Below are 57,671 nucleotides of genomic sequence, written 5' to 3'. Positions count from 1 at the left end.
GGTATACTCGGTTATCTTCGTAGGTTACGCAGTATTGCGTTTGGCTCGTGCCGTGAAAAACAAGCGCATGGCCGCTCGCTCCTGAGCAGCAGGGAGCCATGCATCTTTCGCGGAAAAGCTGCTGGATAAGGCGGGGGAGGATTTCGGCGGCTGTGAACGCGTTCTTACATAAGCTTGTCAGAGCATGCCCGGCCTTGCCTTACATGGCCTTGGGAATATGGCTCGCTTGGGTCTACATCGCGTACAGCGGCACGGCTTGGCTCTCGGATACGGAAACCGACGGAACGAACATCTCGGCACTCTACATCGTTTCCACCATGGTTTTCGCTATCGCTTTCATAGCGATGACGTTTTCCGTTGACCGCGTGCGCAGGCTTCTTGAAAAGCCTGCGGTTGTCGCCGCCTGCGGAGTGCTCGCGTCGTTTGGATGCCTGATCATCATAGCCATTGGACCGTACTATCTTTCTCGAGTTCTCCCCCAAGATTTTGTGCGTATCCTGTTCTATTGCGGGAGCGCGCTATCGGGGTTGGGAACGTCTGCGATCGGGTTGGCCTGTGGTCGCCTGTACGGCGAGCTTCCTCCCCGCAAGGCTATTCTGTATGCGGCGCTTTCTCATATCACGATTGCCGTCATCTACTTCACCGTTATCGGATCGCCTACTTGGCAGCCCGTTCCCGGCGGGCCTTCGCTTGTTGGCATATTGGCTTTCATCTGCATGCCGATCCTTGCAGCCTTGGCGGCAAATCTTTCTTTCGTCATGCCCGAAGGAAGCCCTGAGGTGAAGCCGGTTCAATATGCGCAGAAGCGCAGCAGGCTCCCCCGCTCGTATTGGAAGCTCGTCTCGGTAACGTTCGTGCTCTCGATCGTGGTCGTAGCGCTGAGATCGGCTTTGATCGAAGTGTCCCCTGTGAACGAGACGTTGGACAACACAAGGCTCGTAATGCTTTTGCGCATGGCTATGGCGATCGCGTTCGCTTGCGCCGCGATCGGCATCGAAGGAGAGCGCTTCAACTTCGGAAAAATCTATTCGGTCATCATGGCCGCCACGGTTGCTTTGATTGCGTTTTGCCCGCTTGTAGGGGTTTTGCACCCCATCTGGAGCCAGGTAACCACGTTCATGTCATGTGTCTTCGAGTTCGTTCTTTGGTGCATCCTGGCATTTATCGTGTACCAAAAGAAGATTTCGCCGGTACTCGTATTCGGATTCGGGTACGGGGCGTTCATGCTTGGCAGCGCGCTTGGGTGGATGTTCGGCGTGTACGGCATATCGGAGCTGTCTTCCGTAACGGATGATTTCGCTCTTTATTTGGTTTTGGCTGCAGCGGTTCTTGCGTGTGCTTTCCTGCTGTTCTCGGAAAAGGAATTCGACAACCTGTTCGAGCCTGAAGGAAAGGGAGAATCTCCGCTTGAAGTTCTTTTGGGCAACGAATTGCCTGCCAGCCTGTCGGATGCAGGAGATGAGACCCCTTTGAAGAAGGGAAAGTTCCAGACGACCATCGACGCAGTAACGTCTCAATACGGACTCTCAGAGCGCGAGAAGGATGTGCTGCGTCTTTTGGCAATGGGATATAGCAGCGCTGCTGCGGCAAAGGATCTGAGCATATCGTGGAACACGGTCCGTACGCACACGCGCAACGTCTACGCGAAACTGAACGTGCATTCCAGACAAGACCTCATAGATCTTGTCGACGAGGCATCGGGAGGCTCGCATTAAACCCGCAGCTTTAAACGCTTCCGCAGGATAAGACGTTGCGCACATTGCTCAGGAGACACGTAGTGCACCCGTCCGCCACAGATTCGTACTCGAGACCCCTCCTGCTCCCGCGACGGTTTCGGCAACGAAATCCTTAACGATCCTCAACGTTGCGGTATCCGCCCCTTCAAACGTCGAAGCAAGCTGCTAGGATACGGTATTCGAGGGATGAATCTGGGCGAAAGGTACGGACACGATGGTCGAAAGCGCGCTGCTGGCCGCGTACGAGCTGGCGACGGTGCTCGCGCCGTTTCTTGTAGCCTACGCGATACGGCATGCCCACGCACGACGAACGGGCTCCATTCCCGTTGAGTTCGCGCCCGCTTTCGCGTTCGTGCTGTACGTGTTTGCCGTGCTGTACGTCACGGGATCGGGCACGCTGTACGACCTGCTGCGGCAAACGGCCAGCTGGGGGCCGAATGACCTGTACTTGATTCCGTTTCTTGCCGCCGACCCGATCGGATGCGCTCTCAATGTCGTGCTGTTCCTCCCCTTGGGCTTTTCGATCCCGCTCATCTGGAAGCGAGTTGACCGGGCGTTCACCATAGGAGCGATGGGCTTCTCTTTTTCGCTCGCCATCGAGCTGAGCCAGCTTCTCAACCATCGCGCGACCGACATCGACGACCTGATATTGAACACGCTCGGCGCGCTTTTGGGCTTCGCGCTGTATCGACTTTGGTCGAATCGCGCGAATGCGGCGCGCAGCAAGCATGTTTTCGTCTCGGAGCGTCTTCCGAGCGCACGCGAACCCGCCCTGTACCTGGCCGTCACCTTTGCGGGGCATTTCTTTTTGTTCAACGAGATGGGTATTGCGAAACTGCTTTACGGGTTCTAAGCACCTGCGCCCTCCGCGCCAAGCCGATACGCTCTATCGCCAGCGTATCTGGGTAAGATCCTTCAGGTCGGTTGAAATCCTGTCGAAATCGAACAAGGCCAGCAACTCTTCGGGCGACGCCGGATCGCACGTGGGGGCAAGCCCCGTGATTCCCGCAATATGGCCGATAACTCCCTCGGACGTTTTGAACCGATCCAAAAGAGCATCGAGCGCCGCGTCGTGATCGCGCTTCGAAAGGCGCCGCTCCTCTTCCGCAACGATAAGCGGCACGTGCGCGTACGCAGGATGCCCCAGACCGAGCAGTTCCTGCAGGTACAGCTGCTGCGGCGTGGAACAGAGCAGGTCGACGCCGCGCACGACCGAGTTCACACCCTGTTCCGCATCGTCTACGACCACGGCCAGCTGGTATGCGAACGCCCCGTCCGAGCGCTGTATCAGGAAATCGCCGCACTCGCGAGCAAGGTTTTGACGATACGGTCCTTGCACCTGATCATCAAGCGAAACGGCCCTGTCGACAACCAGCAGACGTTGCGCCGGGACGCGCTGAGCGCGCCGTGCGGCGCGCTCTTCGACCGTCAACGCACGGCAGGTTCCCGGATACACGGGCTTTTCGCCACGATGAGGCGCAGATGCCGCATGCAGGTCGGCGCGCGTGCAGAAGCAGGGGTACACGAGCCCGCGCTCAGCCAGCGAATCGAAGGCGGCCCGATACGCCTCCGTGCGGTCGTGCTGAAAGTACGGCCCTTCGTCCCAAGTGAGCCCTAATGTCTCGAAATCGCGCTGTACGGCATCGATGAACTGCGGTTTCGATCGTTCGGCATCAAGATCCTCTATGCGCAGGACAATCCGTCCGCCCTGCGATTTCGCCACAAGCCACGCCACGAGCGCCGCGAACACGTTTCCCGCGTGCATGCGCCCGGTCGGAGAAGGGGCGAACCTCCCGACGATTTCGTTATGCGAAGGGGCTGCCTGCATGGGCCGATCTCCCGTTGGTCCTTTCCGCGTGCGGACGGCCGCACCGCAATGCCGACAGGAGGCCTCCGCACGGAGGCCTCCTGCATTCGATCTACTTGCGTCGATCTTCGACGTGCTTCGTCTTGCCCAGAGACCTCTCAATGCCGCCGGGCTCGACCAGCTTCACGCGCACGCCCACCAGAAGAACGCCCTTGAGCTTCTCCTCGATAGCGCGGCGGAAGCGGTCCATCTCCTCGAAGGAGTCGCTGAACGCCTCGGGCTTGAGCTCCACGTGCACCGCCATGCGGTCGAGCCCGCCCTCGTTGTCCACCACGATGCGGTAGTGCGGCGTGACCCCTTCGATGCCGGTGAGGACATCCTCCACCTGGCTGGGAAACACGTTCGTGCCGCGGATGATCAGCATGTCGTCCGAACGCGCGCGCACCTTCTGCATGCGCGCCGTCGTGCGCCCGCACGCGCACGGCTCCGTGACCACGCGCGTCAGATCGTGCGTGCGGTATCGCAGCACGGGAATAGCCTGCTTGCCAAGGGGCGTGAGCACCAGCTCGCCCATCTGCCCATCGGCGACGGGCTCGCCCGTTTCGGGATCGATGACCTCCCACAGGAAGTGATCCTCCGCAATATGCTGCATGTCGCGCGCCGCCAGGCATTCGCCCGACACGCCTGGACCCATGACTTCGGTCAGACCGTAGTTGTCGGTGCAGACGATGTGCATACGGCTTTCGATCTCGGCCTTCAGGCCCGGCGGGCAGGGTTCGCCGCCGAACAGGCCCACGCGCAGGGTGGACCGCTCCCAATCGAAGCCCATGCGCTCTCCCACCTCGCACATGTGCAGGGCGTAGGAAGGCGTGGCCACGAGCACGGTGGTGCCGTAGTCCTGGATCATGGCGATGTGGCGCTCGGTGTTGCCCGACCCTGCGGGAATCATCATGCAGCCAAGCTTCTGCAGCCCGTAGTGCAAGCCGAAGCCGCCGGTGAACATGCCGTATCCGAACGCCATCTGCGCTCGATCGCCCGGCACGACGCCCGCCATCTGCACAAGGCGCATGATGCAGTCGGCCCACAGCTCCATGTCATGATCGTTATAGCCGACCACGATGGGCTTGCCCGTGGTGCCCGAGGACGAATGCAGCTCCTTCACCTGGTCGAGCGGTACGGCGAACAGCCCGTACGGAAACGTGTCGCGCAGGACCGACTTGTCGGTGAAGGGGAGTTTGCGAACGTCTTCAAGCGTCTTGATGTCATCGGGGCTCACGCCGTCGCGGTCCATGCGCTCGCGGTACCAGGCCACGCGGTCGTACGTCCAACGCACCTGCTCGATCAGGCGCTCGAGCTGCAGCGCGCGAATCTCCTGGCGCGAGGCGCACTCGACGGCAGGGTTGTGGATGGGCAGGCTGGAGAAGTCCCCGGCTTGGGCGGCAGCCAGCGCCGCGCCCTTGACGGTCATATCGGCCATGACGTTCACCGCCCTTCAGCGGGCGCAAGCGGCTGCGCGAGATCGTCCTGCCCGATGAGCTCCACCGGTTCGCCGGCCAGCAATTCCTCGGCACGTGCCAGATCCTTGACGGATAGCGCGATGTAAGTGGAGATGAGGGAATAGCTGTACGTGACGTTGATGCCGCAATCGGCCATGACGCCCATGACGCGCGCCAACTCGCCGGGCGTGTCGTCCAGGCGCGCGCACAGCACCTCCGATTTCGTGGCGGCGGCGCCCATGTCGGTGAGCACGGCCAACGCCTTGTCCGGATCGCTCACGATGAAGCGCACGATGCCGTAGTCTCCCGTGTCGGACGCGCTGTATCCGCGAACGCTGACGTGAGCGGCCTCGAAGGCGTCCAGCACGCGCCGCAGATGCCCCGGCCTGCTCTCAAGAAACACGCTGATCTGCTGTACGCTCATGCTCGATCCCCTTCCCTGCTCTCGACCGCTTCCTCGGCGAAGGCGAAGCCGGCGCGAAACGCGGCCAGGTTCGCTTCGACGGTTTTGGGCGGCACGCGCTTTGCGATGACCCGCTCCCATGCGTCCTGCGGAAACTCCAAACGCGTGGCAAGCGCGCCCAGCAGCACGACGTTAACCGACTTCGGGCTGCCGACGCCTGCGGCTATGTCACCGGCGGAAATGAGCGTGGCACCCGCGTCGGCCAGCGTTTCGCGGGCGTTCTCGGGCATGGACGCACGTCCGATGAGCACGGGCAAAGGCTGGATGGACTCGTCGGCCACCAGCAAGTACCCGCCTTCGCGCACGAAGGAAAGGTTGCGCAGCGCCTCGGTCGTCTCGAACGACACGACGCAATCGGCGCACCCCTCGTCAGCCACCATGGACTGCACGCCGTCGCGCCCGAAGCGCACCACCGTGGTAACCGCGCCGCCGCGCTGAGACATGCCGTGAATCTCCGAAACCTTGGCGTCGAAGCCGGATTCCAAAGCCGCATGGGCAAGCAGATCGGCGGCGAGGATGGTTCCCTGCCCGCCGACGCCGCACAGGAGCACTGTGGTCGCCTTATTCATGGCAGCCCCCTTTCTCCAGAGCAGGTTGCGCGATGGCCTTCCAGGCGCAGTACTGCGCGCATTGGCCGCACCCGACGCACTGGCCGGCGTCGATGATCGCATGGTCCGTTTCGGGATCCTTCGATATGGCAGGGCAGCCCAAGGTCGAGCAAACGCCGCACGCCGTGCAGGCGTCGCTTACGGCGTACACCGGATTCTTGATGCGATCGATGAGCACGCACGGGCTGCGGAACACCAGCACGGAAAGGTCCTCGTTCGCCACGGCCTCCTTGAGCGTGCGGCGCACGGCCTTCGCATCGTTGGGATCGATCGTGCGAACGTCCTCCACGCCCAGCGCGCGCACGATGCCCTCCAAGTCCATCTCGCGCGACGGACGTCCCTGAAGCGTTTCGCCGTTGAACGGGTTTCCCTGACGGCCCGTCATAGCGGTCGTACGGTTGTCGAGCACGCAAACGGTGCCGCCGCCCTGGTTGTACACGGTGGAGATGAGCGCCGAAAGCCCCGAATGCGCGAAGGTCGAATCGCCGATCACGCCCACGACGGGACGATGGTCGGTTCCGGCCCACGCCAGCTCGAAGCCGTGCGACATCGAAACGGACGCGCCCATATCGATGGTGGTGTCCATGGCGGAAAGGGGCGGCAGCGCACCGAGCGTATAGCATCCGATATCGCCCGTGACCACGGCCTTCATACGCGAAAGCTCCTTGAACACCAAACGGTGGGGGCACCCGGCGCACAGCGCAGGCGGGCGGCCTGGAAGGCCTTCGGGCATGGATGCGTGCGCAGGCTCGTCGAGTCCGAACGCGGCGCGAATCAGACCGGGCGAAAGCTCGCCGTCGCGCGGCAACGGGTTCTCGAACTCGGCAACCGTTATTCCGAGCGCTCGCACGGAGTCGGTCAGGTATTCGGACGCTTCCTCGACCACGTACAACGCATCGACGCTGGCAGCGAAGTCGCGCAGCGCACGAGCGGGCAGCGGCCACGTTACCCCGAGCTTGAACACCGACGCGTCAGGCAGCGCCTCGGTCACGTGTTGGTACGTCGCGCCGGCGCAGACCACGCCGACGGCGCTTTCCTTATGCACGACGTTGTTGTACGGGCATTCCTCGACCCACGCGCGCAACGCGTCGATGCGGTCGAGCTGCACCTTGCGGCGCGGCTTCGCGAATGCGGGCATCATCACCCACTTGGCAGGATTGCTCTCGTAGGCCTTCACCGGAACGTCGGTGCGCTCGCCAGGCTCCACCGGGGTCTTCGTGTGCGAAACGCGCACGGTCGAGCGAATGAACACGGGCACGTCGAAGCGCTCGGACAGATCGAACGCTTCGCGCGTGAAGCGCAGGGCTTCGGCGGAATCCGCAGGATCGAGCATGGGAATATGCGCTGCGCGGGCGTACCAGTGCGAATCCTGCTCGTTTTGCGACGAGTACATGCCCGGATCGTCCGCGGCCAGCACGACCAGGCCGCCTCCCACGCCCGCATATGCGGCGGTGAACAGCGGGTCGGCCGCCACGTTCACGCCTACGTGCTTCATCGTCGTGAGAACGCGCGCGCCGGCGGCAGACGCGCCGATGCCCACCTCCACGGCCACCTTCTCGTTGACGGCCCATTCGGCGTACACGCCGTCCTTCTTCGCGAACGCTTCGAGCGTTTCCGTCGAAGGCGTTCCGGGGTACGCCACGCCGATATGGGCGCCGGCTTCCCACGCCCCTTGGGCGATCGCCTCGTTACCTGACATCAATTCCATTAGACGAACCTTCCTTGAATGCTGACCCGCAGGGAATTATACGGCAAAGCGCGCCGCGCGGCCCGGTCAAAGAAGGAAGACCGTTCCGAGCGGCGCGCTATTCGACGCTGGGCGCCCGACGGCGCGTCGTCGCCCTGAAACGCGAAGCTCGGCTTCAGCTCGGCCTCAGGACGACGACGCGCGAAAGAGCGCGTTACTCCTCTTTGTAGACCAGGCAGAACGCCCCGATCTGGATGACGTCGCCGTTTTCGAGCTGGCGCTCGTCGATGTTCGCGTTGTTCACCCACACTCCGTTGAAGGAGTTGGAATCTCGGATGACATAGCCCCCGTTCGCAGGCTCGACCGACGCATGGGAGCGCGACACGGTCATGTCGTTGAGAAACACGTCGCACTGGGGGCTGCGGCCGATGGACAGCGGCGCGTCGGCAAGGTGGAAGCTGACGCCGGTCTGCGGACCGCGCACCACATGCAGCACGGCGCTCGCCTGGGGCTGGGCTGCCGAAGTCAACGGGTCGTCCGACAGCGCCACCGGCTCGAAGCGCTGCGTGCTGCCAAGAAGCTTGAACCCGCAGGTCGGGCATGCGGCTGCCTGGGCGTCAACCGGATTGTTGCAAACGGGGCACATGGTGCTCATGGCAATTCCTCTCTGCGGCGCGCCTTACGCGGCGGGGGCCGTCTTGTCTACGACCAGCGGCGTTTCGTTGATCGTCACGGATTGGGCCACGGTGCTCTGCCCGGAGAACCCTCTGAACAAGCGATCCCACCAGATTCCCACGCTCTCGAAGAAATTGGGGGCTGCAACGTCTTCGCATGCGACCAAGTCCATAGTGGCTATTTCAGCGTTGCGCTGCTTGAACGTGATGGTGCCCACCTTGTCGCCTGCGCGCACGTCGGTGGTCAGCTGATCGAACGAAAGCGACTGGCTGACGTTGCCGTTCAGGTCGAAGATCGTGGCAGAAGCTGCAGGATCCGCAAGCGTGGCCTTCACGGTCTTGTCGATCCATCCTTCGTGCGCCACTTCGGCGATTACGGGAACCTCGGCTCCGTTCATGATGGCGGTCTGGTTGCTGTGGGCCAACGGGTACTTCACCTCGTGCTGGTACACCCACTCGCAAAGCGCCTGCGCATCCCTGAAACGCTGAGGCTCGGACGAGGAGTTGATGACGATGGCGTACAGCTCTTTCTCGCCGTTGTTGGCAGCGCCTGCGAACGAGAACCCTGCGAGCGCGGTGAACCCGGTTTTGACGCCGATGGCGTACTCGTAGATGTCGAGGAAGCCGTCCGTGGTCTCGAGGCTGATGTCCGCCTTCGCGCCGCCGCGCGTCACCTGGATGACGGTATCGCCCTGGGAAACGTCCGCGCGGAACGTCTCGTTCTTCATGGCGTACTGCACCACCTTGGCCACGTCGGCAGCCGTGCTGTGCAGGTTGCCCGCGTACGCGTCGAAGTCCAGGCCGTGGGGGTTCTCGTAGACCGTATCGGTGCAGCCGAGCTCTGCGGCCTTCGCGTTCATCTGGGCGACGAACGCGCCTTGAGCGCTGTCGCCCGATGCCGTGCCGCTTGATTGGAGCGCAGCGCCCACCGTCTCGGCGATGGCGACGGCCGCGTCGTTGCCCGACGGGACGAGCAGCGCCGTCAGGGCCGTGCGCAGGCTCATGACGTCGCCTTCTTGCAGCCCGGCCGACGATTCGCCCGCGGCGGCGGCGGTTGCGGACACCGTGATCGGGGTGTCGAGCGATACGATGCCGCTGGACACCGCATCAAGAGCCACCACGCCCGTCATGACCTTGGTGATGGAGGCGATCTGCGTGGGCGAGGACGCGTTGCGCTCGAAGTACACGGTTCCCGCAGAGTCCATCACGATGGCGTACTCGGCATCGATGTTGGGGCTTTGCGCGACCGATAAGCCGCGCGCGTCGACGGTTTGGCCGTAAACGACGTCCGCTTTGCGCACGTCCGCTGCTGCAACGGCCGGAAAGGCCGCAGCGCTCGCGAACGCAAGCAAAAGCGCCAGGGCGCACGCGAGGATGCGCGTGCGCCCGCTCTGGGCGATATGTTGAACGGTGCTAGTCAATGCGGTAGATATCCTCCGGTCGAACCGGCTGGAAGCCGGCATCGGTCAGCTTCTGCTCCACGGCGTCGTCGCTTACTTTAAGCACGTCGACGGCAGTGTCCTGATTGACCGAGAAGCAGTAGCCGTACTCCACGTTCACGTTCTGCTCGTCTAGGAACTCCAAGAGCTTGGCAAGGCCGCCGGGCTCGTTGGGAACGCGCACGGCCAGCACGGGCGTGACGGCGGCGCGCCAGCCCTGCGCCTTCAACGCTTCGGCGGCGGCTTCGGGCGTGTCGCACAGCATGCGCACCACGCCGAACTCGGTGGTGTCGGCCAGGTTCAGCGCGTGCATGTTGATGCCTGCGTCGGAAACGGCGCGGCAAGCGGCCGCCAAGCGGCCTTTCTCGTTCTCGAGAAAAACGGTCAGCTGGGAGATCATGCCTTCTTCCCTTCTCTCAGGTCGATGATGCGCTTCGCCTTGCCCTCGCTGCGCTCGATGGTCTTGGGCTCGACGATCTTGATCTCGACGGCAATCTGCAGGTTGCTCTTCAGCTCGGAGGCCAGACGGCGCTTGAGGTCCTGGAGCTTGCGGATCTCGTCGAACGGGAACTCGGGAACGGTCTCGACGTTGAGCTCCACGTGATCGAGCGCGCCGCGCGTGGTCAGGACGATCTGGTACTGCGCCGCGATCTCCGGGAATTCCGTGATGACCTGCTCGATCTGCGACGGGAACACGTTGACGCCGCGCAGGATGAGCATGTCGTCGGAGCGGCCGACGATGCGGTCGATCTTGCGATGGGTGCGTCCGCATGCGCACGTCTCGGGTATGATGCGCGTGATGTCGCGCGTGCGGTAGCGCACGAGCGGGCAGCATTCGCGCACGAGCGTGGTGAACACGAGCTCGCCCCATTCGCCGTCGGGCAAGGGCTCGAGCGTGTCCGGATCCACGATCTCGGCGTAGAACTGGTCTTCGGCAAGGTGCAGGCCGTTCGATTCAGAGCACTCCACGGCCACGCCCGGTCCCATGACCTCCGAAAGCCCGTAGATGTCGCAATAGCGAATGCCCAGCTTCTCGCGGATTTCCTGGCGCATGTTCTCAGAGCACGGCTCGGCGCCGAAGATGCCGGCGGAAATCTTGAAGTCGGTCGCGGGATCGTAGCCCATCTCCCGCGCCGTGTCCGCTATGAGCAGCGCGTAGGAGGGGGTGCAGGCCAGGATGTCGGTACCGAGGTCCTTCATCATCTGGATTTGTCGCTTGGTGTTGCCCGAAGACGTGGGGATGACCGTGCAACCAGCCGCCTCGCCGCCGTAATGCGCGCCCAAGCCACCGGTGAACAGGCCGTATCCGTACGATACCTGGATGGTGGATTCCGGGCCGCCGCCCGCCATGTAGATTCCGCGCGCGAAGCAGTCCCCCCAGTTCTTGAGGTCGTTCGCCGTATGCCCGACCACGGTCGCCTGGCCGGTGGTGCCGGAAGACGCGTGAATGCGGGACACCTCTTTCTGGCCGACGGCGAACAGCCCGCGAGGATAGGCGTCGCGCATGTCCTGCTTGACGACGAAGGGGAACTTCGAAAGATCGGCGAGGCTCTTGAGGTCGCCCGGCTCCACGCCTGCTTCCTTGAAGGACTTCTGGTAGAACTCCACGTTATCGTATGCGTGCTGCACGCTTTTCTTCATGCGGTCGAGCTGCAGCGTGCGCAGCTGCTCGACGGGCATGGTCTCGATTTCGGGCTGGTAGTACACCTTGAGAATCACCTCTCCTACTGTTGTATACGGATGTCGGCGGAGATCTCTCCGTCAGGTGTTGGTCTCGTCGCTATCGGCGTCAGGGCCTTTCACCACGACTTCCGTCACGGGATCGTACACAGAATAGAACGGGTCCTCGTGCAGGATGGAGCCCGTTTCGTCTTTGACCGTGCGAACGACCGTTATCTTGCGCCCGTCGGTTCCGCGGATTTTGATGTAGCTCGAACCGGGAGCAAGCGATTCGTCAACCTTCGTTTTCGTCGAGTAGTGCTTGCCCTCGCTCCATTCGCCCGCGACCGAGGCGACCTGGTAGCCGGGATCAACACCGTACAGTGTAGCCGTTACCGACCCGTCTGTACAAGAAAGACGGACCAAAACATCGCTCGCGCCGTCGTTTTCCCACACAAGATCCAGGTCGGGCCAGCTGACCGCGGCATCGCGTCCGGCCGGGTAGCTGGATATGTACAGGGAATGGTTGTGGCGCGTCTTCACCGGGTACCCGGCTTCGTACACGGCGTTGAACATGGTGGTCGCCACCTGGCAGATGCCGCCGCCCACTGCATCGTCGTACTGGCCGTCGATGATCGCTCCGGCTCCCAAAAACCCTCTCTCCTCGTTGCACTCCCCTGCCGTTTTATTGAACGACCAGGAGCCGCCGGGCTTCACGACGGAGTTGGAGAGCAGCTGGGACACCAGCTTGATGTTATGGTTGCGGTTCTCCGTCCCCGCGCCCGTAGTGAACTGCGTGGTGTACGAGGCTATCGAGCTTATGATGCCAAGGTCCATCGCCTCGTCGAACGAAAGGGTCGCGGGCGCCGGGCCTTCGGTTATGGATACCTCTATGGGAGATCCGCCGGGCGTCGAGCCTTCCGCTTTGCCGCCCGGCCCGAACAGGGCGTCGTTGAGCGCATGGACGCCTTCGGCGACGAGCGGCATGGTGCCCGTCCCGTCCGTATGCACCGCCACACCCCCTTCGTTCGCTTGGAAAGTCACGCGGACGGGGTCGTTCGTGTCGAGCTTTTCCACGTGGGTGAGAAGGGACGGCTTGGCTTGCGCCTCGTCTATGTACGCAGACAGGGCGAAGGACCCCTCGCCCTCGTCGATGCGCGTGGCGATCCATGCGCCCATATCCGAGGGCGTGGCCTTCCAGGTCGATCCGTTGTAATTGAACTGCGCTCCGTCGGCGATCGCGCGGTTCACGGCATCCGCGACCGCCTGGGCGGCGGCTTCGTCGATGCGCAGCGGCGCATGCTCGGCACGCGCGACGAACGACCCCTGCCCGGCTTCCTGCGCGAGCAGAGCCTGGTCGAGCGAACGAGCGAAATCTCCTCGGTTGACCATGGAGCCGTCGTGGCCCTGCACCACCGTCGCGACGCCGCCGTTGACCGCCACGTTGAAATCGACGCGCGGATCGCCGATGGTTGCGTCTATGTCGGAGGCAAGCTGCTCGAGCCGGTCGCTCGCGTAGTCGGCTCGCGGCTGGATGGTGCGCCCTCCGAACAGCGCCCCGATGCGCGCGAAGATGCCGCCGTCGCTGCGCCCGGCCGCAACGGCCTCTTCGGCCAAAGCGCGGGCAGGAAGGGTGGCGCCCAGGTCGGAGGCGCTCGTGGTCCATGCCAGCTTGTTCGCACGCGCCTCCTCCACTGCCAACTGCTCGGCAAGAGCGGCATCCTGGGCGGCGGTCATCTCGTCGTTCACGCGCGCTTCGGCATCGTCGTTGGCGTATACGATGGCGGTGTTCGATTCCAGGCGCGGCCCGTAAGCTTGCTCGATGGATGCCTCGATCTCGTCGACGGTTTTCCCGGCGACGTCGATCTCCCCCACGCGCACGCCCGGATACGCCTTGCCGTAATTCAGGCCGAAGTCAACCGCGCCGCCGACGAGCAGGACCGCGGCGAGCACCATGACGGCGAGCGCAGCGCGGCTGCGCGAGGCAAGCGAGACCATCGCGCGCAGAAGGGCGAGCAAAGCCGTGCCCAGCAGACTGACCAGGGCAAGCAACGCGCGCCCGAGAACACGCAAGATTCGCAGAACGAGGCTTTCGCTCGACGAGGAGCGCGGCGCATCCTTCGTCCAAAGCGAGGGGGCGTTGTAGGCGCCCGCGCTTCTGCTTCGAGATCGATGGGAAGAAGCAGGTCGGCCTGAAGACGCTCGGGACGAACGCGGCGAACGCCCGGCATCGCGGCCCGTCTGCGGGCGCGACGATCGCCGGGAAGCCTCGCGGCGATCGGGTGCGCGATTCGGACGCGGCTGCCTTGGAGCGCCTCCCTGCCTGCGCGCTGGTTCTCTGGGCGTACGTCGATCCATCCGCTATCGTCCGCCCTCCGGCGTTGCGCCTTTGGCCTCGCGCAGCTGTCGAAGCGCCGACGCGATGTAGTAAGCCGTGGTAGCTAACGCCAGGACAAGGCCGGCGTACACGAACCAGATGCCCCACGAGCAGGCGTCGGCGTTGAATCCGGGCAACCAGGCGACGTCGGCGATTCCCAGGCCGGGCAGCAAAGGCCAGTTCAAAAGCAAGCCGGCGAACCCGATGAACAAAAGCGTGGTAGCAACCTTGCCGGGATAGACGACCGCGACGCGAATACGGAAACGCTTGATGAGGCACGCGCCTCCAACAAGAAGAAACAGGTCGCGCACGATTACCACGAGGATGATCCACAAGGGAAGGCGGCCCACCAAGAACAGGCCCAAAACGCCCGATATCATGAGGATGCGGTCGACGGCGGGGTCGAGCAGCTGGCCGAGCTTCGACACCTGGTTCGTGCGACGGGCGATCTGCCCGTCGACCCAGTCGGTGCCGGCGGCCAGGGCGTACAGCAGCGTGGCTACCAGGTTGTAGCCATTCATGAGCAGGACGAAGAAAACGGGGACGAGACACAGCCGGATGAACGATATGACGTTCGGCACGGTGAATATCTTGTCAGAAACCTGCACGTCCTCAATCGTTGCTTCCTCGCTGCGTTTCGCCATATCCTCTTCCCTCGTCGCTTGCCGATCGCGCTTCAACAAAAACCGGGCGCGTTTAAGGCAGCCCGGCTTTTCCTTTGAATTCACTGGATCATTTTAGCAGGTTTCATCCAGGCCCCCGCAGGGTTTCGCGCTTCGACAGGTTTTCCATCAGGCGCTGCCGGGCAGAGGGCCACGAGCCCCGGTGCAAAGCCGGTATCGACGTTCGCTGGGCTAACGGGCGAAGCGACGGCTTCCCATGTCAAAACGGACGAGTTTTGCGGCGGTTTTTCGCCCGAACGGAGCAGCTTCGCGCAAGGCGTTTTTCATCATGCCTGGTCAAAAGCTTGCCGCCTGCTATTATCCTGGTTCGAGGACCAGCAAAACTCGTCCGTTTTGACAAAGGAGCCGCATCGTTTCCGATGCGGCTCCTCATGTTCGAACGTTTCGCCTTGGTTTCGACGCTACGCCGTCTTCTTGGCGTCGGGCACCTCGAAGGCGTCCACGTGCTTTTTGGCCGCCGGCGGAGCATACGAAGGCTCCATCGTCAGGCAGTCCTTCGGGCACTCGCGCACGCAGCTGCCGCACTGCACGCAGCGGAAGCGGTCGATGGTCCACGTGCGGCCGGGCTTGTCCACCGTGATGGCGCCGCATGGGCAGCGCTTCTGGCAGATGCCGCACAGAATGCAGTTCGCCACGTCGTTGGCCACATGCCCCTTGAGTCCCGGCGGCGGCGTTTTGGTCTGAACCGGGTACTGGATGGTCTCGGGCTGCTTGAACAGCCCCCCGAGGGTCATCTTTCCAAGCTTGAAGCTTCCCATGGTCCCTCCTACCTTTCCGTGCAGCTGATGCAGGGGTCGATGGTCAGCACGATCATGTTCACGTCCGCCAGGTCGCAGCCCGCGAGCGCCGTGGTCATGCCGGCCAGGTTCTGAGACGTTGGCGTACGCATGCGCATGCGCTCCAGGTTCTTCGAGCCGTTGCCGCGCGCATAGTAGTAGCATTCTCCGCGCGGCTGCTCCACCACGTTGGCCGCTTGTGACCCGGCCGCCGGGGCGCCCTTCACGTCGACGGCGATCTCGCCCGCAGGAATCTTGGCGATCATCTCCTCGATGATGTCGATGGACTGCAGCACTTCGAGCGCGCGCACCTTGACGCGCGCGTAGCAATCGCCCTGGCCGTCCAGAATAGGCTGGAAATCGGACAGGTACCTGTACCCGCCGCCGCCGAGCATGCGAGCGTCGTAGTTGACGTTGGATGCTCGGGCGAAAGGGCCCACCATGCTCTGTGCAAGGGCGTCCTCTTGGCTGATGTAGCCCACGCCCACGGTGCGGTTCTTCACCGACGTGTCTTTGAGGAACGCGTTGCACAGCTGCGCGTAGTCGTCCTTGATGCCCTCGAGCACGCGACGCATCTCGGCGAACTGGGCGTCGTCGATGTCGCGGACCACGCCGCCCACCTTGACGACCGAGAAGATGACGCGGCCGCCGGTGGTCTTCTCGAACACGTCGAGCACGCGCTCGCGCAAGCGCCAGCAGTGCATGAACAGGCTCTCGAAGCCGAATGCGTCGGCGGCAAGGCCCATCCACAGCACGTGCGAGTGGATTCGGCTCAGCTCGTGCCAGATAACGCGCAGGTACTCGGCGCGCGTGGGAATCTCGACGCCCATGAGCTTCTCGACGGTTTCGGCGTAGCCCATGGAGTGCCCGAAGGCGCAGATGCCGCAGATGCGCTCGGCCACGTAGATGAACTGGTTGTAGTCGCGCGTTTCGACGAGCTTCTCAAGACCGCGGTGGATGAAGCCGATCTGAGGGATCGCCTCGATAACGGTCTCGTCCTCCACCACCAAATCGAGGTGCAGCGGCTCGGGCAGCACCGGGTGCTGCGGTCCGAACGGGATGACGGTCGCCTTTCCCATGCTACTCACCTTCCTTTCCCGCTGCCTCGGCGTCGGCTTTCGCCTTCTCGCGCGCAGCCTTGGCCTCGAGCGCCGCCTTGACCTTAGCGGCCTTTTCGGGATCGAGGTCCTTCAACTTGTCTTCGGCTGCAGCCTGCTTGGCTGCAGCTTCCTTCTTGGCCTTGGCCTCCATGGCGGCGCGCACCTTCGCGGCTTTTTCGGGATCCATCCCGGCCAGCTTGGCCTCCATGGCCGCCGCATCGTCGGCAGCAGGCTTGTCCTCCGCCGCCTTCTCCTTGGCGGCTTTCGCGGCCGCGATCTTCGCAGCCTTCTCGCGCGCGGCTTTCTGCTCGGGCGAAATAATGGTCATGGGCTCCTTCTGCGAAACGGCGTAGAAGTTGCCGCCGAAATCGATGGCGATGCCCTTGATGTCCACGCCGAACAGGTCGTGCGTCTCGTTCTCGAACACGAACGCGGCCAGGAACTGGTCGGTGATGCTGGGAACGACCGTGCCCTTCTGGACGCCCTTGATCTCGTAGTTGACCAGCAGGCTGTCCTTCATGAAGGAGTAGATGAGGTCGATGCCGTCATCGGTGTTCACTGCCAGCAGCTGCACGAAGCGCCAGCCTTCGGCCTTCTTCTCGGCCGCGAGGGCGGGCAGGCCCTCGACGGTCAACGGGATGAACTCGGTTGCAAGCGTCATGTCACGCCCCCTTCTTCTGCGCCTGGAGCGCCTTGGACTTCTCTTCCAGGATACCCAGGCCCTGCACCACGGCGTCGATGATGGCTTCGGGGCGCACAGCGCAGCCCGGTGCGTACACGTCAACCGGAATGGCCTGGTCAACGCCGCCGATCACGTTGTAGCAGTCATGGAAGATTCCCGCAGAGCACGCGCAGATGCCGCAGGCGATGACCACCTTCGGCTCGATCATCTGGTCGTAGATCTCTTGCACTACCTTGATGTTCTGCTCGTTCACGCTGCCGGTGACAAGGAAGATGTCGGCGTGCTTGGGATTGCCGGTGTTGATGATGCCGAAGCGCTCGACATCGTAGCCCGGGCAGAGCGCGGCCAGCACTTCGATGTCGCAGCCGTTGCAGCTGGAGCCGTCGTAGTGAATGACCCAGGGTGATTTGGTTGCATACGTCATAGCTGCAGCTCCTTTACAGGTACGCCAGGACCGCGATGTTCACGCCGCCCGCCACGAAGGCCACGATCCAAGCCGACTTGAGCATGAACTGCCACTTCACACGGGCGAAGTTGTTGTCGATCCAGATCTCCAGGAAGTACACGAGCAGGGCCACGACCACCGCGAGCAGGATGGACAGCGGGTTGCTCCAGACGAAGAACAGGCCGGTCCAACCCAGGAACAGGATGTTCTCGCACCAGTGCATGACCTCGACCTTGGCAAGCGTCTTGCCGCTCATCTCGGTGGTGATGCCCTTGACGATCTCCTGGTGGGCATGGTGGGAGTACGACAGGTCGAACGGAGACTTGCGCAACTTGATGGTCAGCACGAACAGGAAGCCCAGGAACACAAGCCATATATTCGTGATGACGGGCGCGTCGAGCAGCAGGGCGCCGGCCGAGCTGAACGTGCCGATGGGACCGATCAGGCTGGTGGACATGAAGAACGCCACGGCCATGAACAGGATCATGGGCTCGTACGCCATGACCTGCAGCATCTCGCGACCCGCGCCGATTTCGGCATAGGGGCTGCGCGTGGAGTACGCGGCCACGATGAAGAACAGGGCCGACAGCGTTATCACGAACACGCTCATCAGCAGGTTGCCGCCGGAGAAGAAGATGCCGCCGGCAATGAGCGTGAACACGAGAGCGCAGGTCACGTACGTGCCCTCGGTGGAGTTGACGGACACGTTGTCCTTCTCGATGAGCTTGCGCACGTCGTAGTACGGCTGAAGCAGCGGAGGGCCTACGCGTCCCTGCATGCGCGCCGAGATCTTACGGTCGAGGCCCGCGAGCAGACAGCCCAGGATGGGAGCCAGAATGGCGAAGGCAAGGGTGCCGATGAGAACGAAAAGCAAAGACATGTCGAATCACACCCTTTCCTAGAACAGTCCCGGAACGGCCACGGCCGAAGCCGCGAACGCCACGATGATGACGACGGTGCACAGCGCGGTGCCAACCGGAGAGAGACGCTTCTCGCCGAAGTAGTCCTCCATGTACCAGTTGCGCGCGGTTGCCGTGGATTCGCCCGACAGCGAGTTGCGGAACGTGCGCGCCTCGTTGTCGCGGCTCACGCCGGCAAGGTAGATGTCGGCCTTCTTGGCTTTGCTGCGACCCAGGCCCGCGAACAGCACCACGACCACGAGCGCCGACAGGATGGAGCCGATCCACAGGTTCGTGGTGGAAATGTCCTGGCCTATGGTCCCGAACACGCTGTAGACGTACGGATCGATGACGGCCCAAGAGATCACGGGCAGGCCCACGCAGCACAGGATGACGAGCACGGCCATCACCATGATGGAAACCCACTCGCTCTTATGCACGCTGACCTCGACGTTCTCAGGCTGCGCGGCAATGCCGGAAAGCTTGCCCAGCCATTTCGCCCAGAACATGAACGTGGCGGCCGAGCCGAACGCCAAGATGATGATGAGCGCCACCTGGCCGGTTTCGGCGAACGACACGAGCGTTGCCCATTTGGCGATGAGCATGCCAAACGGAGCGATGAACATGACCATGATGCCCAGCATCATGAAGCGCGCCAAGCGGGGCATGCGCTCGAACAGAAGGTCCATGTCCTCGATGTCGCGGCTGCCGATGTGGTGCTCGGCGGTGCCGACGCACAGGAACAGCAGCGATTTTGCAATAGCATGGAACAGCACCAGAAACGATGCGGCCCACACGGCCTCGGGGGTGCCGACGCCGGCGCACGCTACGATCAGGCCCAGGTTGGCGATGGTCGAATACGCCAGCACGCGCTTGGCGTTGCTCTGCGAAATGGCCATGCACGAGCAGAACAGGAACGTGAAGCCGCCCACGAGGATGACCATGACCGCCGGAACGGGGCATGCCATCATGATGGGAGCCAGCTTGATGAGCATGAACACGCCGGCCTTCACCATGGTGGACGAGTGCAGCAGCGCCGAGGTGGGCGTAGGCGCCACCATAGCGCCCAGAAGCCAGGTGTGGAACGGCATTTGAGCGGCCTTGGTAAGGCCTGCGAACGCAAGCGCGGTCACCGGCAGGGCCACCATCGCAGGGTTCTGGATGCCGATCTGCAAGAACTCCAAAAACGACAGCGTCTGGAACTGGATCGCCATGACGAACAGCGCCACCAAGAAGGCGATGCCACCCAGAAGGTTCATGATGATCTGGCGAAACGCGTTCTTGATAGCCTCTTCGGTACGGGTGAACCCAATGAGCAAGAACGAGCACACCGTGGTGATCTCCCAGCCCGTGAACACCCACATCATGTTGTTCGAGAACACGATCAGGAACATGGCGGACAAGAAGGCGAACATGAGCGCGAAGAACATCGGTCGGCGGTCCTTGGCGCCTTCAGGCTCATGCGCCTGGAAGTCTTCCATGTACCCGAGCGCGTACACGCAGATGCCGGAGCCCACCACGCCGATGATGAACGCCATGAGCAACGACAGCGAGTCGAGGTACAAACCTTCGGCCACCAAGATGTCATGGGCGAACCCGAACTCGAACACGAGCGACCCGACCACCTGCACACCGGCCAGGACGCATGCCCACACGTTCTTGTACTTGATGCCGAAGTACAAGATGACGACTGCGATAAGCACGCTGATCGCCATGCACGCGTAATCCGCCACGGGCGAGTAGAATTCGTACGTTATCCACGGAGCTCCTAGGTAGGCCACCACCAGCCACACGGACACCAGTCCGATGACCAGGGCCGAGGCTCCCACAATCACGTTTCTCGCTCGATTGTTGCGCACGACCAACAGGACGCCTGCAACAACCAGCGGGAAAAGGATTAAAAACCCGAGCATAGCCACGTAACTTCCCCCTTCACCTTTACCGATTGCTTGCGAACAATAAAAGCGACCCGTGTCGCTTGCCTAGCACTCTATCAAAGAAAAGCAGGGAGGTCGTATCTAGGGCCGCGTCGGGGGCGTTTGCTCGGTAAAAGGGCGTTTTGGGAAAACGGCGACAGCGCAAGCGGCAACACGTCTTAGGCGAACGGTTTCAGGGAGCCGCACAGGGCGCCCGCCCCCTGAAAACCCCCTATCCTTCCAGCGTGCGCAGCCTCTTCATCTCGAAGAACAGGAACAGCGACACCAGCAACGTCGAGGTGATGTCCGACAAAGACGGCGCGAACCAAACGCTTTCGAGCGGGGTGATCGGCAGCACGGACGGAAGGAATACCGGGCAGAACACCAGCAGCGGTATCAAGAACAGTATCTGGCGCGTCAACGTGAGCACGGTGGCCTTCACGGCTTGCCCCGTTGCATCGAAGTAGTTCGACCCAATAGCCTGAACAGGCAAGATGGGAACGAACACCAGGTACAGCACAAGCGCCCACGCGGTTTCGGACAGGTAGGCTTCCGGCAGGCCGAACAGATGGGCGTACATGTTCGGCGCAACGATGACGGTCAGCCACAGCGGCACGGTGATGACCACGCCCATGAGAATGGCCTGCCCCAGCACGCGCTTCATGCGCTTGAACTTGCGCGCGCCGTAGTTGTACCCGATGATGGGCTGCGCGCCCATGGCAATGCCCATAGCCGGCATGAACGTGAACAGCCCCACGGCGGAAAGCACGCGCATGATGGCCAGCGCACCGTCCACGCCCAGAGGGTCGGAAGCGCCGTAGAACACGAGCAGGTTGTTCTCGACGGCCGACGACACGGCGAAGCCCAGCTGCATGACGGAGGGGGCCACGCCGAGCGCGCAAATGCGCAGGGCGAGCCGAGGCCGAAGCTTGAGGGACGGCACGGTCATAGGCATGGGCGAGCTCTTCTTCAAGAAGAACTGCATGACGAACAGGGCCGACAGAGCCCACGAGCACACGGTGGCAAGGCCCGCGCCGCGCATGCCTCCATCCAAGACAACAATGAACAGGTAACCGAAAACCACGTTCGCGCCGGTGCCCACCAGCATAGATCCAAGCGCACGGTTCGGATGCCCGGCAGTGCGGATGAAGTTGTTCATGCCGAACGCGATGAACTGAAGGGGGCAGCCCGCCACGATAACGACCATGAAGTCCATCGCCAGAGGCAAAACGGCGTCATCGGCGCCGGAGTAGCGCAAGACCGGCTCGAGCGCGAACGGCGCCACGATCCAGAGCACCGCAGCCGCGATCAGCAGGAGCACGAAACTGTTCCCCAGCACCTGTCGGGCGACGTCTTTTCGGCCCTCCCCCAGCCTGATGGCGGCAAGCGCGTTGCCGCCGACGCCCACCAACATGGAAGCCGCCACCATGGCGGTCATCATCGGGGTTGCCACCGTGGTGGCGGCAAGGCCGTCCGCGCCCACGGCATGGCCCACGTACACCGCGTCGATGACGTTGTAGAGCATCTGCACGATGACGCCCACCACGGCAGGCACGGAAAACTCCAGGAGCAGCTTGAACGTGCTCTCGGTGCCCATGCGATCGATCTTGCGATCTGCCGATCCGGCGCTTTCGCAGAGCGAGGGCGCCTCCGCGCCCGATTCATGTACGGTCTTGCTCATAGGTGCTCGTCGCTTTCGATAAAACGACCACGTATACACCCGGACGATCTGGGCGTATACGTGGTCGATGAACGTTCCGGGTTGTCCCGGCTAACGGGATCTCGGCTGCGGAGCTTCCTCGAAAGGGCTCGACGCATCGAGTCTCGGGTCATCCCGAGCAGGCATCAGTATACGGGAACGAACTTTGTCCGACAACCCGGCCGAGCGCAGGAAAACGGCCCGGCGAAACGCTGCCGGGCCGTGACGAATATCGGGCGCGCGTACCGTTGTCCGACAGTTGCGAAGCGCCCGCGGATGTGCGTTGGATCACGCGCTGTACATGAGGACCTGCGCAACCAGCAGGATGCCGCCGAACACGAGCACGAACACCACCATGGGCCACACGAACTTCAGCCACTTCGAGTACTTCATGTCCAGCATGGTAAGCGTTGCCAGCACCAAGCCCGTTGGCGCAAGGTAGAGCATGGCGTACTGGCCCCACTGGTAGGCGCACACGACCACCGAGCGAGGGATGCCCACGGTGTCGGCCAGCGGCGCCATGATGGGCATGGACAGAACCGCAAGACCAGACGACGAGGGAACCACGAAGCCCAGGAAGAAGAACACGAGCATCATGACGATGATGAACACGGGCCCCTGCATGCCCTGCACCAAGCCCGAAGACCAGTGCAGAAGGGTGTCGGAGATGAGCCCCTGCTCCATGATGAGGTTGATTCCGCGAGCCAGGCCGATGATCAGCGACACGCCCACCAAGCTGGACGCTCCGTTGATGAAGGCGTCAACCACCTGCTTCTCGGCTATGCCGGAAAGGAACATGATAATGATGGCGATCGCCAAGAACGATGCCGCCATCTGGGGGAACCACCAGCCTTGGCTGACGACGCCCCACACCATGATGGGAAACGCCATCACGAACAGCACCAGGATGGTCTTCTTGCGAAGCGTGAACCCGCTTTCCTTGGCCTCTTCGGTCTCGCCCGCTTCCACGTTGTAAAGCTGCGCGAACTTCTCACGATCTTCGTACGTGTAGGAGAACGTGGGGTCGGCTTTGATCTTGCGGCTGTACCAATACAGGTAGCCGATGACCACGAGCGCGCCCACGATGCAGCCCGCCACGCGCCATTCGATGCCCTGCGTGAAGTTGATGCCCGCCGCGTTCGATGCGATAACGACCGAGAACGGGTTGATGGTCGAGAACGTCGTTCCCATCGACCCGGCCAAGAAGATGGCGCCCACGCAGATGATGGAGTCGTAGCCGAGCGCCAGGAATATGGGCACGAGGATCGGGTAGAAGGCGACAGCCTCCTCCTCCAAACCGCAGGTGGTGCCGCCGAGCACCATGAGAACGCTCACCAAGAACACGAGCAGAAACTCGCGTCCCTTCGTCTTCTTGGTGAGAGCCATGAGACCCGATTCGAAAGCACCGCTGGCGTTGACCACGCCGATAAGGCCGCCGAGCACCAGGATGAACACCATGATGTCCGCCGCTTCGATGGTTCCCGACACCATGCTCACCGTGATGTCGGCGATGCCCTTAGGCTGCTGTTCGAGCTGTTCGTAAGTGCCCGGAACGGAAATGGGCTTGGATAGCGCGCCCGACGTGAATTGCTCGATGTCGATGTTCACGCCGATCTTGTCAAGCTCCTCTTGCGTGGCAGCCACTTCCGTAACCTGCTTCTGAGGACTGGTGATCTGCAGCACGTTGTCATCCGCGTTGTACGCGAGCTTCGCGTACTGGCCCGCGGGCACGAACCACGTTGCAGCTACCGCAACAATAGTGAGCGCGAACAGGATGGTGAACGCGGTGGGAAAGCTGAGCTTGCGGCTCTTCTTCGGCTTTCCCTCGCGCTGCCCGACGGATCGGGCGGGTGCAGTCGCTTCCGTCGACATGGGGACCCCTTTCGTAGGCGTTGGACCTTGCTGCGGCACATGATGTACCGTCGGCGCTCATCCGAACAGGTATAACGCGGGGATATAGGCGGGTATAATTCGGTAATACACCCAAAGGACGATGCTCGATCAGGGCTGATGCAGCGGGAGTTTGCGCGCGCAGCGTTGCGGCATAGCCTATACTGTTGCCATTCTGCTCGACCGAGGTGGCCGACGATGGAGAACGCTTTATGGACATGGGTCTCGTGCTTTTCTACTACACGCTGTTCGTGCTGCTTGCCGTGATTCTGACGGCGGCGGCGTGTCTTGCCTCGTATTTGGTTTCGCGGACGAAAGCGCTGCTGTACGCGTTCTTCGGCTTCCTGTTCTACTTCTTCGACGTCGCCTTGGTCTTTCAGGACGACTTCATGATGCGCCGCGCCGCCGACGTGCTGTCCACGCCGTTTTTCATCGGCAGCCCCGCCGCGTCCATCGTCATCGGAGGCGGAGCGTTGATGGCTTTTTGGCTGGTGGTGTGCGAGTACATCGAGGAGCGCCGGCTGTTCGCGCAATGGATTCCGGGAGCCGCTTTCGTGCTGGGAAGCATCGCGGTGCTGCTGTTGGTCGAAGAAGGGAACGTCCAGGAGTTCCTCTTCTACAGCATGCGCGAGCTGATGATGTACTGGATGCTGGCCTACGTTGCCGTGATGTACGTGGGCGCGCAGGACGAGGTGCTGCGCCTTCGCATGCGCCGATTCCGCAAGCTCTACCTTGCGCTGTGGATCCTGGTGACGCTCGTGCTGCTGGAAAACGTCACCTTCCTGCTGGTCATCGGACCGAGCATGGTGGCCGACGGGCTGTTCCCCTTCCTGCCGCAACGCAACTTCGCAGAAAACCTGCTGGTTCTTTGCTGTGCGTTCGTGGCATGCCGCGGATCATGGAAGAACCTTTCGCTGCGCCATGCCGACCCGCCCACGCAAGGCGGAGACTCGCTTCAAGCGTTCATCGAGCACAACCTGGGCGCGTACAGCGCCGCGCGCAACCTGTCCAAACGCGAGGAAGAGGTTTTGCGGCTGGTGCTCTTGGGAAAAGACAACCAGAACATCGCCACCGCCATGAGCCTGGCGCCCGGTACCGTGAAGGTGCACATGCACCATATTCTGCGCAAGACGGGCAAAGCGAACCGCAAAGAGCTCATGCAGGATTTCTGGGAGTTCTCTTAAACCCTTCGGGAGCGCGGAATCCTCGGCGCGTCTTCTCGAAATCTTTCGCGCGGGTGTCAGGATTCGCGCATCTCGTTCGTATTGTCGGTGAAGCAGCGTTGCCGCCCGGCGACGATCGGGCCCCACACGACAGGAAGCGAACCGGATCATGGACAAAAGACGGCCGGCGCAAGCCGAAGCCGAACGGCTGGTGGACGCGTACGCGGACCTTATCCTGAGGTTGAGCTACACGTACCTGAAATCCACGCACGACGCCGAAGACATCTGCCAAAACGTGCTGTTCAAGCTCATGAGCCGCACGGATCCCTTCGAAAGCGCCGAGCACGAGAGGTCCTGGGTGATTCGCGCCGCGGCGAACGCCTGCAAAGACGTGCTGCGCAGCGGGTTTCGGCGAACGTCGGCGCCGCTTGACGAGATGGCGGACCCGCCCGCGCCCGAACCGCCCGAAAGCAACGTGCTCGACCAGGTCATGCGGCTGCCGCAGAACTACCGCGAAGCCATCTACCTGCATTACTACGAGGGATACTCCCTGAAAGAGATAGCCGAGATGACCGGACGCAGCGAGTCGGCCGTAGCGGCGCACGCAAGCCGCGGCCGCGCGAAGCTGCGCGCCATGTTGAAGGAGGAATCCGATGAACGATGAACTTCGACGCGCACTGGACGACCTGCGATTCTCCGACGACGAGAAAGCGCGCTTGGCACGCAACCTCGCGGCCGCCTGCGAAGAACCCGAGCGCTCGGGGAAGCGCGCCTTCGCAGCCTCGGCGCAACCCGGTGGAAAGCGGACCCGCCGGACGATCGTCGCCGTAGCGGCTGCCGCGTGCTTGACGGCTGCGATCTGCGGCGGCGCGTACGCGTCCGGCGCGCTTTCGAGCATGGAAGACGTGTTCGACGACGTGTTCGGGGGGCCTCCTGCGCAAACCGAGGTGATCGACAAGATAGGGCGTCCGCTTGGCGTAAGCGCCACGACGAACGGCATTACCATCACGGCCGAGGCGATCGTAGGGGATGCGCGCAGCTACGCGCTGGTGTTTCGCGTCGAGAAGGACGACGGCACGGCGTTCGAAGGCATCGAGCCTCTCGAAAACGGTCTGCTGCCGCTCTGGTTCGAAAACGGCTCCATGCTGCATGTACCGGGCTTTACAGGAAGCGGAGGCAGCTCCAGCTTCCACGATCCCGATCCCGCCGACAACGCCCTTCGATTCGTGCAGCGAATGACCGTGAACACCTCCGACGGCACCATCGCGGGCAAGACGGCGCACGTCGAGCTGAGCGATCTCTGCACGCTCGGTCCGGAAGGCGACAGGCGAATGGTGGCCGAAGGGACGTGGAAGATGAAGTTCGCCATCGACTACGAGGACACATCCGTCGCCCTGCCCGCCGGGCAGACGCTCGACGTCGACGGCATGGACGCCACCGTCGAGGCGATCTCCCTTTCTCCCCTTTCGCTTGCCGTGGACTACACGGTGCAAGGGGCGATCGGGCAAGACGAGGGCGCTTTCGAGCAGGATCCCGCAATGCGGCCCGAGGAACTGGATCGGTTCCGCGACGTGAGGATGACGGTGCGCCTGAAGGACGGAACGTCGATCGACGCGTCCAACGCCGCAAGCAGCATGCGCGAGCAGGGCTCGGCCACGGCATGCAGCAAGACGTTCATGTTCGATGCCTTCCTCAACCTTGACGAGGTGGCGTCGGTCACGATCGGGAATGCGGAGGTTGCCTTTCCGTAGGGCGGCAAGCCCCGCGCATGCGGCCCGCCCGCTCTGCGAGGCGGGCCGTGCTTTTGCTATGACTTCTTTCCCGTGATCAGGTTGATCGCCGCCAAAAGAACGATGGACCCAATCAGCGCGACGACGAACGACCACACGTTGAGGCCGGTGAACCCCGCTTGCCCGAGGAAGTCCATGAGGAACCCGCCGACGAGCGCGCCCACCACTCCGGTAACGATGTTCTTGAGAAAGCCTCCGTCGGTTTTCATGATGAGGCTTGCAATCCAACCCGCCAGTCCGCCGATGACTATCCACACGATGATGCTCATGATCGCTCCTTTCCATCGACTGCACCATAAGCATAGGAAAGGCAGGGGGCGACCGCCCGTCAAGCAGTTAAAGGTAACCCCGTCGTTATGGAATCGTTGCCGCTGCGACGCGGCGATCGGAATCGGCGCGGCCTAGTCCTCCCCGTACACCGTCAACCCGTTTCGACCCTTCTCCTTCGTGCGGTACAAAGCCTGGTCGGCGTGCTTGTACAGCGTATCGAAGTCCGAGCCGTCGCGAGGGGCGAACGCGATGCCGATGCTCGCCGACATGTGCCACGTCTTACCGTTGCTGACATGGTCGCGATCCAGCTCGCGCGAAAGCTCCTCGGCCTTCCTCCTGGCCCACGCCTCGTCGGGCACGGAGGCGAACGCCACGAACTCGTCGCCGCCGATACGGCCGATGACGTCGTCTTTCCTGAACGCCGAGCGGATGGAGCCGGTGAAGGACTTGATGACCGTGTCGCCGAAGGCGTGGCCGAACCGGTCGTTCGCCTGCTTGAACACGTCGATATCGAAGATGAAGAACGCGAACAGGCCCGCACGATCCTCTTCGAGCGCCTGCCCTATGACGCGCTCCGTCGCAGACTTGGTGTACAGCCCCGTCATCTCGTCCGTCATCGCAAGGCGGCGCATGTGGCCCTCGCGCAGCTTCTCGGCGTTGACGTTCTGACGATACACCAGCATGTGCACCGCGCCGTCTTCGTCGTTTTTCACGATGCGCCCCGTGATGCGCAGCCAGTAGTACTCCCCGCCGCTCGATATCATGCACTCGTAGCGCAGCTCCTCGCGCCCGGCCTCGTACGCTTCGAGCACCTTGTCAGGAGAGAACGTGTTCAGGTAGCCGTCGCGGAATTCCTCTTTGATCTGCTTCTCCGCAATGATGGCCAGCCCTTCGCTGAACGAAGCGCCTCGAGGCGCGCCCAGGCTTTCGAAATAATCTTCGGCCGCTTCGTTCGCGGGGCGGTCGTTCGTCACGTCCAGCTCGTAGATGTCTTCGAACAGGTGCTGCGTGGCTTTCTCGAACGCGGTTCGGCGCTCTCGCTCGATAGACTGCGTCAGATTCACGATCTTGCGGTTGAAGTTGCGGATGACCGACGTGATGACGAACAAGATGACGCCCACGATGAGGACGATCACGGCAAGCGTCTCAGCAAGCTGCAAGCGCAGATCCGTCAAAAGCTCGCTCGTGTCCCTTTCGACAACCAAATGCCAGCCGGCATCGGGCAAGAAGCGCGCGACCACGTAGTCGGATTCCACCGGGATGACGCCCGAGCTCTCACCCGCCCAGAACCCGAGAGATTCGGTTGCGGAATCCCAGCTCGTCAGCTCCGCCTTCTGCTCCTCCGTGAACGGATGCACGTCGAAGTAGTTCAGGTTCTCCCCGACGTCGTGGTTCGCGGACACTTCCACCGTGCCCGCGGCGTCTACAAGGTAGGCGTCCACGCCGAAGTCGTCGTGGTACTGCCTGAAAAGCGATTGCAGATGCTCGATGCGCACGCCCACGCCAACGACGCCGAGCGCGTTGCCTTGCGCATCGCGGATCACGCAGTTCGCGAACAGGGCGACTTCGCCGTTCGCTGCGTCGTCGTTATCCACGTTCGCCGCGTAGGCTTCGCCGCTTTTCAACAGGTCGTAATACCAATCGTTGGCAGGATCTTCAGGATTCATCGTGCGATCCGACCCGGTATAGCTGTAGTAACGCCCGGTATCCGCCGACACTAGGAACACGGATTCGTAGCCGTACAGCTCGTGGTACTCCCCCAGGTAGGTTCGGATCGTCTCATCGTAGCTAGGATCGTCCTCGCGGTCGCGCTCTTCGGAGAGCAGAAGTTTGAGCAGGCTGTCGTTCGCCATGGTGAGCGACACGTTGAGCGGCTTCGAAAACGTGGTGTTGAGCTGGTGGTACATGCTGCCCGACGCAAGGCGGGACACTTGCTCGATGTTTTGAAGGGAGGCTCCGTAGTTGGCCTGGTAGCTCAGCGCAGACGTGACGACGAATCCCCCGACGATGATCAAGCATACCAAGACGTTGGTCCGCATGAGAATCCCTCGCCTCACCTGGCTCCCCCTTCGATACGCGAAACAGCTGACGCTTGGCCCGTCGTTGGACCGATGCGCTTCCCTAGCCGGCATCCGCATATCCGCGGTGCGGTTCCCATGGTAAACCAACGCTGCCAAAGAAACCGCGCGGAGTCGACGGTTTTTCGCGCGCTGCGCACCCTGTCGCGTATTTTACGGGCGCGAATCGCATCGATCCCGCTAATCAAGCTAGCTCCGCGACGCGCGGGCGCGCGCCATTCCACGCGCAGGCAAAGCGAGCGCTAGGGAACAACTCGCTTGTGCTTGGCCAGCAGCTCGACGGGAATATGGCAGTAATCGTCCGGGCATCGATCGAGCCTGTCCTGATGCTCGTCGGCGCTTCTGACGTACCTCGACAACGGCTCCACCTCGACGACTATCCTCGCTGCATCGTCGCGCGCTTCGATGAAGGCCCTTGCTTCATCAAGATGGCGAGGATCCTCGCTGTACACGCCGGTACGGTACTTCTTGCCGACGTCGATCCCCTGCTTGTTCAAGCTGTACGGATCGATGATCTCGAAGAAGTACCCCATAAGCCGAGGAACGGATACGACGCGCTCGTCGAAGACGGCCCTGACGCATTCCGCGTACCCGTCGTAGGGGCCGTCGAGCGTGTCGGTGCTGCCGTTTGCGCGGCCCGCTTCCGTTTCGACGACGCCCGGCAAGGTCTTCATATATGCCTGAACGCCCCACAGACAGCCTCCGGCGAAATACATGGTTTGCATGACGGGTGCGCCTCCTTCTTGAACTCCGCGCCTATCATAACCGTAGAGCGACCGCCCTGCCCTGCGAACCGGAAAAACCAGAGGAGGCCGAGCGCAAGCGCGCCGTGCAGCAGCGAAGCTCTACGGGCCCTTCACGGGTCCGGGGATGCAGACCCTCCTCCCACCGACGCTCTCGATGCTCGCCTCGATGCCGTAAAGGGCGCGCATGCTCGCTGAGGTGACCACCTCGTGGGCGGGCCCCGCATGGCTTACGACGCCGCCGTCCATGATGGCAGTCGAACCCCCCAGGCTGAGCGCGTGATCCGGAAAGTGCGTGGTCATGATCACGCCCATGCCCTGCGCGCGCAGCTGCTCCACCAGCTTGAGGAAGCGGTGCTGGTTGCCGAAGTCGAGGTGCGCCGTCGGCTCGTCGAGCACGAGCGCCTCGGGTTCCTGGGCCAAGGCCGACGCGATCATCACGAGCTGGCGCTCGCCTCCCGAGATCCGCGTGTACGGCTCGGCGCTCAGATGCGCGATGCCGAGGAAGTCCAGCTTCTCGAGCGCCGCGGCCTCGTCCGCCGCGCCCGGCGAGGAGAACCTCCCGATGGCGGACGTGCGCCCCATGGCCACCACGTCGACGACCGGGTACTCGAAGGTCGGGGCGTGCGCCTGCGGGATGTAGGCCATGCGCCGCGCGAGGTCGCGCGGCGCATACGACCCCACGGGCCTGCCGTCGATGCGCACCGTGCCGCCCGCGGGCTCGAGCGCACCGACGACGCACTGCAGAAGCGTGCTCTTCCCCGCGCCGTTCGAGCCGAGGATGCACAGCACGTCGGGCGACTCGTACGTCAGGGACAAGCCGTCGATGACCGGCCGACCCCTGCCGTAGGAGAACCTCAGGTTGTCGATGTCTATGCGCACTACCATGCGACCTTTCTGCGGTAGATGAAGTACAGGAACATGGGCGCGCCGATGATGCCCGTGATCACGCCGATGGGAATCTCGAACGCGGAAACCGTGCGGCACAGGTCGTCGATCGCGATGAGGTAGCACATGCCCAGCGACGCAGAGGCCGGCAGGAGCCGTCGGAAATCGGGCCCCACCAGCATGCGAGCCAGATGCGGCACCACGATGCCCACCCAGCCGATGATGCCCGACAGGCTCACCGTGAGCGCGGTCACCACCGAGCACGACGCGATGATGATGCCGCGGTCGCGCGCCACGTCGATCCCGAACGAGCGCGCCTCCGCGTCGCCCATGCTCAGCACGTTCGCCCTCCAGCGGAACAGGAACAGCACGCCCATGAACGCAAGGTACGGCGGCAGCACGCCCGAAAGGGCGTCGTAGCCCACGCCCGACAGCGATCCCATGAGCCAGTAGACGATCTGCGGCAGCTTCTCGGTGGGGTCGGCCACGAATTTGAGCAGCGACACGAGCGACGAGAACAGGGAGCCGACGAGCATGCCCGACAGGATAAGCGTCACCGTGGACGCGCGGCCCCGCGCCACGATGGCGAAGGCCAGCGCCACGGCCGCCAAGCCGAACGCAATGGCCCCGACCTGCGTGCCGAAGCCCGACAGCCCCGCCACGATGGCCAGCGCCGCGCCGAAGCCCGCGCCGTTCGAGACGCCGAGAGTATCAGGCGCTGCCAGCGGGTTCTTGAACAGCCCTTGGAACATGGCGCCCGTGACCGACAGGCCGGCGCCCACCACGGCAGCCGCCAGCACGCGGGGCACGCGAACCTCCCACACGAGGTTCGCCGCCATCGCATCCGCGCCGAGATCCCGCCCGACGATGCGCGCGAGCAGGATCCGGCACACTTCGATCGGGTCGACGGCGTAGGCGCCCAGCGCAAGCGACCCCGTCGCGAAAACGAGCGGCAGCGCAACGAGCGCCGCTGCCGTCACCGCGTCGAGGCCGCCGCCGGCCTTTGCTTTCGCAGCGCGCACGCTTACACGGTGCCCGCGAACTCGACGCCGTAGAAGTCACGGTAGAACCGCTCGGCGTACTCGCGCACCGTGTCGGCGCTCACCTTCTCCGGATAGAACCGGTTGGCCAGCCACAGCTCGCCCAAGGCGATGGAATCGGTATCGGGATTTCCCCACGGCTTCGTCCAGTACGGCGCCAGCAGCACCTTGCCGTTCTTCACCGCAGAGAGCTCCCGGTACCTCGGATCGGTGGTGACGGCGTCGTAGACGTCCATGTAGCGGTCCTGGACGATGATGACTTCGGGGTCCCACGAAGCCAGCATCTCGAACGTGTAGGGCTTGTAGCCCTGGATGGCCTCGGCGGCCACGTTCTTCGCGCCGGCGCGCAGAAGCTGGCAGCCCACGTACTTGTCGTTGCCGTAGGTCTTCTCCTTCTCGTTGGCGACGAATACGCGGACGCGGTCGGCATCGTCCATCTTGCCTATGGCGCGGTCGACGATGGCCCGACTCTCCAGGCACATCCTCCAGATGTCGGAGGCCTTCTGCTCGGCGCCGGTCAGACGGCCCAGCGTGGAAATGGCCCACTGGCAGCCCTCCGTGTAGGCGGCGTCGGCGTCGGCGAGGCGAGGGTTCTGGGCCTCGGCCTGCTTGCCCTCTCCTCGCAGCGAAACCACGACCACGGGAATGCCCAGGTCGGTCACCTGCTTCATCGCGTCGGGGTTGGCCTGCGACGCAGCGATCACCACGTCAGGCTTGAGGGCAGCGATGGCCTCGACGCTCCAGTCCGTCAAGTCGCCCGGGGCGGGCAGATCGTCGATGCCGGGGAACACGTCGCGCATGTAGGAGCCGAGGTCGCCTTCCCAGTTCTTCTCGACGCCCACCACTTTGCCCTGCTGGCCCAGCTGGGCGAGCATGTCGAGGGAGTGATGCTGCATGACCACCATGCGCTGCACGGGCACGCCGACGGTCACCGTGTTGCCAGCTTGGTCCTCGAAGGTCCAATCTTGCTGCGACGGAGCCTCGGCGGCCTTGGCGCCGACGTCGCCGGAGGCGTCGCCCTGCGATGCGCCCGAGCAGCCGGCGAAGCCGAAGGCCGCCGCGCTTCCGATGCCTACGAGCACGCCCTTCAGGAACGTGCGACGAGAGAGCATTTCCATGGTTTTCCTACTTTCGTTTGGAGGTTGCCTGCACTTTTATGCGTTCAGCCGGCTTTCGCCGGTCGAGAGGCCTTGCGTCACTTGCGCGCGCTCACGACGAACAGCGCGGCGCGCTCGCTCGCGCTCGCCTGCGCCGAGAAGCGGTCGCCGCTGTCGATGCCGAGCAAGCGCTCCGCGTCCCGGATGCACCGCACCTCCTGCGCGCCCAAGCCGAGCAGCACGCCCGCGTCCCAGGCCGGCCGCTGCGCGCGCGTGACCGGCAGATCGGCGGCGATGGCGTTGCGCTCGCGCAGCTGCGCGGCGCTCTGCGTGGGATGCACGGGCTCCTCCCCCGCCTCGGCGGCCGCGTTGAAGGCCCGCCCGTAGTTCGCGTCGAGGTTCACGAGCACGCCGCCCGACCCGAGCGCGCGGAAGATACCCGCGTAGGCGGCGGCCGCATCGGGCAGCACCCACAGCACGTTGCGCGAGACAGCGAAGTCGAAGGAGCCCTCGTCGAAGGAGAGATGCTGAACGTCGGCATGAACGAGCTCGATGCCTGAAGCGCCTGCGCGCGCGACGTTGCGGGCCGCCTCGGCCAGCATATCCTCGGAGAAATCGACGGCCGTCACATCGCATCCCAGCTCGGCCAGGATGAGGGACATGAAGCCCGAGCCGCAGCCCGCGTCGAGCGCGCGCAGGGGGCGCTCCTCGACGCGCGGCATGAGATCGCGCAGAAGAGCGCGGAGAGCATCGCGAAGGGCCTCGTGGCGGGACGCCGCATGCAGCGCCGAGTACTCCTCCGCCCGTTGCGACCAGTATGCGCGCGAACGTTCGAGGAGCGCGGCGTTCGGCAGGATATCGTCCATATCGCCTCTTTCGATTTTGTCTAATTATTCTTTAACTGATATATTCTTAATTGAGAATATCACAACTCGAGCAGCGCGATCGGCAAAAAAGTCAGGGAAAGCGAACTCCCGCGACGGGCTGCAAAGACAGGCAGGGCGCGTCCCGTCGAGGCTCTTTCGCTCGAGCTCGGACCCGGTTTCGGGCTGAAGGGGCTCCCCTCGCCGCGAACGGGCTGCGAAGACGGGCCCTTCATTCCTTCACGATGGAGAATTCATGGATCCGCCCAGCGTGAACCGAGCTTCGACTACCTTGGAACTACTTTAATTAGATAAGACTAACTTATATCGCCTAGCGACGGGCGCCGCCCTTTCCGCAGGTTGCGGGAATCCAAAAACCGTGCACCATCGCTTGCCGGTCGCCTCGGCGCGCGCAAAGGAAACGGCCGTCCGCACGGCTCGCGTGCGCCTTCATCCGGGAAAGAGGGGGTCTCCATGAAACTGACCGAGAACCAGCTGCCGGGCTTCATGGCCGGTCTGCGGGAGCTGTTCGACGTAGCCAGGCTTGTCGACGCATCGGCAGCCGAGGCCTGGGACGTGTCAGAGGACGGCAGGCTCGTCGCGTGCGAGGGACGATGCCACGCGATCTGGGGAAAGAGCAGGCGTTGCCGTGATTGCACGTCCGCAAGGGCGCTCTCGTCCAAAGGGCAGGCGTCCAAGTTCGAGATCGCGGACAACGAGGCATTCTTCGTCGTGTCCACGTACGTCGAGGTCGACGGCTCGCCCTACGTGCTCGAGACCGTGAGGAAAGTGGGCGAAGACGCCCTGTTCGGCGCCAACGGCAAAAGCCGCTTCCTCGAGATGGTCGAAACCTACAGCAAAAGGCTTTGGCTCGACCAGCTTACCGGAGCATGCAACAGGAGGTACTTCGACGAGCAGATCAAGAGCCTCGAGGGCTTCGACGCAGCGGCGTTCGTCGACGTCGACGACTTCAAGTCGGTCAACGACTCGTTCGGCCATGCAGCGGGCGACTACGCCCTGAAGGAGATCGCATCCGCTCTGGCCTCGTCCGTCAGGCCCTCCGACCCGCTCGTCCGCCTCGGAGGAGACGAGTTCGTCATAGCGTTTCGAGGAATGCCCCCGGCGGCGTTGGCCGGCAGGCTCGAGGAGGCGCGCCGCAAGGTCGCGGCGCTGAGGTTCCCCGAGACCCCGGACCTTCGGGTGTCGGTCAGCATCGGCGGCGCCTGCGGAGCCGGCGGGATCGAGCAGCTTGTAGCGCGCGCCGACGAGGCCCTTTACCGCGCCAAGGAAGGCAAGGACCGCGTGGTCCTCGCCCCCGCCGACCCGCAGCCCTGACGGGCCGAGAGCGGGCGGGGCGGAACCAGGCCGAAAGAGAGAGGCGCACACCCAAGCATCGTAGAAGCCGGCCTTTTCGGCATGCGCCAACGTTCGGGAATGCCGAAAGAAACGTCATCGGCCGGGCGCGAGGCGCGCGGGGGGCTTGGCCGCCGCGACCCGCGCGTACATCCAGAAGCCCAGGAGGTCGGACAGGAGACATCCCGCGACCACAGCCCAGCACACGCCCGCGAATCCAAGCGAGGGCGCGACGGTTGAAAACGACCACGTAAACCTTACCAACCGCGACAACCCCACCCGCAGTCTACGCGCCGACAAGCTTAATAGCCATCTGGAAGCAAGGAGCATCCTCGAGCGCTATGGACAAAACATGCTGGAACTGCGCAGCCTTGAAGAGCTTCACCGGTTTGCGGGAATCCTCAGTGGCGAGCTGCAACAAGGAAACGATATGCATGCAGAAATACATGCATGCGACAAGCGCTGCCGCGAGAGCTCAACGACTACAAGAAATCGGCATGCAAGTGCGGCAGTATGAGCCGCAAAGACTTCCCAAGTCTCGAAATGTCCAAGGCAAAAATCCTAGTGGAGCGTATGCGTTATCAGCAAACCGGCCGTGATTTCAATGCTTCAACAAAAGCGGACATGAACAGACGACGTGCCGGCACCTACGCAAATGGCAGCCGCAGCAAAAGCCAACCGTTCCGCGCATTCGTCCGGTAGCTATCATAGCCACCAACAGCACACCCATGCTCAATCGCGGTCGCACGGCATGTCGCGCCAGGAAAAAAGCCCTATGGTTAAAGAAAAATCGCCCGAAAGCATGATTACGCAAAGCAGTTAGGTGCAGGCATTGTTTGAAGCAACGAAATCCGGCAAAGGCATACCTGTAGAACTACGTTGCGCCGAGGTGGTACTTGAGCAGACGCGCAACACCGAACTAATCAAATGACTTGCAAACAGCAGTGGTCTATCTCACTAGCGATAAGGCTTGAAACTAGAAGAAACGCACCTACAAATTCGATAATTCTTCCGGAGTCAATTTACGCGTCTTTACTGGACCTGACATTTTCCTGCAGCGCTGCTCAAATCTTTTGGCTTTGTTTTGCTGACGTTTACGTCCCGCAGGCGTGACTTCAATAGAATTCATCTGCGTACCATTGGTGCCCTTGAGACCCACAGCCACACATCGCCTTTCGTTTAATTTATTCGTTAAAGCTAATTCGATATTCTTCAGTACCTAAATCATGTTTAGGTTATTTTAACTTATACACACATATCCAAATAACTATTCAGTTGATATTTTGAACATATTTCTCCGGTAAATGATTATTTAGCTGCGTGATGTAAACCTGAGAGACGTCGATTTCGCCAGACATGAGCTTAGGGAGTAATGCGTCTCTCAGTTCCAAAAGCCTAGCGTTTTCCCTGTTGTTGGTGCTTATTTTATTAAGTATCGATGCAAGTATCTCGAGACCTCGTTCGTCACATTTGCTCGCTACAGGGTACTGCATCATCTGTTTCTTATCGCCACGAGGCATCTTGGTGCCCTTGGCTCCGGTCATGACATGCTCGAAGTAACCATCGCTGCGAAGTACCGAGTATAAGTATGGAGCAAGCTTGGGGTTATTTGCCCGGAAGACGATGACGTCACCTGAACAAGTTCCTATGCAATCTGCATACCAAACCTTTTTGAAATAGGGCCTAATGTTGGAAACAAGCGTGTCTCCTGGCTGGTAAACCGTGACTTTTCCCGTTGATGGAAGAGCTGAAGCAATCTGTCGACCGCCTTTTTCTGGCAGCAATGATTCCGTTGAAACGTAGCTTTCGATTGTCGATTCTTCGCATGCCACCCTTGCGGTTACTTGCGTAGAAATATCTGTCAGTGTTGTTGTGCCTTTGATATTCATAGCTCCCGCGACGACCTCACACATCTCAGCTAAATAATCATTTAGAAGAGTATTTGCTGTGATTTTGTTTTGAATTGAATCAAGAACACCGACGATACCGTATAGCACCTGTTCGTCTTTAGGGTAAGAAATCGGAAAAGCTCTCAAAGCTTTTAGGCTAAGGTATTGCTGAGTACTTCCAGCTAGAGATCGAAATATATAATCTTTCGCAAAACTCGATTCGAGGTAGTAATAGAGGTATTTGCTTTTGATTTCGTCTGAAATCTTGAATAAACCTACGTTCTTTATGGCGAAATTGGGTTCTATATCAACACGGTATATGTTGCCAACTGTACCAATCATGCTGAAAAGAATATCATTTCGATTGACTTTGCTTCGTTTGTTGATTGCCTGATAGTCTGATTCGCTAATTGTATTTGCACGAGTCAAATCCAAGACACCATTGCTGATGTGTTTTGATGTTACAAGTTTGAAGCCTTTATCGCATGGCTTTGGTGAATCGTGAGTACCATCCCGAACAGAATCGCAGAACTCAGAAGCGCGCACAGTTTCCCAATTCTTATTCATAATCTACTCCTCAGTATACTCAATGATGAAATAGGGACTCATGCTGTACCGCGATGCGGAAGTCAACAGCTTTTGCGAAGAGGCAACAACACATTGACCCATCACGTTCTTCGATGCCTTTTCAAAGGCATAGACCTTGAACCAGCATTTGAATTTTTCAGCCATCCCGCGATAATAAGAAGGAATCCCGTCAGTTGGCATCGCTCTCTGAATTCCCTCAATATGCGCCCAATATCTACCTTGTGCTCCACTATGAATTAGCAAAATCATGGGATCTTGCGACTGGAGAATCTCGCCAGCGACCTTGTCAGATATTGGATTTCCAAGCTTTCCATACCATACGTATCCGATTGCGTCGATAACCTGCTGATGCGCAGCAATAGTGCCCTCGTTAGGTGCAAAGTTTTCAGCATACCGTAGGGCGATTGTTCTCATTCCCCGCCCTCCAGCTTCTTTGCCTCAGCTTCTAACTCTAGGAAGCGGTCGAAATCGCTTTGATAGAGCCGATCTTGAACAACGCGGTACTTTTGAAACTCGCTTTCGGCGTGTTGCTTGGCGAGGGCGGCTGACACCTTCCCCGCATCTTGTAAGATATCGTGGTCGAGAAGCCTCAAGAAACCGTTCAACTCGTGTTCCCAGTCTTCCATCGTCATGGGAATATGACGCATAGCGCGCAACTCGCCCAAATCCAGATACGCCGACACAATGCGCTGAAGCTGTTGCATCTCGAATTCTGTCAGATAGTTTTTTGCTACGGTCACGTCGTACAGATGGATCTTTCCCTCAGGCGACCCTTCCCACGTCGTCAAACCCATATGAGCCTTTTCCGCATCGGCACGATGATAGATAACCTCGGCCGCCGTTTCACCGTGTACGGCATAGTGCAGCTTGTTCTGTACCGCCGCAAAAAAGCGCTGCGTCGACTTGGCCCTTGGGTCATAGTCGATAGCGGTAGCGTACAGATCTGTCACCTTTTGGTAGAACTTACGTTCGGAAAGACGAATCTCGCGGATCTTTTCAAGCTGCTTCTCGAAGTATTCTTCGGTAAGGATGCTCCCGCCGCTTTTCAGGCGCTCTTCATCCATTACCCAACCTTGGATGGTGTAATCCTTGACGATGCTGTTCGCCCACGTGCGAAACCGGACAGCCCGTTCGTTGTTCACCTTGAATCCAACAGCGATTATCATCTGCAGGCTATAGTGATTAACTTCACGCGAGACTTCACGAGATCCTTCGGTTTGAACTATCCGGAATTTCCGGATAGTTGCGCTTTCTTCAAGCTCACGGTCTGAATATATCGTTTTGATATGCTCGTTTATTGTTCTGACATCAACATCGTACAGCTGCGCCATCAGCTTCTGCGTCAACCAAATGTTCTCGTCCTCGTAGCGCATTTCAATACTGTCTTCTTGGTCGCCAACGGCAGCGCAGAACACAAGGTACTCAGCAGCGCTGGAGCGAATGGTTATCTCGTTCTTCTTCCTAGAAGCCAAAGCCAATCGCCTCCATGTTCCTTTTTATCTGCTCTTGAAGGCGGTTACTTTCCTCGAAGCACTTGGCAATCTCGCCGGTCAGGCGCTCCATCTTTTCCTCGAAAGGCTCGTCATCCTCTTCTGCGTCGGCAATACCTACGTAGCGCCCAGGTGTCAGAATGTAGTCCTGATTTGCAATGTCTTCAGTAGCCACCGCGGCGCAGAAGCCCTTTTCGTCTTCTAGGGTTCCCTCACGGAACTTATCGAAGGCGTTAGCCACCTTGCCTATGTCGTCTGCTGTGAACTCGCGTAGCTTACGGGTAACCATGGTGCCCATCTCGCGCGCGTCAACGAACAGCGTCTTACCCGGCTGCTCCTTGCGTTTGCTCACAATCCAAAGGCTTACGGGAATACCCGTGCTGTAGAACAGCTGGCCGGGCATCGCAATAATGCCCTCTATGAGGTCAGCTTCAATTATCTTGCGTCGAATCTCGCCCTCGCCACTCGACTGCGACGAAAGCGAACCGTTAGCAAGCACCATACCCATGCGACCCGTACTGTTCAGATGGTGAATCATATGCTGCATCCACGCAAAGTTTGCGTTTCCCTCCGGCGGGATACCGTATTCCCAGCGCGGGTCTTCCTTCAGCTTGTCGCCACCCCAGTCAGAAAGGTTAAACGGGGGATTTGCCATCACGAAGTCGAAACGTTTGTCCTTGTGACAATCGTCAAAAAATGTATCGGCGTTAAACTTCCCCAAATCTGCATCGATACCGCGGATAGCCAGGTTCATGGTAGCCATCTTCCAGGTGGTAGGATTACTCTCCTGCCCGAAGATAGAAAGGTCATCTATCTTGCCCTGATGATGCGTCACGAAGTCTGCCGACTGCACGAACATGCCGCCGCTGCCGCAACAAGGGTCATACACGCGCCCGTGGTAGGGTTGGATGACCTCCACCAACGTCTTCACAATGCAAGCAGGCGTATAGAACTCTCCGGCATTCTTACCCTCGGCCTCCGCGAACTTGGAGAGGCAGTACTCGTAAGTGCGACCCAGAATGTCTCGCGTGTCGCCCTTCTCAGCCATCCTAACATTGGTGAACAAGTCAATAACCTCGCCTAAACGTCGCTTGTCTAACTCCTGGCGCGCGAAGTTCTTCGGCAAGATGCCCTTCAGCTTGGAATTCTCGGATTCTATCTCACGCATCGCCCCATCGATTACCTTGCCGTTCTCAGGCGTATGCGCAGCGGAGGCAATCATCTTCCAGCGTGCGCTTTCCGGCACAAAAAAGATGTTGTCGCACGTATATTCGTCGCGATCCTCCTCGAAGCCTTCCCCTTCATCGAGAAGCTGTTGATAACGCTGGTCAAACTTGTCGGAGATGTACTTCAGGAAAATTAACCCTAGAACGACATTCTTGTATTCGGATGCGTCAATGTTGCCGCGTAGCTTGTCGGCTGCTTTCCAAATTTGCTCTTCAAAGCCAATGTTTGCCGTATTGTCTGCCTTCTTTGCCATCATCAGTCCTATTCGTAAACTTTAGTGTCGGCCCACAACTCGCACTGCGCCATTACGGTTTCCATTGCATCATCGACGCCCTCGGGCGGATATTTATACTTCTTCAGCAACCGCTTAATGCAACGGCGCATGCCTGCTCGTGCGCTTTGCTTTTCTTGCCAGTCTATTGTCGCGCTGGTGCGCATGGCTTCAGTAAGTTCGCGGGTTATGGCAACTAATTGCTCGTTATCGTAAAAGTCTTTAACGGCCTGCGGTTTGGTGAGGGCATCATAAAAAGCAAGCTCTTCATCGTCCAATCCAAGTTTCGAGCCTTCCTCGCGATCCGCCATCATATCATGAGCCATTGCCAGAAGTTCTTCGATAACTTCGGCATTGGTGAGCATGCCGTTTAAATAGCCGTTAACAGCAGATTGCAGCATTTCGCTGAACTTATTGGCCTTAACCACACTGCGCCTTGAATAGCTTTTTACTTGCTCCTTGATTAATCTCTTCAAAGTTTCAACTGCTATGTTCTTCTGCTTCATCTTCGCAAGCTCTTGCAAGAAAGCTTCGTCGAATAAAGAAATCTCAACTTCGTCCTTGTCGAAAATATTGACAACGCCTTCTGCCTGAACGGATTGCTCCAGGATGGAAGCAACGCGCTCATTGAATTCCTTGTAGGTCATACCATTGCCGCCCGTGCTGGTACGGCCGGTAATGCGCAGCACTTGTACACGCAAAACCGACAAGTATGCAGCTTCATGCTGGTCCTCCTTTGACACCAGGCTCTTACACAGACTCAAGGCTTGGCTCATAAGCTGCGACTGCTTTAAGAAGTCTTCCATTTCATCAGCGTGCTTTGGATCCAACAACCAATCAGTGCCATCGCTAATCAAGCGGGCAAGCTGAACTTTGCTGTCAGTGAATACCTTCTCTGTGTATTTGAAGCCGTAGAGAATATCGCGACACACATCCAGTTTTTCCAAAAACCTCGGATAGGCCGTAGCCGCAATATCCATATCGCCGTAATTGTGCTGATCGCGATTAGTATAGTCTTTCATAGCTCGCTTCAACGCATTGGCAATTCCTATGTAATCGACAACAAAGCCACCTTCCTTGCCCTTATAGACACGGTTTACACGCGCTATGGCCTGCATAAGATTGTGGCCCTTCATGGGCTTGAACACATACATGGTTGCTAGCGAGGGCACATCGAATCCAGTAAGCCACATGTCTACCACAATAGCTATTTTGAGAGGGTCATCGTCAGCTTTGAAGCGGCGCTCCATTTCTTTCTTGTGCTCTTTGCCACCACAAACCTCAAACCACTCTTCGGGGTCTTGGTTGTCCATGGTCATTACTACACCGATTTTTTCTTTCCACCCTGGCCGTATACGCATAATCTCTTTGTAAATCTTCATTGCTACTGGTCTTGAGTAGGCCACAACGAGTGCTTTACCGGTGAGGATATCGGAGCGGTTTTGCTCGTAGTGATTCACAATGTCATTACAAAGAGCCTCTATAGTCTCTGGAGCAGAAAGGACCCCCTCTAACCCTGCCATTGTATGCTTGGATCGCTCAACACTCGTCTCGTCAGCACTTTGCGCAAACTCAGCATACTCATGGTCGAGTTGTTCGAGCGCGTTCTTATCAAGATGCAGCGCAACAACGCGGCTCTCGTAATAAACAGGGCGCGTTGCGTTGTCCTCAACAGCCTGGGTCATGTCATATATGTCAATATAGTCGCCAAATATCTCGCGGGTATTTTTATCTTCTGTCGAAATTGGCGTGCCAGTAAAGCCGATGTATGAAGCATTGGGAAGCGCCTTGCGCACCAGCATAGCGGCACCGATGCTTATATTGCCCTGAGCATCCATTTTCTCCGTCAGTCCGTACTGACCCCGGTGCGCCTCGTCCACCATAACAACGACGTTGTCTCTGTCGCACAACGAATCTTCTCCATCTATGAACTTCTGCATGGTAGTAAAGATGATGCCGTTTGCCTCGCGGTCTAGAAGCAGGCTTTTCAAATGCTGTCTGCTCTTCGCATTCTCAGGCGTCTGACGCAGAAAGCCTTTGCAGCGACTAAACTGCCCATAGAGTTGGTCATCGAGGTCGTTCCTGTCGGTAATCACGACAATAGTCGGATTGTTAAGCACATTCTGCAGCATATGGGCCAGAAACACCATGGACAAAGATTTGCCACTGCCTTGGGTGTGCCAGAACACGCCAATTTTTCCATCTCCCGCAACGGCTTCGACGGCGCGTTTGGCGGCTTTATGTACAGCAAAATACTGGTGATATGCCGCAAGAATCTTGATGGTCTTCTCGTTGGTGTTGTTGAAGCAAACAAAGTTGCGGATGATATCCAGAAGGCGATCTTTGCGAAACATGCCTTCTAGCATGGTTTCGTAATTTGCATGCTGCGTGTTGGCGTAATCGCCATCGACGCTTTTCCATTCAACGAATCTATCTTCGGTTGCAGTGATAGTACCGACACGAGTGTCGGCCATATCGCTCATTACGCAGAAAACGTTAGGGACAAACAGGCTGGGGATATGCTGCATGTAATTGCGTAGCTGCAGATAGGCGTCTGACGCGTCGGTTTCTTCGCGCGATGGTGATTTAAGCTCAAATATCGCTAACGGCATGCCATTAACAAAGATGATGATATCGGGACGTTTTTCAGAGTATTCAATAAAGGTCCATTGATTCACAACATGGAAGACGTTGTTTTCAGGGTCCTTGTAATCAAGCAGATAGACGATATCATCTCGGTCCTGTTTGCCGTCAAAATAACGAACCTCGACACCGGATTGCAGATAGTCGCTGAATCGCTCATTGCGAATTTCCAGCTTACCGGTTTCTATGTTGTTGAGTTTGATGATTGCTTCTTGGATAGCTTGCGCAGAAAGGCCTGGGTTTATTTTGCGCAAGGCAGTGGGCAATACTTCAGGAATAAAGACATCGTCATATTTTTTGGAGGTACGCACAATATCGGGCCCGGGAAGATACTCATAGCCCAAAAAGGATGTGAAGTACTCGATAATGGTCTGCTCATAGAAATCTTCGTTCATATGAATGCTAGTTACAGCATAGTTGAGCTGTCCCACACTAATCACCAGCCGTAAGGTCATTTATCAGACAAGTTCGAACATAGGCGCTAAAGCTCATACCTTTCAATGACGCTTGTTCCTGCGCAGCATCTTTCAGGTTCTTAGGGATTCGCAGTGTGATCGCAATCTGACCACCGTCTGCCAAGAATCGCATCTGATCCGTTTCAGTTGCCCCGTCAACGAGCATATCCGCAAATGATTGCTTATCCATAGCGCCCCCGCTGTTCGCATTAAAACTGCAATACAAATTGTAGCAGTTTATCTATTTATGACATTAGTCAATAGTCAATATGCGGTGAACATCAGACAGCAGGAAGCGTCTTGCGCGGAGTATAGGCAAAGACAGTTCAGTGAAATCACTCAAGCAATTTATGGGCTATTGCATAGGGTACACGTTTCTGCCTATAACCCAGAATGTGCCATTCGATGTACCACTGGCAAAAAAGAAACAGGTCAGAAGCTCTTAAGCTTCTGACCTGCTGTAATAGCTGGTCGGGTTGACAGGATTTGAACCTGCGACCCCTTGACCCCCAGTCAAGTGCGCTACCAAACTGCGCCACAACCCGTTCATGCTCGCTTCTTCGAACTCGCGCTCTTCCGAAGCAGCGCAGATTATATTAACCGTATCGCCCAGGCTTTGCAAGCCCGAATTTCCATCTTTTGAAAATTTCTGGCGCTTGCACTAAAAAGTTCGAGCTTCCCTTGCCCGCAGGCCAGGGAAGCTCGAACTCCCGACGCTTTACCGCAGGAACTCGACCGCCTTGTTCAGGATCGCGTCGGCCAAGCGGGCTTTCGACATGCGCGGAAGCTCCTCGATATCCTCGTCGTCAACGAACCACACCTCGTTGTCGTCGGTGCCGAAGGCCTTGCCCTCGCCCACCTGGTTCGCCACCACGAGATCGGCGTGCTTCGACACCAACTTCTTCTCGGCGTTCGCCACCACGTCGTTCGTTTCAGCCGCAAACCCTACGACCACCTGGTGCGTTTTCCGCGCACCGAGGGTCGCCAGGATATCCGGGTTCTCGATCAGCTCCAGCACGCCCAGCTCCGCGTCCGACTGGCCCTTCTTCAGCTTTCGGTCGGCCGCCAGCTTCGGGCGCATATCGGCCACCGCAGCCGCGAACACGGCGATGTCGGCGCTTTCGAACGCCTCCTCAGCTGCTGCGAACATGTCGCGCGCCGTCTTCACATGAACGACGCGCACGCCCTCGGGAACCGGAATGGACACCGGGCCGGAAATCAGCGTCACGTCCGCGCCGCGCAAGGCAGCAGCACGTGCAACGGCGTATCCGGTCTTGCCGGAAGAATGGTTGGAAATGTAGCGCACCGGATCGATGGGCTCCACCGTGGGGCCGGCCGTCACCATGACGTGCCTGCCCGACAGATCACGGCTCATGCCCAGTTCCTCGAGCACCGCCGTCACAATGTCGTCGATTTCCGCCAAACGACCGCGGCCCACGTCGCCGCAAGCAAGGTAGCCGTCTCCGGCTTCGATGATGCGCGTCCCGCGGATGTGAAGCTTGCCGATGTTGTAACGCGTGGCGCCGTTCTCGTACATGTTCACGTTCATGGCAGGCGCTATGACCAACGGCGCCGTGGTGGCGAGCGCGGTCGTGGTCAGCAGGTCGTCGGCAATCCCGTTCGCGATTTTCGCAATGACGTTGGCCGTGCACGGAGCGATCAAGAACACGTCCGCCTCTTGAGCAAGCGAGATATGATGGATGGGATCCGACGGATCGTCGAACAGCCCAACAGCCACCGGCTCATGCGTAAGCGCGCGAAACGTCGTAGGGCCCACGAACTCGGTTGCGTGCTCGGTCATGACGACCTTCACGCGTACGCCGGCTTTCTGCAATGCGCGAACGATCTCGCAGGACTTGTAGACGGCGATGCACCCCGTAACCCCCAACAACACCGTTTTTTGCGCGGGCTCGACCGCAGAGCGGCCCTCGTCTTTACCCATGGTTAGCCTCCTCGATATGCGGCCGCAGCACGTCGGATAAAACGCGCAAATGCGCTCGGCTGCGGTCGAGGCAAGGCACGTATACGAAACTATCGGAGCCAGGCGTCCTCCCCGCCTGGCGAATATGATCAAAATAAAAAGGTTTCAACTCGTATTCGATATCGTAAAGCGTCTCCAGGCAATCGACGGCGAAGTTCGGGCAAACGTAGAAAACGCGCCCCACATCGGCTTCCGCCCATCGAGCCAGCGTGTCGCGCGAAAACGGCTTGAGCCATTCCCTGCCCTTATCGAACTGGCACTGATAGCCGATAGTCCAACGGTTGCGATCAAGGCCCAGCTCGCTGGCTATCTGCAGGCTCGAGGCGCCCGTTTGCAGCTCGTAGGTGTCCCCCGCCTCGATGTCGACAAGGGGGATCGAATGATACGAGAACAGCAGGCGATCGTCTGATTCGATCTGAAAGCCCGCATGTTCGATGGAAGCCGCTATCGCGCGGATATACGTGACGTGATCGTGGTAGTTGTCGATGAAATCGCACGGGACCTTCCAGCGCGTTTTCTTGAGCGCGCGCTCAACGCTGTCGGAGACCGACCCGGTGGTGGAGTAAGCGCTCTGCGGGTACAGGGGCAGAACCACCAAACGCGTGCATCCGGCCGCCTTCATCTGCTTCACGCAGTGCCGAACCGTAGGATCGCTGTAACTCATGGCGCAGCGAACCATCACGTCGAAGCCCTCTTGCTGAAGCGATGCGTTCAGCCCCGATTCCAGCTTCTCATGCGCCACGGTGAACGGCGACCCTTCGTCAGTCCAGATCTTCGCGTACTTTTCGCCTGACGCGCGCCCGCGCTTGGGCAGAATGAACAGATGCAGAATGAACCACCAAGCCACGCGATTCATCGGAGCTATGCGCTTGTCCATGAGAAACCTGGCCAAATACGCACGAACAGCACGAGGACGCGGCTCAGCCGGCGTCCCGGTATTCACGAGGAGAACCCCGCAGCGACTACCGGCTGACACGATGCTCATCACCTTCCTGCAATTGACATGGGGTGTAACGGTTTAATTTCAAGCCCCCTAAATCTGATATAGTTTAGCCCATTGACTTATCGGAGGGCAGGTGAATGGAGAAAGAACCTCAAAATTCAAGCGTCTTCAAGGAGATAGGTCAGGAAGTCCGCGAACAGGTCAAGCCGAATTTCGGCTATTTGAAGATCGACTACTTCACATTGTTCTGGCTGTTCGTGGCCGGCAGCATGTTTGGACTTGCCGTGGAAACCATCTTCCATGCAATCGTGTACGGAGGCTACGAAAGCCGCGCCGGTCTGGTCTGGGGTCCGTTTTCCCCCATTTACGGCATGGGGGCCGTGCTGCTCACGGTGAGCCTGAATCGCTTCCACCATTCCCACAACTTGATCATCTTCATCGTGTCGATGGTACTAGGATCCGCGATCGAATACACGGCAAGCTGGCTCATGGAAGTGCTTTGGGGAGCCATAGCCTGGGATTACGCCGGCACGTTCGGGAGCATCGGAGGACGCACGAACTTCGCGTTCGGCGTCATGTGGGGCCTTCTGGGGCTTCTATGGGTTCGCAGCGCAATGCCGCTCGTCAAGCGCGCGTTCTCCCACGTGAACGCGCGAACCACGACGGCAAAAGCGCTGACCGCCACAGCAAGCGTGCTTATGGCGCTGAACATTGCCGTCACCGTGCTCGCCCTCGATCGCGAAAGCCAGCGGGCGCAAGGCGTGCCCGCCGTCACCTGGGAGCAGCGCGCTTTAGACGAGTGGTTCCCGCAACCCTACATGCAGGAGCACTTCCATAACATGAGCGTCTACGGGAAGTGATGCGAAGCGAACGGACGCTAGAGCCGACCCCGCGCCCGGATCGTGCGCCCGGCTCTAGTGCGAAAGCAGCTCGAAAACCTCTTCGCCGGCCGCCGTACGGCCCTCGCTTCGGTCGGACAGCGCGTCAAGAGCCGCCTGGAGATCCTCGGGCAACGCATCGAAGAAGCGCAGCTCCTCGCCGGTTTCCGGATGCGCGAAGCCAAGCTGGAACGAATGCAGGAACTGCCGGTCAAGCCCCAGATCGGCGGAAACGTCCTTCGGAGATCTGGACGAGTACACGGGATCTCCCACCAAAGGATGCTTCGCGTACTCCATGTGCACGCGAATCTGGTGCGTTCGCCCCGTGAACAGCTTGCAGTCGATAAGCGTGTAGCCGTCGTCTTTCGCGCGAGGCTCGAACCGCTCGAGCACGCGAAACGTGGTAATGGCCTCACGCGCAGAAGGCGCGACGCGCACGGCCATGCGCGTGCGCTCGTTCGCAGAGCGGGCGATGGGCGCGTCCACCATGCCCGTGTCGTGCGCGACAATGCCATGCACGAGCGCCAGGTACCGACGATCGACGGCGCGATCGCGGATGTCGGCCATGAGGGCGTACCCCGCCTCGTCGGTTTTCGCGGCCAGCATGAGCCCGGTCGTATCGCGGTCGAGGCGATGCACGATGCCCAGCCGATCGTCCTCGCCCTGCACGTTGCACAGGTTCTCAGCCCCGCAATGAAACACGAGCGCGTTCACCAACGTGCCGTCATCGTGATCGACGGAAGGGTGGCACACGAGCCCCGCCTGCTTCGAAAGCACGATAAGGTGCTCGTCCTCGAAGCGAATGTCCAAATCGATGGGCTGGCCCGCCAACGGACCCGCCTCGATTGCGTCTTCTACCTGGTAGACAATGGTGTCTCCAGCGGCCACGGCGTGCTTCTTCGCAACGGACGCGCCGTTCACGTACACGGCGCCGTCATCCACCGCGCGCGCAGCAGCGCTGCGGCTCGGGTACAGCCCGCGAGCGGCCAGCAGAGCATCCAAGCGCTGGCCAGCATCTTCGGGGGCGACGATATGGGACAGCAGGCGCGTCATCGATCGCCACCCTCCTGCACCCGATCGACATGCGCGGCCGCCAAAGCGCCCATGCGCCGCTCGCGTATCAGCAAGCCCACAATAAACAGAACGAACCCGCAGGTCACGCCGATGTCGGCAACGTTAAACACCGGAAAGTCGATGAAAACCGGTTCGATGAAATCCACTACGTAGCCCAACGCGAACCGATCGATGGCGTTGCCCAGTCCTCCGGCAACCACCAGCGCAAGGCCCAAAGCCTCAAGCGTCGAGGCGGTCGGCGAGAACCCGATCAAATACACGACGAGAACCGCGCACACGACCAGCGACATAATCCCCAAAGCGAACGTGGAGTCGCCGAACATGCCCCACGCCGCCCCGGTGTTATGAACCAGATGAAAGCGCACGATCCCCCAAAGCGAGTTCGCCGAAGCCTCCCCCACCGCGTAGTTCGCAGTGAACCAGCTTTTGGTGAGCACGTCCAGCGCAAGCCAGGCCAAGCCGGCCGCCCCGAGAATCAGGGCGCTGCGCAGGCGATGCGAGGGAGCAGCGCCTGCAACAGCCCCCTGCGCCTCGAGACGGTCGGTTTGGGCTTTGTTGTCGTCGATCAAAAACCTACTCGCTTTCCGTGAAGCCGATGGCGTCGAGCGCGTCGCCGCAACGATCGCACACGTCAGGATGGCTCGCGTTGCCGCCGAGCACGCGATAGTTCCAGCAACGCGGGCACTTCTCCGCATCCGTGCGAGCAACCGCGGCTGCAAGCTCGTCGCCTTCGACGAACGCCACGGATGCCACGATGAACAGTTCTTCGTACACGGCGGCGTCGTAGCGCTCCAGCACGTCGAGCACGCTGCGCGGAGCTGTCACCGTCACGGCGGCTTCCTGGCTCTTGTTCACAACCTTCTGGCCACGGGCGTCCTCAAGCGCCTTCGTCACCGCTTCGCGCACGCCCAGCACCACGCCGAAGTCCTCGGCCATGCGCTCGCCGCCTTCCGCGGGAATGGCGGGCACGAAGTCCGAGACTTCAGGCCAACCGGCCAGCTGCACGTTGGAGGGACGGCCTTCGCTCATGCGCTCGGCCTGCGGGTAGTGCTCCCACACCTCGTCGGTCGTGAACGCCAGGACGGGCGCCAGCACGCGCACGAGCACTTCGAGGATGTTCGCGAGCACGGTCTGCACGGCGCGGCGGCGCGACGAGTTCGGCGCCTCGGAGTACAGGCGGTCCTTCGTCGCGTCCATGTAGACGGCCGACAGATCGTTCACGATGTAGTCGTACACGCTGCGGTACACGTAATGGAAGCGGTAGCTGTCGTAGGCCGCCTCGACGTCGGCAAGCAGATGCCGCGTGCGCACCATCGCCCACTGGTCGATCGGCTCGAGCCCCTCCCAGTCGGAAACGGCGTCGCGCTCGAAGCAGAAATCGTCCAAGCTGCCCAGCAGGAAGCGGAACGTGTTGCGAATGCGGCGGTACGCTTCGCTCGTGCGCTGCAGGATCTCGTCGGAAATGCTCACGTCCTGCGAGTAGTCGACGCTGGCCACCCACAGGCGCAGCACGTCGGCGCCCGCCTTCGCCATCACGTCGGCCGGATCCACGCCGTTGCCCAGCGACTTCGACATCTTGCGGCCTTCGCCGTCCACCGTGAAGCCGCAGTGCATGACGGACTTGTACGGCGGCACGCCGTAAGCGCCCACGCTGGTCAGAAGCGACGACTGGAACCAACCGCGATGCTGGTCGGAGCCTTCCAGGTACATATCCGCCGGGAAGCGCAGGCCCTCGGCCTCGCGATGCTTGAGCACGGAGGTATGGGACACGCCGCTTTCCCACCACACGTCCAGGATGTCCTTTTCAGGCACGAGCTCGCTGCATCCGCACGTTTCGCACTTCACGTGGCGGGGCAAGTACTCGGAGGGCTTGCGCGTGAACCACGCGTCGGCCCCTTCGCGGTTGAACAGGTCGATGACCGCGTCAAACGTCTCCTCGGTAGCAACCGTGCTGCCGCACTTCGCGCACTTGAACACGGGAATGGGCACGCCCCACGAGCGCTGGCGCGAAATGCACCAGTCGGGACGGTCGGCCACCATGCTGCCGATACGGTTCTTCGCCCACGCGGGGATCCACTCCACCGTGTTTTCGATGGCGTTCAGGGCGTTCTCGCGCAGCGCGTTCTTGTCCATGGACACGAACCACTGGTCGGTGGCGCGGAAGATGACCGGCTCGTGGCAGCGCCAGCAATGCGGGTAGCTGTGCAAGATGGTCTTCTGGGCCACGAGCGTGCCGCGCTCGCGCAGCCACTCGATGATCACCGGGTTGGCCGCCTCGACGTCAAGGCCAGCGAAGGGGCCCGCCTCGTCGGTCAGCACGCCGTTGTCGTCCACCGGCATGAGCAGCGGCACGTCGAATTCGAGCGCCACCAGGTAGTCGTCCTGGCCGTGTCCGGGAGCCGTATGCACGGCGCCGGTGCCCGAATCGAGCGTGACGTGATCGCCGTAGATGATGGTGCCCTTGAGATCCTGGCGGATGGGGCACGTGTAAGTCAGGCCGGTCAGCTGACGGCCCTTGAGCGCAACGGGCTCGCCGTCTTCGCCGAGCACCAGGTCATAGCTTTCCCAACCCGCGATCTCGGCCACCTGCTCCACCAGCTCGCGCGCGAAAATCACGTTGGACCCGTCGGCGCGTACCATGACGTAGTCGGCGTCGGGGGCAAGCGACACGGCCGTGTTGGCCGGCAGCGTCCAGGGCGTGGTGGTCCAGATGAGCACGTAGGCGTCGCCCTCGGCTCCGGCGGCCTCGAACACGCCCGGCATCACGTCGAGCTTGAACTTCACGAAGATGGACGGCGACGTTTCGTCGGAGTACTCGATCTCAGCCTCGGCCAGCGCGGTATGGCAGCGCTTGCACCAGTGAATGGGCTTGCGGCCGCGGTAGACCGAGCCGTCCAGGTACATCTGCTTGAACACTTCCACGTTGCCGGACTCGTAGTTCGGCGTGAACGTGAGGTAGGGGTGATCCCAGTCGGCGTTGACGCCCAGGCGCTTGAACCCGTCGCGCTGGATGTCGACGTACTTCTCGGCCCATTCGCGGCACAGGCGACGCAGCGTGGGCTGGTCGATCTTGGCCATCTTCTCAGGCCCGAGGGTCTTTTCCACCATGTGCTCGATCGGCTGGCCGTGGCAGTCCCAACCGGGCACGTACGGCGTGAAGAAGCCGCGCTGCGCGTGGGACTTGTTCACGAAGTCCTTGAGGATCTTGTTGAAGGCATGACCGATGTGAATGGGGCCGTTGGCGTACGGGGGGCCGTCGTGCAGAATGAAGGGCTTGCCGTCCTTGTTCTTTTCCAGCACGCGCTCGTAGATGCGCTCCTCTTCCCACTTCGCAAGACGCTTCGGCTCGCTTTCGGGCAAGTTCGCCCGCATTGCGAAGTCGGTCTTGGGCAGGTTCATCGTTTCCTTGTACGTATTGGCCACGGGATGCCGTACCTTTCCTCAAGAGTCCAAGATGCATGCGGCGCGCGGACCCAAAGAATCCCCTGCGGCCCGCCGCGCGTTTCAATCGTTGCAAACCGCTATAGTATAGTGGAAGCAAGGCAGGATACGGCGAGTTCGATCGCACTTTTCAAAATTGCGACATAGGAAAGCGCGCGAACCGGTATACTTCTTGTGTTTGCAATTCAAAGCGAGCGGCTTTTGTTTCCGAACATGCCGTTCGCTTGGCTTTTCAGGAAGGAAGCGACTATGTCGATGAACTTCGAAATCGTCACCGATTCAAGCAGCAACCTCGTCGAAGAGATGATCGACGATTTCGGCTTGCACGTCCTGCCCCTCACCTTCATGGTCGACGGCGAGGACGAAGTGTACCAAAGCTACCTCAAGGGCGAGCACACCGACCTATCGCAGTTCTACACCATGATGCGCGAGGGGAAGGTGTTCAAAACCTCCCTGCCGAACCTGGCCGATACCGAGCAGCTGATGCGCGGCCTGCTGGAGCAGGGTCGCGACGTCCTGTACCTGGGATTCTCGAGCGGCCTGTCCGGCACGTACGAAGCCGTGGAGCTTCTGGTGGGCCAGCTTGCCGGCGAGTTCCCCGACCGCACGGTGCTCTCCGTGGACACGCTGGCGGCCTCCGGCGGCGAAGGCCTGCTGGTGTGGCACGCGGTGCAGCGCGCTCGCACAGGCGCCGCCATCGAAGAAGTCAGGGATTGGGTCGAAGCCAACAAGCTGAAGCTTGCCCACTGGTTCACGGTGGACGACCTCATGTTCTTGTTCCGCGGCGGACGCGTGTCGAAAACGAGCGCCTGGGCGGGCACGATGCTCAACATCAAGCCGGTCATGCACGTGGACGACGACGGGCATCTGGTGCCTATGGAGAAGGTGCGCGGGCGCAAGAAATCGCTCAACGCCCTGGTCGACCACATGGAGAAAACGGCCATCAAGCCCATCGAGGACCAGATGGTGTTCATCACGCACGGCGACTGCCTGGAGGATGCGGAGTACGTCGCCGCGCAGGTCAAAGAGCGCTTCGGCGTGCGCGACGTGGTCATCAACTACGTCGATCCGGTGATCGGCGCGCACTCCGGGCCGGGCACGATGGCGCTGTTCTTCTTGGCTGACACGCGCTAGCCCCTCGCGAAACGCAACCTGCCAAAAGGCCGACGGGACGCCCCGCCGGCCTTTTTCGTTCGCCCGCTTTTCAACGAGAACCCGCCCGCTACGTCCGCCCTTCCTCGACGCAGCGCTTCGGATGCGCTTCTACTTGTAGTCCGCGATGTTCTTGCTTGACGAGCCGGTGGTGTTCTTCTCGTTGCGCAGCTCATGCCCGAACCGCACGGCCGATTCGCCGAACCGGTTGCGCACAAGATCGGTGGCGTCAAGAAGGCCCCGGCGCTTGCCCTCGTCTTTGATGACGGGCGCGGCATCGTCGTCCGACGGCGCGGCCTCGGACAGGTCGAACAAGCTCTCCTGCACGGCGGCATCGGCGTCGAACCCGGTCATCGCAACGCCGATCAAGCGAACCGGCATGCCCGGACGCCACACTTCGTCCACCATGCGGTACAGGATCGGCGTGTAGGCCAGCTCGTCGTCGGAGGGGTTCGGCAGCTGCCGCTGAACCGAGCGCACGCTCCGATCGTCGAATTTGACCCGTAGGCCAACCGTGCGTCCGACAAGCCCTTTGCGACGTAAGCGACGACCCACTTTGGCAGCCATGGTGGCGATGGCCGCTTCCACGTCCTGCCGATCGACCAGATCGTGCGCGAACATCATTTCGTTGGACACCGACTTCACCGCATCGTCCTGCTCGACCGGCGCATCATCGCCGCCGAGCGAGCGGATGTGCATGACGCGACCGTTTTTGCCCAGCATCCTTACCAGCATGGCCTCGTCGGCTGCGGCCAGCTGCCCGAGCGTGACGATGCCGCGCGAGCGCAGCTTCTCCTCGGCCGCGGCCCCGATGCCGCTCATGACCCGAACGGGCAACGGCGCCAGGAAGTCCCGCTCGCTTCCCGGATACACCACGGTCAAGCCGCGCGGCTTGTCCATGTCGGAAGCGATCTTCGCCACCGTCTTGGAGGTTCCAACGCCAATCGAGCAGGTCACGCCGAGCTTTTCCACGCGCGTCTGGATGCGCTGCGCCACGAGCACCGGGTGCTCGCAGTTGACGGCGGTCGGCGTCACGTCCATGAACGCCTCGTCGATGCTCACCTGCTGCACGCGAGGGGTTTCGGCCTTCAGGATGTCCATGATCTGATTGGAGACCGTCCGATAGCGATCGAAATGCCCGCGCGTCCAGATAGCGTGCGGGCACAGGCGCTTCGCCGTTGACGAGGGCATGGCGCTGCGCACGCCGAACGGCCGGGCCTCGTAGGATGCGGTGGACACCACGCCGTGCTTGTCGGGGTCGCCGCCCACGATAACGGGCTTGCCGCGCCAGGCGGGATGGTCCAGCTGCTCGACCGAAGCGAAGAACGCGTCCAGATCGACCAGAAGGATGGCAGAGCCTTCCCAGGGGGCCAGCAGCATCGAGGCGCCCTGGTCGCCGCTGCAAGCCGAATCGGTATGTTCGCCCGAGAGATTCATGATCGCAATTAGTCTACCATGTCCGCTGCGCGCGTATGGAACTTGTGCTAGGATGTTCATTCCCTGCCTCTTAAGGAAGGCATGGATGCGACCGCATTCGAACGCCCGCTTCAAACGCTCACCTGGATTTCGACGTCGAGTCCATTTGCGGTTCGTTGACGACAGTCGGAAAGGAGGGACGATGGCGCTGCATGAAACCGTCGCGCGCGGGTGCGTACGCGACTGCGTGACCGCGCTTCCCGAGCAGCTGCTCTCTCCGCCCTACGAGTTGCGCACCGAAATGAACTGGATAGACTTTTCGGGCACGGCGAACCCCTTGGGCACTCCCCCTACGTTCATACGAGCTATGGAAGCGGCGCTTGCCGCCGGACAGCTGAACTATCCGCCCGACCGCGAGGCTCATACGCTGCGCAGCGTGCTCGCGCGCAGGTTCGGGCTGCCCGTGGCATCGTTTCTCGTGGGATCGACCGTCGGCGACATGGTTCGGGCGGTTGCCCAAACCTACCAGCCGTGCACAGTCGGCGTCACCGTGCCGGGACCGGCCGAGTATGCGCTGGCGGCGGGAAACGCCGGGCATCGCGTGGTCGAGATAACCAGCCCGGCAGGATTCGTCATTCCCGATCCCGCCGCAGCCGAACGGCACGGCATCTACTTCGACGCCGTCGTGCTGGCCAACCCGGGTTACCCCACCAGCCGCCTCTTGCCGCAGCCGACATTGCTGTCGTACCTGGAGGCATGCACGTGGGTGGTGGTGGACGAACGATCCATCGAGCTTACGCTCGGCGGCGAGAGCATGGTCGAGCTCACGTCCGAACATCGCAACCTGGTGGTGGTTCGCTCCTTCTGCGAGCCCTTCGCCATGCCGGGCGTGCCCATCAGCTACTGCATAGCGCACCCCGACACCATCGCGCAGATCGCGCGCTTCTACGACAGCTCCGCAGTTCCGATGTTCGCCGAAGTGCTCGGCGAGCTGACCCTGACCGAAGTAGGGCACCTGGAGCGCACCCGCGAGTTCCTGGATTCCGAGATTCCCTGGCTTCAGTGCATGCTCAACCTGATTCCCGGTATCGACATTTTCCCGGCGGAAGCGAACTACGTCATGTGCACCTTCGATGCAGGAGCGGACATGACTTTAGGCGTCGCAAGCGCCGAAGAGCTTGCCAGCAGACTGCAGCTTGCCGGCTTCCTGATTCGCAAGCTGGAAAGCACGCCGGGCCTTGAAGACGGCCGCTACTTCTGCGTGGCCGTGCGCACGCGCGAAGACAACGAGAAATTGATCAGCGCACTGCGCGAGATCATCGTAGGCTGCTAACGCGGGAAGGGAGCCTTGCGAACGGCGGCTCCCTTCCCGCAATGCTAATCGACCTTCGTCACCTCGTATCCGGCATCTGTCACAGCGGCGGCAAGATCCTCGACGGGCACGTCCTTCCCGAGTTTCGCCACAGCGGTCTTTGCCTCCAGATCCACGATCGCCTCTTCAACGCCGTCCACCCCTTCGAGGGCCTTCTTCACGTGCGCGACGCAATGCGGGCACATCATGCCCTCCACATGCAAGGTTCTTTCCATGGCTGTCTCCTTTCTTTCGGGCGCCTCGACGCCGCCCGATTCGCTTTGCTGATCGGCAGCCTGCCGGGCCGCCGCCGTTGCCGTCCGGCTAAAGCGCGGCTCCCACCTGCGCAGCCGAAGGGCGTTCGCCACCACGCACACCGAGCTCATGCTCATAGCCGCCGCCGCGATCATGGGATTGAGGTTGATCCCGGCGAACGCGAACGCACCGGCCGCCACGGGAATGCAGACCGTGTTGTAGACAAGCGCCCAGAACAGGTTCTGCTTGATGTTGCGCAGCGTGGCACGCGAAAGCTGAATGGTTGCGGGCACGTCGAGCACGTCGCTTTTCATGAGCACCACGTCAGCGCTCTCGATAGCGATGTCCGTACCAGCTCCGATAGCTATCCCGACATCGGCGCGCGCAAGCGCGGGCGCGTCGTTGATGCCGTCGCCCACCATGGCAACCTTTCCCTGGCGGGCCAAGCGCCGGATCTCGCACTCTTTCCCATCCGGAAGCACCCCGGCAATGACCTGGTCGGCTCCCACTTCGCGCTGAATGGCCTCAGCGGTGCGCTCGTTGTCGCCGGTCAACATGACCGTGCGAATGCCCATGGCCCGCAACTCGGCCAGCGCCGCCGCGCTCGTAGGCTTCACGGTATCGGCAACCGCCAAAACCCCCGCAAGCCGACCGCCCCATGCGAAGAAGAGCGGCGTCTTGCCCGCTCCGGCGAAACGCTGCGCGTCAGCCTCCAAAGAGGAAGCGTCCACGCCCTGCTCGCGCATGAGCCGATCGTTGCCGGCCGACGCAGGTTTGCCGTCCACGACGGCCGTCAGGCCCCCGCCCGGCACCTGCGCGAACTCTTCCACGGCAAGACGTTGGACGCCGCGTCGCTCGGCCCACGCGACGACGGCCAAAGCCAGCGGATGCTCCGAGCGACCCTCGATGGACAGCGCAAGCCGAGCCAGATCGTCAAGGCCGGAATCCGGCGCGCACAGCGCGTCGGTCACGCTCGGTTCGCCGCGCGTGACGGTGCCCGTCTTGTCCAACACGACGGTTTTCACGTCATGGGCGGTCTCAAGAGCCTCCGCCGATTTAACCAGGATGCCGCGCTGCGCGCCACGGCCCGTGCCCACCATGATTGCCGTGGGAGTTGCCAAGCCCAGCGCACACGGGCACGAGATCACCAGCACCGTAACGGCATGCGAGAGCGCGGTTTCGAGCGGAGATCCCAACGCCGTCCACGCAGCGAACGTCGCCACGGCGATTACGATGACCACGGGAACGAACACGCCCGATATTCGGTCGGCGATCTTCTCGATAGGGGCTTTCGTG

51 protein-coding genes and 1 tRNA gene (2 of these 52 running past the window's edge) are annotated in these 57,671 nt (G+C 60.8%); 11 read left to right on the top strand and 41 right to left on the bottom strand.

All coding sequences use genetic code 11. The annotated features are described in order from the left end of the window. From LG373_RS04760 to LG373_RS04750, 3 genes are all read left to right on the top strand, one after another. Positions 1 to 85: the final stretch of a ferric reductase-like transmembrane domain-containing protein gene (locus tag LG373_RS04760; protein WP_225749158.1), read on the top strand. It extends 599 nt beyond the left edge of the window; the window shows 85 of its 684 coding nt (coding positions 600–684); its start codon lies beyond the left edge, outside the window; the stop codon is at positions 83 to 85. 67 nt (positions 86 to 152) lie between these two features. Beyond that, complete coding sequence (locus tag LG373_RS04755; protein ID WP_225749157.1) at positions 153 to 1,715, top strand: helix-turn-helix transcriptional regulator; 1,563 nt, start codon at positions 153 to 155, stop codon at positions 1,713 to 1,715. A 235-nt stretch (positions 1,716 to 1,950) separates the two neighbouring features. Continuing rightward, positions 1,951 to 2,589, top strand: coding sequence for a VanZ family protein (locus LG373_RS04750; protein WP_216528501.1), 639 nt, complete (start codon positions 1,951 to 1,953; stop codon positions 2,587 to 2,589). A gap of 33 nt (positions 2,590 to 2,622) precedes the next feature. Here the strand turns inward: LG373_RS04750 and gluQRS are convergent, their stop codons facing one another. The 19 genes from gluQRS to LG373_RS04655 form a co-directional block, all read right to left on the bottom strand. Then, positions 2,623 to 3,564 (bottom strand): tRNA glutamyl-Q(34) synthetase GluQRS, encoded by a 942-nt coding sequence (gluQRS, locus tag LG373_RS04745; protein ID WP_225749156.1) that lies wholly within the window; start codon positions 3,562 to 3,564, stop codon positions 2,623 to 2,625. Positions 3,565 to 3,655: 91 nt separating this feature from the next. Next, positions 3,656 to 5,020 carry a phenylacetate--CoA ligase family protein gene (locus tag LG373_RS04740; protein WP_225749155.1) on the bottom strand — a complete coding sequence of 455 codons (1,365 nt, stop codon included), beginning with the start codon at positions 5,018 to 5,020 and terminating at the stop codon, positions 3,656 to 3,658. Between the two features lie 5 nt (positions 5,021 to 5,025). Further along, positions 5,026 to 5,463 (bottom strand): amino acid-binding protein, encoded by a 438-nt coding sequence (locus tag LG373_RS04735; RefSeq protein ID WP_123191246.1) that lies wholly within the window; start codon positions 5,461 to 5,463, stop codon positions 5,026 to 5,028. Beyond that, the gene (locus tag LG373_RS04730; protein WP_216528497.1) at positions 5,460 to 6,071 is read right to left on the bottom strand and encodes an indolepyruvate oxidoreductase subunit beta; all 612 of its coding nucleotides are present in this window, start codon (positions 6,069 to 6,071) and stop codon (positions 5,460 to 5,462) included. The genes LG373_RS04735 and LG373_RS04730 overlap by 4 nt, the downstream gene beginning before the upstream one ends. After that, complete coding sequence (locus tag LG373_RS04725) at positions 6,064 to 7,818, bottom strand: thiamine pyrophosphate-dependent enzyme (protein WP_225749154.1); 1,755 nt, start codon at positions 7,816 to 7,818, stop codon at positions 6,064 to 6,066. Before LG373_RS04725 ends, LG373_RS04730 begins: the two co-directional genes overlap by 8 nt. A 193-nt stretch (positions 7,819 to 8,011) precedes the next feature. Next, positions 8,012 to 8,452: an FHA domain-containing protein gene (locus tag LG373_RS04720; protein WP_225749153.1), complete on the bottom strand. Its 441-nt coding sequence runs from the start codon at positions 8,450 to 8,452 to the stop codon at positions 8,012 to 8,014. Positions 8,453 to 8,476: 24 nt separating this feature from the next. After that, positions 8,477 to 9,892 carry a D-alanyl-D-alanine carboxypeptidase family protein gene (locus LG373_RS04715; RefSeq protein WP_225749152.1) on the bottom strand — a complete coding sequence of 472 codons (1,416 nt, stop codon included), beginning with the start codon at positions 9,890 to 9,892 and terminating at the stop codon, positions 8,477 to 8,479. Continuing rightward, the gene (locus tag LG373_RS04710) at positions 9,885 to 10,310 is read right to left on the bottom strand and encodes an amino acid-binding protein (RefSeq protein WP_123191241.1); all 426 of its coding nucleotides are present in this window, start codon (positions 10,308 to 10,310) and stop codon (positions 9,885 to 9,887) included. The genes LG373_RS04715 and LG373_RS04710 overlap by 8 nt, the downstream gene beginning before the upstream one ends. Further along, positions 10,307 to 11,617 (bottom strand): phenylacetate--CoA ligase family protein, encoded by a 1,311-nt coding sequence (locus LG373_RS04705; protein ID WP_225749210.1) that lies wholly within the window; start codon positions 11,615 to 11,617, stop codon positions 10,307 to 10,309. The genes LG373_RS04710 and LG373_RS04705 overlap by 4 nt, the downstream gene beginning before the upstream one ends. 54 nt (positions 11,618 to 11,671) lie before the next feature. Next, on the bottom strand, positions 11,672 to 13,642 hold the full coding sequence (locus tag LG373_RS04700) for a VanW family protein (protein WP_225749151.1): 1,971 nt from the start codon (positions 13,640 to 13,642) through the stop codon (positions 11,672 to 11,674). 288 nt (positions 13,643 to 13,930) lie between these two features. Then, positions 13,931 to 14,590 (bottom strand): CDP-alcohol phosphatidyltransferase family protein, encoded by a 660-nt coding sequence (locus LG373_RS04695; protein ID WP_225749150.1) that lies wholly within the window; start codon positions 14,588 to 14,590, stop codon positions 13,931 to 13,933. Between the two features lie 440 nt (positions 14,591 to 15,030). Then, positions 15,031 to 15,387 carry a 4Fe-4S binding protein gene (locus LG373_RS04690; protein ID WP_225749149.1) on the bottom strand — a complete coding sequence of 119 codons (357 nt, stop codon included), beginning with the start codon at positions 15,385 to 15,387 and terminating at the stop codon, positions 15,031 to 15,033. 8 nt (positions 15,388 to 15,395) lie between these two features. Then, entirely contained in the window at positions 15,396 to 16,484 is a 1,089-nt protein-coding gene (locus LG373_RS04685; RefSeq protein WP_225749148.1) for a nickel-dependent hydrogenase large subunit, read from the bottom strand. 1 nt (position 16,485) lies between these two features. Then, positions 16,486 to 17,166, bottom strand: coding sequence for an NADH-quinone oxidoreductase subunit C (locus LG373_RS04680; protein WP_225749147.1), 681 nt, complete (start codon positions 17,164 to 17,166; stop codon positions 16,486 to 16,488). A 1-nt stretch (position 17,167) separates the two neighbouring features. Beyond that, positions 17,168 to 17,611: an NADH-quinone oxidoreductase subunit B family protein gene (locus LG373_RS04675; RefSeq protein ID WP_114566071.1), complete on the bottom strand. Its 444-nt coding sequence runs from the start codon at positions 17,609 to 17,611 to the stop codon at positions 17,168 to 17,170. A gap of 13 nt (positions 17,612 to 17,624) precedes the next feature. After that, positions 17,625 to 18,512, bottom strand: a complete 888-nt coding sequence (locus LG373_RS04670; protein WP_114566070.1) for an NADH-quinone oxidoreductase subunit H — start codon at positions 18,510 to 18,512, stop codon at positions 17,625 to 17,627. Between the two features lie 18 nt (positions 18,513 to 18,530). Then, entirely contained in the window at positions 18,531 to 20,444 is a 1,914-nt protein-coding gene (locus LG373_RS04665) for an NADH-quinone oxidoreductase subunit L (RefSeq protein ID WP_225749209.1), read from the bottom strand. A gap of 235 nt (positions 20,445 to 20,679) precedes the next feature. Further along, on the bottom strand, positions 20,680 to 22,128 hold the full coding sequence (locus LG373_RS04660) for an MATE family efflux transporter (RefSeq protein WP_225749146.1): 1,449 nt from the start codon (positions 22,126 to 22,128) through the stop codon (positions 20,680 to 20,682). A 306-nt stretch (positions 22,129 to 22,434) separates the two neighbouring features. Further along, positions 22,435 to 24,018 (bottom strand): YfcC family protein, encoded by a 1,584-nt coding sequence (locus tag LG373_RS04655; RefSeq protein ID WP_225749145.1) that lies wholly within the window; start codon positions 24,016 to 24,018, stop codon positions 22,435 to 22,437. A 230-nt stretch (positions 24,019 to 24,248) separates the two neighbouring features. Here LG373_RS04655 and LG373_RS04650 point away from each other — a divergent pair, with 230 nt between their 5' ends. The 3 genes from LG373_RS04650 (at position 24,249) to LG373_RS04640 (ending at position 26,950) form a co-directional block, all read left to right on the top strand. Further along, positions 24,249 to 25,220, top strand: coding sequence for a helix-turn-helix transcriptional regulator (locus LG373_RS04650; RefSeq protein ID WP_114566066.1), 972 nt, complete (start codon positions 24,249 to 24,251; stop codon positions 25,218 to 25,220). A 148-nt stretch (positions 25,221 to 25,368) separates the two neighbouring features. Then, positions 25,369 to 25,863, top strand: a complete 495-nt coding sequence (locus LG373_RS04645) for an RNA polymerase sigma factor (protein WP_114566065.1) — start codon at positions 25,369 to 25,371, stop codon at positions 25,861 to 25,863. After that, positions 25,853 to 26,950 (top strand): DUF4179 domain-containing protein, encoded by a 1,098-nt coding sequence (locus tag LG373_RS04640; protein WP_225749144.1) that lies wholly within the window; start codon positions 25,853 to 25,855, stop codon positions 26,948 to 26,950. Before LG373_RS04645 ends, LG373_RS04640 begins: the two co-directional genes overlap by 11 nt. Before the next feature lie 56 nt (positions 26,951 to 27,006). Here the strand turns inward: LG373_RS04640 and LG373_RS04635 are convergent, their stop codons facing one another. From LG373_RS04635 to LG373_RS04605, 7 genes are all read right to left on the bottom strand, one after another. Further along, on the bottom strand, positions 27,007 to 27,258 hold the full coding sequence (locus LG373_RS04635) for a GlsB/YeaQ/YmgE family stress response membrane protein (RefSeq protein WP_114566063.1): 252 nt from the start codon (positions 27,256 to 27,258) through the stop codon (positions 27,007 to 27,009). 132 nt (positions 27,259 to 27,390) lie between these two features. Continuing rightward, positions 27,391 to 29,298 (bottom strand): sensor domain-containing diguanylate cyclase, encoded by a 1,908-nt coding sequence (locus LG373_RS04630; protein ID WP_225749143.1) that lies wholly within the window; start codon positions 29,296 to 29,298, stop codon positions 27,391 to 27,393. Positions 29,299 to 29,579: 281 nt separating this feature from the next. Continuing rightward, the gene (locus LG373_RS04625) at positions 29,580 to 30,062 is read right to left on the bottom strand and encodes a peptide-methionine (S)-S-oxide reductase (protein ID WP_216528485.1); all 483 of its coding nucleotides are present in this window, start codon (positions 30,060 to 30,062) and stop codon (positions 29,580 to 29,582) included. Positions 30,063 to 30,182: 120 nt separating this feature from the next. After that, positions 30,183 to 30,968, bottom strand: coding sequence for an ABC transporter ATP-binding protein (locus LG373_RS04620; RefSeq protein WP_225749142.1), 786 nt, complete (start codon positions 30,966 to 30,968; stop codon positions 30,183 to 30,185). Continuing rightward, entirely contained in the window at positions 30,962 to 31,990 is a 1,029-nt protein-coding gene (locus tag LG373_RS04615; protein WP_225749141.1) for an iron ABC transporter permease, read from the bottom strand. The genes LG373_RS04620 and LG373_RS04615 overlap by 7 nt, the downstream gene beginning before the upstream one ends. Before the next feature lie 2 nt (positions 31,991 to 31,992). After that, on the bottom strand, positions 31,993 to 33,126 hold the full coding sequence (locus LG373_RS04610; protein WP_225749140.1) for an ABC transporter substrate-binding protein: 1,134 nt from the start codon (positions 33,124 to 33,126) through the stop codon (positions 31,993 to 31,995). A 77-nt stretch (positions 33,127 to 33,203) separates the two neighbouring features. Then, positions 33,204 to 33,971: a class I SAM-dependent methyltransferase gene (locus tag LG373_RS04605; protein WP_225749139.1), complete on the bottom strand. Its 768-nt coding sequence runs from the start codon at positions 33,969 to 33,971 to the stop codon at positions 33,204 to 33,206. Between the two features lie 471 nt (positions 33,972 to 34,442). Here LG373_RS04605 and LG373_RS04600 point away from each other — a divergent pair, with 471 nt between their 5' ends. Together LG373_RS04600 and LG373_RS04595 are read left to right on the top strand one after the other, a co-directional pair. Continuing rightward, complete coding sequence (locus LG373_RS04600; protein ID WP_225749138.1) at positions 34,443 to 35,303, top strand: GGDEF domain-containing protein; 861 nt, start codon at positions 34,443 to 34,445, stop codon at positions 35,301 to 35,303. Between the two features lie 468 nt (positions 35,304 to 35,771). Further along, positions 35,772 to 36,023, top strand: a complete 252-nt coding sequence (locus tag LG373_RS04595) for a hypothetical protein (protein ID WP_225749137.1) — start codon at positions 35,772 to 35,774, stop codon at positions 36,021 to 36,023. A 289-nt stretch (positions 36,024 to 36,312) separates the two neighbouring features. Here LG373_RS04595 and LG373_RS04590 read toward each other — a convergent pair whose 3' ends face one another. From LG373_RS04590 to hemH, 10 genes are all read right to left on the bottom strand, one after another. After that, entirely contained in the window at positions 36,313 to 36,486 is a 174-nt protein-coding gene (locus LG373_RS04590) for a hypothetical protein (protein ID WP_225749136.1), read from the bottom strand. 106 nt (positions 36,487 to 36,592) lie between these two features. After that, positions 36,593 to 37,777: a restriction endonuclease subunit S gene (locus LG373_RS04585; RefSeq protein ID WP_225749135.1), complete on the bottom strand. Its 1,185-nt coding sequence runs from the start codon at positions 37,775 to 37,777 to the stop codon at positions 36,593 to 36,595. A gap of 3 nt (positions 37,778 to 37,780) precedes the next feature. Continuing rightward, positions 37,781 to 38,212 carry a hypothetical protein gene (locus LG373_RS04580; RefSeq protein ID WP_225749134.1) on the bottom strand — a complete coding sequence of 144 codons (432 nt, stop codon included), beginning with the start codon at positions 38,210 to 38,212 and terminating at the stop codon, positions 37,781 to 37,783. Continuing rightward, positions 38,209 to 39,270, bottom strand: coding sequence for a virulence RhuM family protein (locus LG373_RS04575; protein WP_225749133.1), 1,062 nt, complete (start codon positions 39,268 to 39,270; stop codon positions 38,209 to 38,211). The genes LG373_RS04580 and LG373_RS04575 overlap by 4 nt, the downstream gene beginning before the upstream one ends. After that, positions 39,260 to 40,771 carry a class I SAM-dependent DNA methyltransferase gene (locus LG373_RS04570; protein ID WP_225749132.1) on the bottom strand — a complete coding sequence of 504 codons (1,512 nt, stop codon included), beginning with the start codon at positions 40,769 to 40,771 and terminating at the stop codon, positions 39,260 to 39,262. The genes LG373_RS04575 and LG373_RS04570 overlap by 11 nt, the downstream gene beginning before the upstream one ends. 5 nt (positions 40,772 to 40,776) lie before the next feature. Then, positions 40,777 to 43,824, bottom strand: coding sequence for a type I restriction endonuclease subunit R (locus tag LG373_RS04565; protein WP_225749131.1), 3,048 nt, complete (start codon positions 43,822 to 43,824; stop codon positions 40,777 to 40,779). Between the two features lie 37 nt (positions 43,825 to 43,861). Further along, the gene (locus LG373_RS04560) at positions 43,862 to 44,074 is read right to left on the bottom strand and encodes a hypothetical protein (RefSeq protein ID WP_225749130.1); all 213 of its coding nucleotides are present in this window, start codon (positions 44,072 to 44,074) and stop codon (positions 43,862 to 43,864) included. A 278-nt stretch (positions 44,075 to 44,352) separates the two neighbouring features. Next, positions 44,353 to 44,429 (bottom strand) — tRNA-Pro (locus LG373_RS04555). A 173-nt stretch (positions 44,430 to 44,602) separates the two neighbouring features. Beyond that, entirely contained in the window at positions 44,603 to 45,826 is a 1,224-nt protein-coding gene (gene coaBC / locus LG373_RS04550; protein ID WP_114566058.1) for a bifunctional phosphopantothenoylcysteine decarboxylase/phosphopantothenate--cysteine ligase CoaBC, read from the bottom strand. After that, the gene (gene hemH / locus LG373_RS04545) at positions 45,819 to 46,850 is read right to left on the bottom strand and encodes a ferrochelatase (RefSeq protein ID WP_216528482.1); all 1,032 of its coding nucleotides are present in this window, start codon (positions 46,848 to 46,850) and stop codon (positions 45,819 to 45,821) included. The genes coaBC and hemH overlap by 8 nt, the downstream gene beginning before the upstream one ends. Before the next feature lie 95 nt (positions 46,851 to 46,945). On the opposite strand from hemH, the gene LG373_RS04540 reads away from it, so the two are divergent. Beyond that, on the top strand, positions 46,946 to 47,668 hold the full coding sequence (locus tag LG373_RS04540; RefSeq protein ID WP_225749129.1) for a putative ABC transporter permease: 723 nt from the start codon (positions 46,946 to 46,948) through the stop codon (positions 47,666 to 47,668). Between the two features lie 54 nt (positions 47,669 to 47,722). On the opposite strand, the gene LG373_RS04535 is transcribed toward LG373_RS04540, so the two are convergent. Genes LG373_RS04535 through ileS form a run of 3 tightly spaced genes read right to left on the bottom strand, consistent with a single transcriptional unit; the run spans position 47,723 to position 52,183 of the window. Next, positions 47,723 to 48,739, bottom strand: coding sequence for an RluA family pseudouridine synthase (locus LG373_RS04535; protein ID WP_114566055.1), 1,017 nt, complete (start codon positions 48,737 to 48,739; stop codon positions 47,723 to 47,725). Then, positions 48,736 to 49,329 carry a signal peptidase II gene (gene lspA, locus LG373_RS04530; RefSeq protein ID WP_225749128.1) on the bottom strand — a complete coding sequence of 198 codons (594 nt, stop codon included), beginning with the start codon at positions 49,327 to 49,329 and terminating at the stop codon, positions 48,736 to 48,738. Before lspA ends, LG373_RS04535 begins: the two co-directional genes overlap by 4 nt. Positions 49,330 to 49,333: 4 nt before the next feature. After that, positions 49,334 to 52,183 carry an isoleucine--tRNA ligase gene (gene ileS / locus LG373_RS04525; protein ID WP_225749127.1) on the bottom strand — a complete coding sequence of 950 codons (2,850 nt, stop codon included), beginning with the start codon at positions 52,181 to 52,183 and terminating at the stop codon, positions 49,334 to 49,336. Positions 52,184 to 52,450: 267 nt separating this feature from the next. On the opposite strand from ileS, the gene LG373_RS04520 reads away from it, so the two are divergent. Beyond that, on the top strand, positions 52,451 to 53,335 hold the full coding sequence (locus tag LG373_RS04520) for a DegV family protein (RefSeq protein ID WP_114566053.1): 885 nt from the start codon (positions 52,451 to 52,453) through the stop codon (positions 53,333 to 53,335). 129 nt (positions 53,336 to 53,464) lie between these two features. On the opposite strand, the gene dinB is transcribed toward LG373_RS04520, so the two are convergent. Then, the gene (gene dinB, locus LG373_RS04515; protein WP_225749208.1) at positions 53,465 to 54,733 is read right to left on the bottom strand and encodes a DNA polymerase IV; all 1,269 of its coding nucleotides are present in this window, start codon (positions 54,731 to 54,733) and stop codon (positions 53,465 to 53,467) included. 238 nt (positions 54,734 to 54,971) lie between these two features. Here dinB and LG373_RS04510 point away from each other — a divergent pair, with 238 nt between their 5' ends. Beyond that, entirely contained in the window at positions 54,972 to 56,102 is a 1,131-nt protein-coding gene (locus LG373_RS04510; protein ID WP_225749126.1) for a histidinol-phosphate transaminase, read from the top strand. 44 nt (positions 56,103 to 56,146) lie between these two features. Here LG373_RS04510 and LG373_RS04505 read toward each other — a convergent pair whose 3' ends face one another. Continuing rightward, on the bottom strand, positions 56,147 to 57,671 hold the 3' portion of the coding sequence (locus LG373_RS04505; protein ID WP_225749125.1) for a heavy metal translocating P-type ATPase. Its footprint extends 1,067 nt past the window's final position; only the last 1,525 of its 2,592 coding nucleotides appear in the window; the start codon falls outside the window, past its right edge; the stop codon is at positions 56,147 to 56,149.

The organism is Paraeggerthella sp. Marseille-Q4926, assembly GCF_916618935.1.
In the GTDB taxonomy this organism is placed as follows: Bacteria; Actinomycetota; Coriobacteriia; order Coriobacteriales; family Eggerthellaceae; genus Paraeggerthella; species Paraeggerthella hominis.
The sequence above is the reverse complement of the archived record's forward strand: the minus strand, read 5'-3'. Positions and strand labels throughout refer to the sequence as shown.

Coding starts and splice junctions, on each gene's coding strand:
- LG373_RS04750 (WP_216528501.1), top strand. CDS start 1,951: ATGGTCGAAAGCGCGCTGCTGGCCGCGTACGAGCTGGCGACGGTGCTC.
- gluQRS (WP_225749156.1), bottom strand. CDS start 3,564: ATGCAGGCAGCCCCTTCGCATAACGAAATCGTCGGGAGGTTCGCCCCT.
- LG373_RS04740 (WP_225749155.1), bottom strand. CDS start 5,020: ATGGCCGATATGACCGTCAAGGGCGCGGCGCTGGCTGCCGCCCAAGCC.
- LG373_RS04735 (WP_123191246.1), bottom strand. CDS start 5,463: ATGAGCGTACAGCAGATCAGCGTGTTTCTTGAGAGCAGGCCGGGGCAT.
- LG373_RS04730 (WP_216528497.1), bottom strand. CDS start 6,071: ATGAATAAGGCGACCACAGTGCTCCTGTGCGGCGTCGGCGGGCAGGGA.
- LG373_RS04725 (WP_225749154.1), bottom strand. CDS start 7,818: ATGGAATTGATGTCAGGTAACGAGGCGATCGCCCAAGGGGCGTGGGAA.
- LG373_RS04720 (WP_225749153.1), bottom strand. CDS start 8,452: ATGAGCACCATGTGCCCCGTTTGCAACAATCCGGTTGACGCCCAGGCA.
- LG373_RS04710 (WP_123191241.1), bottom strand. CDS start 10,310: ATGATCTCCCAGCTGACCGTTTTTCTCGAGAACGAGAAAGGCCGCTTG.
- LG373_RS04695 (WP_225749150.1), bottom strand. CDS start 14,590: ATGGCGAAACGCAGCGAGGAAGCAACGATTGAGGACGTGCAGGTTTCT.
- LG373_RS04690 (WP_225749149.1), bottom strand. CDS start 15,387: ATGGGAAGCTTCAAGCTTGGAAAGATGACCCTCGGGGGGCTGTTCAAG.
- LG373_RS04685 (WP_225749148.1), bottom strand. CDS start 16,484: ATGGGAAAGGCGACCGTCATCCCGTTCGGACCGCAGCACCCGGTGCTG.
- LG373_RS04680 (WP_225749147.1), bottom strand. CDS start 17,166: ATGACGCTTGCAACCGAGTTCATCCCGTTGACCGTCGAGGGCCTGCCC.
- LG373_RS04675 (WP_114566071.1), bottom strand. CDS start 17,611: ATGACGTATGCAACCAAATCACCCTGGGTCATTCACTACGACGGCTCC.
- LG373_RS04670 (WP_114566070.1), bottom strand. CDS start 18,512: ATGTCTTTGCTTTTCGTTCTCATCGGCACCCTTGCCTTCGCCATTCTG.
- LG373_RS04665 (WP_225749209.1), bottom strand. CDS start 20,444: ATGCTCGGGTTTTTAATCCTTTTCCCGCTGGTTGTTGCAGGCGTCCTG.
- LG373_RS04660 (WP_225749146.1), bottom strand. CDS start 22,128: ATGAGCAAGACCGTACATGAATCGGGCGCGGAGGCGCCCTCGCTCTGC.
- LG373_RS04655 (WP_225749145.1), bottom strand. CDS start 24,018: ATGTCGACGGAAGCGACTGCACCCGCCCGATCCGTCGGGCAGCGCGAG.
- LG373_RS04650 (WP_114566066.1), top strand. CDS start 24,249: ATGGACATGGGTCTCGTGCTTTTCTACTACACGCTGTTCGTGCTGCTT.
- LG373_RS04645 (WP_114566065.1), top strand. CDS start 25,369: ATGGACAAAAGACGGCCGGCGCAAGCCGAAGCCGAACGGCTGGTGGAC.
- LG373_RS04640 (WP_225749144.1), top strand. CDS start 25,853: ATGAACGATGAACTTCGACGCGCACTGGACGACCTGCGATTCTCCGAC.
- LG373_RS04635 (WP_114566063.1), bottom strand. CDS start 27,258: ATGAGCATCATCGTGTGGATAGTCATCGGCGGACTGGCGGGTTGGATT.
- LG373_RS04630 (WP_225749143.1), bottom strand. CDS start 29,298: ATGCGGACCAACGTCTTGGTATGCTTGATCATCGTCGGGGGATTCGTC.
- LG373_RS04625 (WP_216528485.1), bottom strand. CDS start 30,062: ATGCAAACCATGTATTTCGCCGGAGGCTGTCTGTGGGGCGTTCAGGCA.
- LG373_RS04620 (WP_225749142.1), bottom strand. CDS start 30,968: ATGGTAGTGCGCATAGACATCGACAACCTGAGGTTCTCCTACGGCAGG.
- LG373_RS04610 (WP_225749140.1), bottom strand. CDS start 33,126: ATGGAAATGCTCTCTCGTCGCACGTTCCTGAAGGGCGTGCTCGTAGGC.
- LG373_RS04605 (WP_225749139.1), bottom strand. CDS start 33,971: ATGGACGATATCCTGCCGAACGCCGCGCTCCTCGAACGTTCGCGCGCA.
- LG373_RS04600 (WP_225749138.1), top strand. CDS start 34,443: ATGAAACTGACCGAGAACCAGCTGCCGGGCTTCATGGCCGGTCTGCGG.
- LG373_RS04595 (WP_225749137.1), top strand. CDS start 35,772: ATGCGACAAGCGCTGCCGCGAGAGCTCAACGACTACAAGAAATCGGCA.
- LG373_RS04585 (WP_225749135.1), bottom strand. CDS start 37,777: ATGAATAAGAATTGGGAAACTGTGCGCGCTTCTGAGTTCTGCGATTCT.
- LG373_RS04580 (WP_225749134.1), bottom strand. CDS start 38,212: ATGAGAACAATCGCCCTACGGTATGCTGAAAACTTTGCACCTAACGAG.
- LG373_RS04570 (WP_225749132.1), bottom strand. CDS start 40,771: ATGATGGCAAAGAAGGCAGACAATACGGCAAACATTGGCTTTGAAGAG.
- LG373_RS04565 (WP_225749131.1), bottom strand. CDS start 43,824: ATGAACGAAGATTTCTATGAGCAGACCATTATCGAGTACTTCACATCC.
- LG373_RS04560 (WP_225749130.1), bottom strand. CDS start 44,074: ATGGATAAGCAATCATTTGCGGATATGCTCGTTGACGGGGCAACTGAA.
- coaBC (WP_114566058.1), bottom strand. CDS start 45,826: ATGGGTAAAGACGAGGGCCGCTCTGCGGTCGAGCCCGCGCAAAAAACG.
- hemH (WP_216528482.1), bottom strand. CDS start 46,850: ATGAGCATCGTGTCAGCCGGTAGTCGCTGCGGGGTTCTCCTCGTGAAT.
- LG373_RS04540 (WP_225749129.1), top strand. CDS start 46,946: ATGGAGAAAGAACCTCAAAATTCAAGCGTCTTCAAGGAGATAGGTCAG.
- LG373_RS04535 (WP_114566055.1), bottom strand. CDS start 48,739: ATGACGCGCCTGCTGTCCCATATCGTCGCCCCCGAAGATGCTGGCCAG.
- LG373_RS04520 (WP_114566053.1), top strand. CDS start 52,451: ATGTCGATGAACTTCGAAATCGTCACCGATTCAAGCAGCAACCTCGTC.
- dinB (WP_225749208.1), bottom strand. CDS start 54,733: ATGCTGCTGGCCCCCTGGGAAGGCTCTGCCATCCTTCTGGTCGATCTG.
- LG373_RS04510 (WP_225749126.1), top strand. CDS start 54,972: ATGGCGCTGCATGAAACCGTCGCGCGCGGGTGCGTACGCGACTGCGTG.